The 57,481-nt window shown below is 67.7% G+C and carries 47 protein-coding genes and 6 pseudogenes (1 of these 53 cut by a window edge); 26 read left to right on the forward strand and 27 right to left on the reverse strand.

Annotated features, from left to right (window positions below):
* The first annotated feature begins 496 nt into the window (after nt 1-496).
* From ACWEKR_RS29460 to ACWEKR_RS29470, 3 genes are all read left to right on the forward strand, one after another.
* Nucleotides 497-1,249, forward strand: coding sequence for an SDR family NAD(P)-dependent oxidoreductase (locus ACWEKR_RS29460; protein WP_452357219.1), 753 nt, complete (start codon nt 497-499; stop codon nt 1,247-1,249).
* Nucleotides 1,250-1,260: 11 nt separating this feature from the next.
* On the forward strand, nt 1,261-2,250 hold the full coding sequence (locus tag ACWEKR_RS29465) for an Acg family FMN-binding oxidoreductase (protein ID WP_452357220.1): 990 nt from the start codon (nt 1,261-1,263) through the stop codon (nt 2,248-2,250).
* A 91-nt stretch (nt 2,251-2,341) separates the two neighbouring features.
* On the forward strand, nt 2,342-3,241 hold the full coding sequence (locus ACWEKR_RS29470; protein ID WP_452357221.1) for a universal stress protein: 900 nt from the start codon (nt 2,342-2,344) through the stop codon (nt 3,239-3,241).
* A 33-nt stretch (nt 3,242-3,274) separates the two neighbouring features.
* Here ACWEKR_RS29470 and ppsA read toward each other — a convergent pair whose 3' ends face one another.
* The 5 genes from ppsA to ACWEKR_RS29495 all read right to left on the reverse strand — a co-directional run bounded on the left by ppsA (nt 3,275) and on the right by ACWEKR_RS29495 (nt 13,152).
* Entirely contained in the window at nt 3,275-5,587 is a 2,313-nt protein-coding gene (gene ppsA / locus ACWEKR_RS29475) for a phosphoenolpyruvate synthase (protein WP_452357222.1), read from the reverse strand.
* A gap of 815 nt (nt 5,588-6,402) precedes the next feature.
* Nucleotides 6,403-6,957: a flavodoxin domain-containing protein gene (locus ACWEKR_RS29480; protein ID WP_452357223.1), complete on the reverse strand. Its 555-nt coding sequence runs from the start codon at nt 6,955-6,957 to the stop codon at nt 6,403-6,405.
* Between the two features lie 68 nt (nt 6,958-7,025).
* Nucleotides 7,026-9,746, reverse strand: coding sequence for a cation-translocating P-type ATPase (locus ACWEKR_RS29485; protein ID WP_452357224.1), 2,721 nt, complete (start codon nt 9,744-9,746; stop codon nt 7,026-7,028).
* A gap of 304 nt (nt 9,747-10,050) precedes the next feature.
* Nucleotides 10,051-11,493 (reverse strand): wax ester/triacylglycerol synthase domain-containing protein, encoded by a 1,443-nt coding sequence (locus ACWEKR_RS29490; RefSeq protein ID WP_452357225.1) that lies wholly within the window; start codon nt 11,491-11,493, stop codon nt 10,051-10,053.
* Between the two features lie 135 nt (nt 11,494-11,628).
* On the reverse strand, nt 11,629-13,152 hold the full coding sequence (locus tag ACWEKR_RS29495) for a bifunctional aminoglycoside phosphotransferase/ATP-binding protein (protein WP_452357299.1): 1,524 nt from the start codon (nt 13,150-13,152) through the stop codon (nt 11,629-11,631).
* Between the two features lie 305 nt (nt 13,153-13,457).
* Between ACWEKR_RS29495 and ACWEKR_RS29500 the strand changes: the two genes are divergently transcribed.
* The 4 genes from ACWEKR_RS29500 (at nt 13,458) to ACWEKR_RS29515 (ending at nt 19,505) form a co-directional block, all read left to right on the forward strand.
* A complete protein-coding gene (locus ACWEKR_RS29500; RefSeq protein ID WP_452357226.1) occupies nt 13,458-15,824 on the forward strand; it encodes a heavy metal translocating P-type ATPase in 2,367 nt (788 codons plus the stop codon).
* A gap of 152 nt (nt 15,825-15,976) precedes the next feature.
* Nucleotides 15,977-16,978: a 1-phosphofructokinase family hexose kinase gene (locus ACWEKR_RS29505; protein WP_452357227.1), complete on the forward strand. Its 1,002-nt coding sequence runs from the start codon at nt 15,977-15,979 to the stop codon at nt 16,976-16,978.
* On the forward strand, nt 16,975-17,889 hold the full coding sequence (locus ACWEKR_RS29510; RefSeq protein WP_452357228.1) for an ATP-binding cassette domain-containing protein: 915 nt from the start codon (nt 16,975-16,977) through the stop codon (nt 17,887-17,889). Before ACWEKR_RS29505 ends, ACWEKR_RS29510 begins: the two co-directional genes overlap by 4 nt.
* Nucleotides 17,886-19,505, forward strand: coding sequence for an ABC transporter permease (locus tag ACWEKR_RS29515; RefSeq protein WP_452357229.1), 1,620 nt, complete (start codon nt 17,886-17,888; stop codon nt 19,503-19,505). The genes ACWEKR_RS29510 and ACWEKR_RS29515 overlap by 4 nt, the downstream gene beginning before the upstream one ends.
* A gap of 204 nt (nt 19,506-19,709) precedes the next feature.
* Here ACWEKR_RS29515 and ACWEKR_RS29520 read toward each other — a convergent pair whose 3' ends face one another.
* Nucleotides 19,710-20,699 (reverse strand): Acg family FMN-binding oxidoreductase, encoded by a 990-nt coding sequence (locus ACWEKR_RS29520; RefSeq protein WP_452357230.1) that lies wholly within the window; start codon nt 20,697-20,699, stop codon nt 19,710-19,712.
* 145 nt (nt 20,700-20,844) lie between these two features.
* On the opposite strand from ACWEKR_RS29520, the gene otsB reads away from it, so the two are divergent.
* Nucleotides 20,845-24,822, forward strand: a complete 3,978-nt coding sequence (otsB, locus tag ACWEKR_RS29525) for a trehalose-phosphatase (protein ID WP_452357231.1) — start codon at nt 20,845-20,847, stop codon at nt 24,820-24,822.
* A 36-nt stretch (nt 24,823-24,858) separates the two neighbouring features.
* Here otsB and ACWEKR_RS29530 read toward each other — a convergent pair whose 3' ends face one another.
* The gene (locus ACWEKR_RS29530; protein WP_452357232.1) at nt 24,859-25,383 is read right to left on the reverse strand and encodes a flavodoxin domain-containing protein; all 525 of its coding nucleotides are present in this window, start codon (nt 25,381-25,383) and stop codon (nt 24,859-24,861) included.
* Nucleotides 25,384-25,681: 298 nt separating this feature from the next.
* On the opposite strand from ACWEKR_RS29530, the gene ACWEKR_RS29535 reads away from it, so the two are divergent.
* A complete protein-coding gene (locus ACWEKR_RS29535) occupies nt 25,682-25,996 on the forward strand; it encodes a hypothetical protein (protein WP_452357233.1) in 315 nt (104 codons plus the stop codon).
* Here the strand turns inward: ACWEKR_RS29535 and ACWEKR_RS29540 are convergent.
* The 6 genes from ACWEKR_RS29540 to ACWEKR_RS29565 are packed head-to-tail and all read right to left on the reverse strand — an operon-like array spanning nt 25,981 to nt 30,980.
* Nucleotides 25,981-26,463, reverse strand: a complete 483-nt coding sequence (locus ACWEKR_RS29540; RefSeq protein WP_452357234.1) for a hydrogenase maturation protease — start codon at nt 26,461-26,463, stop codon at nt 25,981-25,983. The genes ACWEKR_RS29535 and ACWEKR_RS29540 overlap by 16 nt on opposite strands.
* Nucleotides 26,460-27,749, reverse strand: a complete 1,290-nt coding sequence (locus ACWEKR_RS29545) for a Ni/Fe hydrogenase subunit alpha (RefSeq protein ID WP_452357235.1) — start codon at nt 27,747-27,749, stop codon at nt 26,460-26,462. Before ACWEKR_RS29545 ends, ACWEKR_RS29540 begins: the two co-directional genes overlap by 4 nt.
* Nucleotides 27,742-28,509 carry an NADH-quinone oxidoreductase subunit B family protein gene (locus tag ACWEKR_RS29550; protein ID WP_452357236.1) on the reverse strand — a complete coding sequence of 256 codons (768 nt, stop codon included), beginning with the start codon at nt 28,507-28,509 and terminating at the stop codon, nt 27,742-27,744. The genes ACWEKR_RS29545 and ACWEKR_RS29550 overlap by 8 nt, the downstream gene beginning before the upstream one ends.
* Nucleotides 28,506-29,360, reverse strand: a complete 855-nt coding sequence (locus ACWEKR_RS29555; RefSeq protein WP_452357237.1) for an FAD/NAD(P)-binding protein — start codon at nt 29,358-29,360, stop codon at nt 28,506-28,508. Before ACWEKR_RS29555 ends, ACWEKR_RS29550 begins: the two co-directional genes overlap by 4 nt.
* Nucleotides 29,357-29,866, reverse strand: coding sequence for a Crp/Fnr family transcriptional regulator (locus tag ACWEKR_RS29560; RefSeq protein ID WP_452357238.1), 510 nt, complete (start codon nt 29,864-29,866; stop codon nt 29,357-29,359). The genes ACWEKR_RS29555 and ACWEKR_RS29560 overlap by 4 nt, the downstream gene beginning before the upstream one ends.
* A complete protein-coding gene (locus tag ACWEKR_RS29565; RefSeq protein WP_452357239.1) occupies nt 29,853-30,980 on the reverse strand; it encodes a 4Fe-4S dicluster domain-containing protein in 1,128 nt (375 codons plus the stop codon). Before ACWEKR_RS29565 ends, ACWEKR_RS29560 begins: the two co-directional genes overlap by 14 nt.
* Nucleotides 30,981-31,278: 298 nt before the next feature.
* Between ACWEKR_RS29565 and ACWEKR_RS29570 the strand changes: the two are divergent.
* A pseudogene (locus ACWEKR_RS29570) lies at nt 31,279-31,677 on the forward strand (long-chain fatty acid--CoA ligase); the annotation flags it as partial.
* Here the strand turns inward: ACWEKR_RS29570 and ACWEKR_RS29575 are convergent.
* From ACWEKR_RS29575 to ACWEKR_RS29590, 4 genes are all read right to left on the reverse strand, one after another.
* A complete protein-coding gene (locus ACWEKR_RS29575) occupies nt 31,668-33,311 on the reverse strand; it encodes a SulP family inorganic anion transporter (protein WP_452357240.1) in 1,644 nt (547 codons plus the stop codon). The pseudogene ACWEKR_RS29570 and the gene ACWEKR_RS29575 sit on opposite strands and share 10 nt — an antisense overlap.
* Nucleotides 33,308-35,140: a phosphoenolpyruvate carboxykinase (GTP) gene (locus ACWEKR_RS29580; RefSeq protein ID WP_452357241.1), complete on the reverse strand. Its 1,833-nt coding sequence runs from the start codon at nt 35,138-35,140 to the stop codon at nt 33,308-33,310. Before ACWEKR_RS29580 ends, ACWEKR_RS29575 begins: the two co-directional genes overlap by 4 nt.
* Before the next feature lie 90 nt (nt 35,141-35,230).
* Entirely contained in the window at nt 35,231-35,560 is a 330-nt protein-coding gene (locus tag ACWEKR_RS29585; protein ID WP_452357242.1) for an ArsR/SmtB family transcription factor, read from the reverse strand.
* On the reverse strand, nt 35,527-35,928 hold the full coding sequence (locus ACWEKR_RS29590) for a DUF6223 family protein (RefSeq protein WP_452357243.1): 402 nt from the start codon (nt 35,926-35,928) through the stop codon (nt 35,527-35,529). Before ACWEKR_RS29590 ends, ACWEKR_RS29585 begins: the two co-directional genes overlap by 34 nt.
* A 99-nt stretch (nt 35,929-36,027) precedes the next feature.
* Here ACWEKR_RS29590 and ACWEKR_RS29595 point away from each other — a divergent pair.
* Nucleotides 36,028-36,234, forward strand: a pseudogene (locus ACWEKR_RS29595) (DUF5914 domain-containing protein); the annotation flags it as partial.
* A 391-nt stretch (nt 36,235-36,625) separates the two neighbouring features.
* Here ACWEKR_RS29595 and ACWEKR_RS29600 read toward each other — a convergent pair.
* The 4 genes from ACWEKR_RS29600 to ACWEKR_RS29615 all read right to left on the reverse strand — a co-directional run bounded on the left by ACWEKR_RS29600 (nt 36,626) and on the right by ACWEKR_RS29615 (nt 39,568).
* Entirely contained in the window at nt 36,626-37,156 is a 531-nt protein-coding gene (locus ACWEKR_RS29600; RefSeq protein ID WP_452357244.1) for an SRPBCC family protein, read from the reverse strand.
* 313 nt (nt 37,157-37,469) lie between these two features.
* Nucleotides 37,470-38,396, reverse strand: coding sequence for a universal stress protein (locus tag ACWEKR_RS29605; protein ID WP_452357245.1), 927 nt, complete (start codon nt 38,394-38,396; stop codon nt 37,470-37,472).
* The gene (locus ACWEKR_RS29610; protein ID WP_452357246.1) at nt 38,393-39,076 is read right to left on the reverse strand and encodes a hypothetical protein; all 684 of its coding nucleotides are present in this window, start codon (nt 39,074-39,076) and stop codon (nt 38,393-38,395) included. Before ACWEKR_RS29610 ends, ACWEKR_RS29605 begins: the two co-directional genes overlap by 4 nt.
* A gap of 159 nt (nt 39,077-39,235) precedes the next feature.
* On the reverse strand, nt 39,236-39,568 hold the full coding sequence (locus ACWEKR_RS29615) for a spore germination protein GerW family protein (protein ID WP_452357247.1): 333 nt from the start codon (nt 39,566-39,568) through the stop codon (nt 39,236-39,238).
* Between the two features lie 197 nt (nt 39,569-39,765).
* Here ACWEKR_RS29615 and ACWEKR_RS29620 point away from each other — a divergent pair.
* Nucleotides 39,766-40,188, forward strand: a pseudogene (locus ACWEKR_RS29620) (glycosyl hydrolase family 65 protein); the annotation flags it as partial.
* A 77-nt stretch (nt 40,189-40,265) separates the two neighbouring features.
* On the opposite strand, the pseudogene ACWEKR_RS29625 reads toward ACWEKR_RS29620, so the two are convergent.
* Nucleotides 40,266-40,577: pseudogene (locus ACWEKR_RS29625) on the reverse strand (universal stress protein); the annotation flags it as partial.
* A 235-nt stretch (nt 40,578-40,812) separates the two neighbouring features.
* Between ACWEKR_RS29625 and ACWEKR_RS29630 the strand changes: the two are divergent.
* The 3 genes from ACWEKR_RS29630 (at nt 40,813) to ACWEKR_RS29640 (ending at nt 42,283) form a co-directional block, all read left to right on the forward strand.
* Nucleotides 40,813-41,667, forward strand: a complete 855-nt coding sequence (locus ACWEKR_RS29630; RefSeq protein WP_452357248.1) for an alpha/beta fold hydrolase — start codon at nt 40,813-40,815, stop codon at nt 41,665-41,667.
* 275 nt (nt 41,668-41,942) lie between these two features.
* Nucleotides 41,943-42,092 (forward strand): hypothetical protein, encoded by a 150-nt coding sequence (locus ACWEKR_RS29635; protein WP_452357249.1) that lies wholly within the window; start codon nt 41,943-41,945, stop codon nt 42,090-42,092.
* Nucleotides 42,065-42,283 (forward strand): hypothetical protein, encoded by a 219-nt coding sequence (locus ACWEKR_RS29640; protein WP_452357250.1) that lies wholly within the window; start codon nt 42,065-42,067, stop codon nt 42,281-42,283. The genes ACWEKR_RS29635 and ACWEKR_RS29640 overlap by 28 nt, the downstream gene beginning before the upstream one ends.
* Before the next feature lie 166 nt (nt 42,284-42,449).
* Here ACWEKR_RS29640 and ACWEKR_RS29645 read toward each other — a convergent pair whose 3' ends face one another.
* Nucleotides 42,450-43,097 carry a hypothetical protein gene (locus ACWEKR_RS29645; protein WP_452357251.1) on the reverse strand — a complete coding sequence of 216 codons (648 nt, stop codon included), beginning with the start codon at nt 43,095-43,097 and terminating at the stop codon, nt 42,450-42,452.
* A 224-nt stretch (nt 43,098-43,321) separates the two neighbouring features.
* Here ACWEKR_RS29645 and ACWEKR_RS29650 point away from each other — a divergent pair, with 224 nt between their 5' ends.
* Both ACWEKR_RS29650 and ACWEKR_RS29655 read left to right on the forward strand, forming a co-directional pair.
* A complete protein-coding gene (locus tag ACWEKR_RS29650) occupies nt 43,322-43,669 on the forward strand; it encodes a deazapurine DNA modification protein DpdA family protein (RefSeq protein WP_452357252.1) in 348 nt (115 codons plus the stop codon).
* Nucleotides 43,670-43,700: 31 nt separating this feature from the next.
* Nucleotides 43,701-44,711, forward strand: coding sequence for an LLM class flavin-dependent oxidoreductase (locus tag ACWEKR_RS29655; protein WP_452357253.1), 1,011 nt, complete (start codon nt 43,701-43,703; stop codon nt 44,709-44,711).
* A gap of 360 nt (nt 44,712-45,071) precedes the next feature.
* Here the strand turns inward: ACWEKR_RS29655 and ACWEKR_RS29660 are convergent.
* Nucleotides 45,072-45,326 (reverse strand): annotated as a pseudogene (locus ACWEKR_RS29660) (GNAT family N-acetyltransferase); the annotation flags it as partial.
* 503 nt (nt 45,327-45,829) lie between these two features.
* On the opposite strand from ACWEKR_RS29660, the gene ACWEKR_RS29665 reads away from it, so the two are divergent.
* Together ACWEKR_RS29665 and ACWEKR_RS29670 are read left to right on the forward strand one after the other, a co-directional pair.
* A complete protein-coding gene (locus tag ACWEKR_RS29665) occupies nt 45,830-46,807 on the forward strand; it encodes a terpene synthase family protein (protein ID WP_452357254.1) in 978 nt (325 codons plus the stop codon).
* A complete protein-coding gene (locus tag ACWEKR_RS29670; protein ID WP_452357255.1) occupies nt 46,807-48,144 on the forward strand; it encodes a cytochrome P450 in 1,338 nt (445 codons plus the stop codon). Before ACWEKR_RS29665 ends, ACWEKR_RS29670 begins: the two co-directional genes overlap by 1 nt.
* A 259-nt stretch (nt 48,145-48,403) precedes the next feature.
* Here the strand turns inward: ACWEKR_RS29670 and ACWEKR_RS29675 are convergent, their stop codons facing one another.
* Both ACWEKR_RS29675 and ACWEKR_RS29680 read right to left on the reverse strand, forming a co-directional pair.
* On the reverse strand, nt 48,404-48,967 hold the full coding sequence (locus ACWEKR_RS29675; protein ID WP_452357256.1) for a hypothetical protein: 564 nt from the start codon (nt 48,965-48,967) through the stop codon (nt 48,404-48,406).
* Between the two features lie 84 nt (nt 48,968-49,051).
* Nucleotides 49,052-49,210, reverse strand: a pseudogene (locus tag ACWEKR_RS29680) (IS5 family transposase); the annotation flags it as partial.
* A gap of 318 nt (nt 49,211-49,528) precedes the next feature.
* On the opposite strand from ACWEKR_RS29680, the gene ACWEKR_RS29685 reads away from it, so the two are divergent.
* Nucleotides 49,529-50,524, forward strand: coding sequence for an alpha/beta hydrolase (locus tag ACWEKR_RS29685; protein WP_452357300.1), 996 nt, complete (start codon nt 49,529-49,531; stop codon nt 50,522-50,524).
* Nucleotides 50,525-50,568: 44 nt separating this feature from the next.
* Complete coding sequence (locus ACWEKR_RS29690) at nt 50,569-51,399, forward strand: hypothetical protein (protein WP_452357257.1); 831 nt, start codon at nt 50,569-50,571, stop codon at nt 51,397-51,399.
* Between the two features lie 136 nt (nt 51,400-51,535).
* Here the strand turns inward: ACWEKR_RS29690 and ACWEKR_RS29695 are convergent, their stop codons facing one another.
* Nucleotides 51,536-53,272 carry a DUF3556 domain-containing protein gene (locus tag ACWEKR_RS29695; RefSeq protein WP_452357258.1) on the reverse strand — a complete coding sequence of 579 codons (1,737 nt, stop codon included), beginning with the start codon at nt 53,270-53,272 and terminating at the stop codon, nt 51,536-51,538.
* Between the two features lie 136 nt (nt 53,273-53,408).
* On the opposite strand from ACWEKR_RS29695, the gene ACWEKR_RS29700 reads away from it, so the two are divergent.
* From ACWEKR_RS29700 to ACWEKR_RS29720, 5 genes are all read left to right on the forward strand, one after another.
* Entirely contained in the window at nt 53,409-54,107 is a 699-nt protein-coding gene (locus ACWEKR_RS29700) for an NUDIX hydrolase (RefSeq protein WP_452357259.1), read from the forward strand.
* Between the two features lie 178 nt (nt 54,108-54,285).
* Nucleotides 54,286-54,816 (forward strand): biotin transporter BioY, encoded by a 531-nt coding sequence (locus ACWEKR_RS29705; protein WP_228830548.1) that lies wholly within the window; start codon nt 54,286-54,288, stop codon nt 54,814-54,816.
* Nucleotides 54,809-55,930: an AMP-binding protein gene (locus ACWEKR_RS29710; protein WP_452357260.1), complete on the forward strand. Its 1,122-nt coding sequence runs from the start codon at nt 54,809-54,811 to the stop codon at nt 55,928-55,930. Before ACWEKR_RS29705 ends, ACWEKR_RS29710 begins: the two co-directional genes overlap by 8 nt.
* A complete protein-coding gene (locus ACWEKR_RS29715; RefSeq protein ID WP_452357261.1) occupies nt 55,927-57,054 on the forward strand; it encodes a thiolase family protein in 1,128 nt (375 codons plus the stop codon). Before ACWEKR_RS29710 ends, ACWEKR_RS29715 begins: the two co-directional genes overlap by 4 nt.
* A protein-coding gene (locus ACWEKR_RS29720) for an energy-coupling factor ABC transporter ATP-binding protein (RefSeq protein ID WP_452357262.1) crosses the window boundary here: on the forward strand, nt 57,051-57,481 show its 5' portion. Its footprint extends 250 nt past the window's final position; the window shows 431 of its 681 coding nt (coding positions 1-431); its start codon is at nt 57,051-57,053; the stop codon falls past the right edge of the window. The genes ACWEKR_RS29715 and ACWEKR_RS29720 overlap by 4 nt, the downstream gene beginning before the upstream one ends.

Here is a 57,481-nt window from a genome sequence, read left to right on the forward strand (position 1 = left end):
GGGCATCGATGATCTGCTCGATCCGGTCCTTGACCTCACCGAGCAGCTCCCGCAGCCGCAACTGCGAAAGCGTATCCCGCACCGAATACGTGCCGCCCATCGGCGTGCCGTCGGTCATTCGGTCATCTCGACTGCTCCCGGATACTGGCCTATCCGCTGCTCCCGAGTCTGCATCTGTTCGCGCCTGACTGCACCAGAATTCTACCTACTCGCGTGGGGCAGACGTCCGATGTTTCGACCGACGGCGGGGTTGGCGCGATGGTCACAGGCAGCGCTGGTTTCATCGCAGCACCGTCCGGACCGCACGTTCCCGCGCGGGAAGGCCCGGCGATGTCGACAGCTTCGACGACCGGGCCGGTGGACACAGCCGAGCCGATCGTGGCCAGAGGACCCGGCATTCGGTGACCTTCGGCCGTCACCTGCGTCGCTGGTTCGCGCGATGCTGAATCACAGTCGACAAAAGCGGACGACACCCGTCGAAAGGTGATTGATCGTCATGGGTGAATTCATCAGGAGAAGCGCCCTCGTCACCGGCGGCGCGCGCGGTATCGGCGCATCCGTGGTGGCCGCTCTGGCGAAGGAGCAGATTTCAGTCGTCATCGGCGATCTGCTCGAAGGCGAGGGCACTGCTCTGGCGGCGGCACTCGGCTCGGGCGTGATCTTCCGCAGGCTGGATGTGACCGACGAGGCGTGCTGGCGCGCTGTCCTCGACGATGCCGAGGCGGAGTTCGGTCCGCTGGCGGTATTGATCAACAACGCGGGAATCGTCGACTTCGGCGACGTCGAGTCCGAATCTCCCGCGATGTTTCGGCATGTGGTCGACGTCAACCTCTACGGCGCCTGGCTGGGTATGCATCTGGCCGCGCCGCGCCTGCGAGCCGCGGGCGGTGGCGTCATCGTCAACATCTCCTCCACCGCCGGGCTCATCGGCTACGCGGGTGTCGGCGCCTATGTCGCGAGCAAATGGGGTTTGCGCGGCCTGACCAAGGCCGCCGCCCTGGAACTGGGGCGCGCGAACGTTCGCGTGTGCTTGATTCACCCGGGCCCTGTTCACACACCGATGACGGCGGCACTGGACGAATCCGTCGCCGCGAACCAGCCGCTGGCCCGCTTCGGTGAGCCGGAGGAGGTGGCCGCGATGGTGCGATTCCTGGTCACCGAGGCCACCTACTCGACCGGCTCGGAATTCGTGCTCGACGGTGGCGCCACCGCCGGTCAGGTTCTGGGCCTACCGGACGACTCCCGATGAGAGGGCCAGCGATGCCGAGAACACACCCCGACCCCGAGACACTTCGATCCGCGTTGGCGCTGGCGTCTCGGGCGCCATCGGTGCACAACACCCAGCCATGGCTGTGGCGGCTCGGACATGAGACAGTGCACCTGTACGCCGACGAGAGCCGGAGGCTGCCGCACACCGATCCCGACGGACGCGATCTGCTGCTCAGTTGTGGTGCGGCTTTGCATCATTTCCGAGTCGCCGCTCGCGCGGAGGGGTGGGAGACCACGATCCATCGGCTACCGAATCCGGCCGCGCCCGAACACCTGGCGTCGATCGAATTCCGTCCCATCGCCAGCAGTCCCGAGGACGTGGAGTCGGCCCGCGCCATCAGCAGGCGCAGCACGGATCGCCGCCGCTTCAGCTCGTGGGAAGTTCCGGCGGCGCATCTCACGGCCATGATCGACGCCGGACTGGCCACCGGCGTGCTCGTGCGCGACGTCGACGCCGAACCGGCTCGGACCCAGTTGCTGCGCGCGTTCGAACAGGCGGCCTGGCAGCACGCTCGTGACGTCTCCTACGGTGCCGAACTGGCGCAGTGGAGCGGCAGACACGCGGCGCCACAAGGTGTGCCCGCGCGCAATGCGGTGCTGACCGGGGCCGATCCCACCGTGCGTCCTTTCTCGAACCCGGGATTACCACAGGCTGTGGTGCGCGACATCGATACCGCCGACCGGATGCTGCTGCTGAGCACCAGCAGTGACGACCGATTGTCCCAGCTGCGCGCCGGGGAGGCCGCGAGCGCGGTGCTGTTGACCGCCACGACACTAGGGCTTGCGACCTGCCCGCTGACCGAGCCGATGGAGTTGGCCGACACGAGGAGACGCATTCGCGCCGACGTTCTGGACGACACCGGATATCCGCAAATCATCATCCGGACCGGTTACGCGATCACGAGCGCTGACCCGGTTCCGCCCACGCCCCGCCGCCCGCTCGCCGAGGTGGTGCAGCCGCTCGATTCCTCGGAGCCATGATCGAACGCGGTCGAGAGGCGTGATGCGAGCCAGCTGAACAAACCGATTGGTACGGATATGCGACGACCGACCTGAGACCGAGGAGAACGCGATGACGGAGCACTCGACCGGAACTGCCGCACCGACCGATCGGCCGATCGTGGTCGCCGTCGACGGTTCGGCAACCTCGTATCACGCGGCGGCATGGGCGGCGGCCGACGCCGCGCTGCATCGCGCCCGGCTGCACATCGTCACCTCCGTGTCCGTGCGGCCCGGATACGGCGTGGGCGCGACCCTCACGGAGGCCGATGTGGAGTGGCTGCGCAAGGACGGCGAACGAGTGCTCACAGAAGCCGCGCGCGTGGCCAGGACGACAGCGGCGGGCGAGGCGCTGACGATCAGCACCGAGTTGACCGTCGCACCGATCATTCCGGACCTGATCGACCGGTCCGGGCGCGCGCGAACTCTGGTCGTCGGCAGCCGCGGTCTCGGCGCGTTCCGGCGAGAATTGCTCGGTTCGGTGAGCGCCGCGATGACCAGGCACGCGCACTGCCCGGTCGCGGTCGTGCGCTCGACGTCGGCGACCGATCCCCTTACCTCGGGGAAACCCGTTCTGGTGGGGGTGGATGGCACCACCAACAGCGTGCCCGCCGTCGAACTCGCCTTCGAGGAGGCATCGCGGCGCAAGGTCGGTCTGATCGCGCTGCACACATGGAGCGATTCGAGCGGGATCGACCTCGTTCCCGGGTGGGACGCTGTGCGGGAACGCGAGGACGCGCTGCTGGCGGAGAATCTCGCGGGCTTCGGCGAACGCTATCCGGATGTCGCGGTGCGACGTGTGCTGGTGCGCGACAGGCCGGTTCGGTCCTTGCTCGATCAATCGGAGGACGCTCAGCTGCTCGTGGTGGGCAGCCACGGCCGCGGTGGGTTCACCGGCATGTTGCTCGGTTCCACCAGCGCGGCTTTGCTGCATTCGGTGGAGTGCCCCATCCTCGTCGTGCGTCAGCGCTGACCCGGTAGGTCGGACCGGTCGTATATCGGCTGATTATCCCCGGTGCGGAGCCTCGCGCGTGGCGAGCGCTTGCTCGAGCAGAACTCGCCGCTCGGCGGCGGCGATCGTCCGGCGGGCGACGGGCACGACGTCCGGTGTCACCGATATCGAGGTGATGCCCATTCGCACCAGGTATTCGGCGAACTCCGGGCGCGTCGAGGGCGCCTGTCCGCACAGCGAGGACGTGATCTTCAGCCGCCGGGCCGTCTCGATGATCTTGCCGATCGCGTCGAGTACGGCGGGGTCGGATTCGTCGAACAGTTCGGCGCACGTGGTGGAGTCACGGTCGACGCCGAGCATCAGCTGGGTGAGGTCGTTGCTACCGATGGAGACGCCGTCGATGCCCAGACCCACGTATGCGGGCAGCCAGTGCACCACCGAGGGCACTTCCGCCATCACCCAGCGGTGCAGTCCACGCTGGTCGCCCAGCGGGCTGCCGTCGATGAGGTCGAGGCAGGCTTCCAGCTCCCACCGGGTGCGCACGAACGGGATCATCAGGTGCAGATTCGGCGTCTTCTCACGGACGAGTGCGAGCGCGGTGAGCTCGAGCGCGAACACCTCCGGTTCACGGATGTAGCGATAGCAGCCGCGGTACCCGATCATCGGATTGCGTTCGTCCGGTTCGTAGACCGTGCCCCCTGCGAGGTCACGGAATTCGTTGGTCCGCAGATCGGTAGCCCGATAGATCACCGGCCGCGGGGCGAATGCCGTAGCGATCCTCTGCAAGGGCTCGGACAGACGTTTGACGAAGAGGTCCTTCTCACCCCGAGCTATCAGATCCCGCGGATGGCGTCCGTCGAGTGCCTGAGTGATCAGCGTTTCCGCGCGCAGCAATCCGACGCCGTCGACGTCGGTGGCCGCGACTCGTTCGGCGGCATCGGGTAGTGCGAGGTTGACGTAGATGCGGGTCGCGGTCGGTTCCGCCGCGGCGGTCGGCGCCGACGGGCGAGGTTCGGTCCGCACCGGTTCCGATCGCCCGGTCCGGATCTGGCCCGTGGATCCGTCGACGGTGACGACGGCGCCCTCGGTGAGGGTAGTGGTTGCTGTGCGGGTGCCGACCACGCAGGGCACGCCGAGTTCGCGCGCGACGATCGCGGCGTGGCATGTCATCCCGCCGCTGTCGGTGACCAGGGCGGATGCTCGGGAGATGGTGGGCAGCCAGTCGGGATTGGTCATACTCGCGACGAGGACCTCGCCGGCCTGCAGTGCCGAGCCCTCCGATGGTGACCGCAGAATGCGTACGGCGCCGCTGGCTCGTCCCGGAGCGGCGGCGAGGCCACGTAGCAGGACCTGGGCCGGGGCTCCCGCAGGCGCCGCGGGCTTTCCATCGGGGCGGCCGGTCAGTGTGGTGATGGGCCGGGCCTGGACCAGCCACAGGCGCTCGTCGTCGAAGGCCCATTCGACATCTTGCGGACGGCCCCCGTGCAGCTGTTGTACTTGTAAGGCCGTCCGGGCAACAGCCACAGCCTCGTCCTCGTCGAGTACCTGGCCCGCCGCCTCCTCGTCGCTCAGCCGGATCTGCTGGTCGCCGTCGGGGCCGGGCACGATGGCGTATGCCTGATGGCCCGACCGAGCGGCGATCAGCGTTGGCCCCTTGGCGTCGAGCATGTAGGTGTCGGGCTCGGTGGCGCCGGAAACCACCACCTCGCCTTGTCCGCGCGCCGCCTCTATCACCACGCGATCGCGGCGGCCGGTCGCCGGGTCCGCGGTGAACGCCACGCCCGATCTGCGGGCTGCGACCATCCGTTGCACCACCACCGCGATATCCGGGCGTTCGTGCATCCGGCGGCGGGCGCGATAGGTGAGTACGCGCGGGGTGAACAGCGACGCCCAGCAGTCGACGACAGCATGTATGAGCCGGTCGTCGCCGCGGATATTGGTGCGCGACAGGTTCATTCCCGCGAAGGAGGCGGTCGCACTGTCTTCGCCGACGGCGGATGAGCGCACCGCGACCGGAACGGAATCGCCGAGCCGGTGGTAGGCGGCGAGCACGGCGTCGCGCACTGCTGCCGCCATCGGGGTCTGGTGCACGAGCTTGCGCATCCGGGTGCACAGTTCATCGAGTCCTGCATCGTCGGAGCGAGCGCTCTGCGAGGCCGCTTGCAGCGCCTCGTCGTGCAAGGTGTCGAGTTCGGAGCCGTGCGGACCGTGGATGATCACCTCCTCGTAACACGATTTGAGGATCACGTACCCTGCCGGCACCGGCAGATGCGCCGCCACCAGCTCGCCGAGATTCGCGCCCTTGCCCCCTGCACGGTCGGCATCCGCCAGCCGCAGATCGGCGAGGTCTGCCACATAGTCGCCCATAACGGCTCCGATCAATCGGAATTCCAACGTCGCGTGTAGTCAGCTTGGCTCAACATCATGCGCGTTCACCACGGCCGAAGGTCCCCTTGTGACGCGCATTGGCTCCCGTCGTCGCCACCACTCGGCATAGCGGACCGGACACTCGATGCCCACTGGCCGTTCGCGTCCGACCGCAGCAGCGCGGCGGCCGGTATCGCTATCGGATGCGAAGTCATCGCGTCACCAACCCGGCCCTCGCCCAGCCGGTGACATAGCTCGGCGGTGGTGGGTTCGGCATGCGCCGCCGACTGCAGGAACCAACCCAGCAGCATCAGCCACAGCCCATCCAGGTGCGCGAACAGCACGAGTTCGCGATACCGATCATCAGCAAGACCGTGCCGAGGAATTGTCCACTGCGGGCGGCCGAGGTCGCAGCGCACAAACGGTCACCAGTGCGCCGCCAGATCACCGCACGCAGTACACGGCCGCTGTCGAGCGGCGCCCCGGGCAGAAGATCGAGACACCGCCGAGCAGCTACAACACGATCACGTCGACGCGAACACGACTGCGCCGGGCGACGATCGAATGGGCCGGCTCGTGGGCGAGCAGCGCCGCGCAGAACGCGATGGCCCCGATGACGGCTGTGGCCCACACGACGGCAGTGGCCGCGGTGCCCGTCAGGTACGAGCCCAGAACCCCAGGTGGACAGGCCCAACGTGACCAGCACCGACCAGTGAGCGGCGAGGCGGATGCCCGCGATCCTGCCGAGCGGGAATGTTCGATGGATCGTCGGGTGCCATCCAGCAGGGTGGGGCGGGAGTCACCGGGTGCGTTTGTCACGGGGTGATGGTGGTGGAACGAGCTGATGGGAGCCGGAGACTGCGGGCGATGGCGTCGGTCCATGAGCGGACCGCCGCCCAGTCACGCAGATCCCCGTAGTGGCCTTTGCCGAGCAGTCGGTAGAGCATGCGGGTCCGTAGGGAGATGCCGTCGCTGTCGTACCGTCCGGGGAATGCGCGGTAGTCGTGTGCCTTGACCGAGTCGCGCAGTTCCGCGATCTTCCTCGGGACCAATCGCCCTAGGCGGCGGCCGATCGGACCGCGCAATGCCGGGGCGAGGCCGACGCTGAACAGCCACACGTCCTTTTCCGCCAACTCGTCTCGGTGGGCGCGCATATAGTCGGTGACGGAGGGCAGGAGTTTCATGTTGTGCACTGCACTGCCGAGCACGAGGGTGTCGAAGTTGGACAGTTCGGGGGCGTGGTCTATATCGGCGAGTTGGACGATGGCGTCGCGACCCGACAGTTCTGTGCCGATGAACTCGGCGATGTCGCGGGTGGATCCCTGTTCGGTCGCGTAGACGACCGCGATATGGTGTTTGTCCTGGTCCATGGCGAAAATCTTCCTCGTGGACACGCCCTCCGATGAGAGGACTCGTGCCCGGGCACAGGGGACCATCGTCACTGCCGGTGGCGGCGCAGCAGCCAACGCCGCAGTTCATCGGCTCCCCACACGATGAACGGGTACGGCAGTGTGAACGCGAGCATGGCAGGGCTGAGAGCGGCCGTCCCGAGCAGATTTTGCAGCACCGGGAGGTAGATGATCACTGCCGCGAGGGCGAGTTCGAAGCCGATTCCCCACAGCAGCAGGCGATTGGACAGCACGCCGATGGAGCGCAGCGAAGCACGGTCGGTGCGCGCGGCGAACGCGGTGCCGATCTGGCCGGCGACCATGCCGAAGAAGGTCATGGTGGTCGCCTGTTGGTAGGTGTGGTGCAGCGGCGTGCCCGGTCCGGTGGGATCGCCCGGGTGCCAGCCACCCCGCAGTAGGACGAAGAAGAAGCCCGCCATGGCCAGCACCGCGGCGATCACGCCGAGGAACAGCCACGCGCGCAGCAGCATCGGTGTACGGATCACCGACTCACCGCGTCGGCGCGGCGGCCGCTGCATCAGGCCGGGCTCGGCTGCTTCTCGTCCGAGCGCCAGTGCCGGAAGCGTCTCGGTGCCGACGTCGAAGGCCAGCAGTTGCATTACGGTCAGCGGCAGCGGAACCGCGCCGCCGGAGAGCGCGAACACCAGCAGCGGCGTCACCTCCGGCGTGGTGTGGGCGAAGATGTAGCAGATGAACTTCCTGATGTTGTCGTAGACGCGTCGACCGGCCTGGATGGCCGTGGTAATGGTGGCGAAGTTGTCGTCGGTGAGCACCATCGTGGCTGCCTCGCGAGCCACGTCGGTGCCCGAACGGCCCATCGCCACACCGATGTCCGCGCGTCGCAGTGCGGGCGCGTCGTTGACGCCGTCGCCGGTCATGGCGACCACGTGGCCTGCGGCGCGCAGCGCGTCGGCGATGCGCAGTTTGGCTTCGGGGGAGGAGCGGGCGAAGATGAGTTCGGTCGGCCCGGCCAGCAGCTGGTCGAGATCGGCTTCGCTCATCCGCTCGAGTTGGGTACCGCTGATCACTTTCGGCCGTCCACGCGTGATGCCGATCTGGTCGGCGACCGCGGCAGCGGTCAGGCCGTGGTCGCCGGTGATGACGATGATGCGGATGCCCGCCGCGTGGCACAGCCGCACGGCTTCGGCGACCCCGGGTCGGGGCGGGTCCTCCATGGCGACCAGGCCGAGCAGGACCAAATCCTTTTCGGCCTGGTCCCGGTCCTGTGGAGCCGCGGAAGCGCCGAGATCGCGCTCGGCGACGGCCAGCATCCGCAGTCCCTGCTGGGCGCGGGAATCGACGCGTTCGTTGAGTTGTGCGCGGCGCTGTTCGCTCAGCGGTCGGAGACCGCCGTCCGGGCCGAGTTCGGCGGTGCACAGCGGTAGCAGCGACTCCGGGGCTCCTTTGGTGTGCACGCGCAGCCGCCCGGCCTCGTCCGCGTCGACCGTCGACATTCGTTTGTGGACCGGGTCGAAGTGGAACAGACGGCGCCGCAAGCGCTCTCGTTGGTCGGCGCGAACCTGCTCGCCCAGGGTGGAGGCCGCGGCCAGCAGTGCCAGTTCCATGGGGTCACCGACGGCGGAACCGGACTCGATGAGGCGAGCGTTGTTGCAGGCCGCCATCGTTTCCGCCACGCGGGCAAGCGTGGGATCCTCCGGTCCGGAGGCTGCGTCGGGGTCGTGCGCTCCGGTTGCGGTGTCGATCACGACGACCCGCATGCGGTTCTCGGTGAGGGTGCCGGTCTTGTCGGTGCAGATCACATCGGTGGAGCCGAGGGTCTCCACGGCGCTGAGGCGTTTGACCACCGCGCCGCGGCGCGCCAGGTCACGCACACCCATCGCCAACGCGAGGGTGATCACCGGCAGCAGACCCTCCGGGACATTACCCACCAGCAGTCCTACGGCGAAGACCACGGAGTTGACCGGGGACAGTCCGGCCCCGAGCATCGCGACCGGGATGAATGCCGCCGCGAGCAGCACGGAGATCAACGCGATCAACCAGGCCACCCGGCGTACTTGCTGTTCGAGGGGACTTTCGTCGCGCTCGACGCGTTCGGACAATGCCGCGATGCGCCCGAGTTCGGTGTGCATGCCGGTGGCGAAGACGATCGCGCGAGCTTCGCCCTCGGTGCACGAGGTGCCGCTGAAGAGCAGTTCGCGGGCCTGCGCCAGCGGCACTTCGGCGTCGACGGCGTCGGCGCTGCGGTAGACCGGCATCGATTCCCCGGTCAGTTCGGACAGATCGACCTCGATGCCGCCGTCCAGCAGCCGTCCGTCGGCGCAGATCCGGTCACCTTCGGTGATGACCAGGACGTCGCCCGGTACGACACAGGTCGCCTCCACCTCGGCGACCTGCCCGTCGCGCACGACCTTCGCTCGCATCGGCAGGTACGCGGCAAGGGTTTCCACCGCTTGCTCGGCGTGCCGCTCTTGGGCGAACGCGAATCCCGCGTTGATCATGATGACGACGACGATCGCGATCGCGACCGGGACGATGCCGACCGCGGCCGCGAGCCCGGCCGCAGCCCACAGCAACAGCGCGAGTGGGTGGCTGAACTGGCGTGCCAGCTCACGCAGTGGGCTTCGGCTGCCGCGCCGCCGCAGGACGTTCGGCCCGTAGTGGATCAGGCGCCGTTCGGCCTCGCGCGTGGTGAGCCCGCTGCGGCTGCCGCGCAGATCGCGCAGCAGCAGATCGATCCGCTCGGTCGGGTCTATCCGCTGACCGGTCTCCGCTTCGACCAGGCCGGTCACAGCGACGCCGCCACGTCACGAGTGGTCGTCAGTGCCGGTATCCGGCATTTCACCGAAGCCACCTCTCGAGCGTGCGCTACGCGGTGGGTGCCGGACAGGGGCAAAAGTCCCGCTTCTCGCGCCGCCCTCGGGCCGACCGCCGCTGGATGATTGGTTTCGGTCGCTGCGAACACGACTCGGCACTGTCGGGGGTACGCGGGCGTCGTCGATCACGTCGACGGGGTCCGAACCGTCTATGGTGCGGGTGGGAGCGGCGACAACCTCTTGCTCACGGTTCGGTGATGGATGCCGCCGACGAACCCCACTAGACACTCGTCGGGCGGGGCTTGTACGTCGGCCGGGAGACTGCTCCAGCAGATGCGCCCCCGGATTCCGATGCGTGCTCGCTGCCGAGTCGTAGCACGGTGGCGAATCCTTCGGCGAGGCACTTGGTCAGCGTTTCGGTGTCGGGCACGGCTGCGGTATCGGCGTTGATTCCGATGTTGCAGGTCCCCGCATGCGAGGTCAGCGTCACGTTGACGGCGGTACCGATGGTGGGGCCGAAGGAGTACATGCGGTCGATCCGCGCCCCGGCGATGTAGAGCGGCACCGGGGAACCAGGAACGTTGGAAGCGACGAAGTCGACGTGTTCGAGCATTTCGGTGAGCAGTCTCGCGGGCAGGCGGTTCAGTGCGGCCGCGACGAGACCGGACAGCGGAATTGCCGGTTCCCGCCGCCAACCCGAAACCGCGGTGTCGACGGCACGCATCAGGTCCGCGGTCGCGGCGATGCCGGCCGGTAAGGCGAAACGAGCGAGGGTGATGCGGTTGCCGCCGAGCGGATCGTCCGGGGCGCACAGGCTGATCGGCATCGTCACCCGCAGCTGGTCGAGCGTAACTCCGTGCCTGATGTGATATGTGCGCAATCCGATCACCACGGCGCTCAGGAAGGCATCGTTCAAGGTCAGGAAGGCATCGTTCAAAATACATCCCGCGGCACGTGCTGTGCCGCGCAGTCCTTCGAGGGGCACGTCGAGCACCGACACCCGCCGCCCTAGACCCCGCCTGGTCATCACTGGTGAGAGCGTCGTGGTGATCGGCCGGGCCAAGCGGACGAGCGAACTGGCCAGCGCGACACCATCGCGCACCGCCCGGACGGGATCGCGCAGGGCTCGCCGTACCGCCGGCGGCGTCGAGCGAACGCCGCTCACAACGAGTTCCGAGCCGACGGCCGAGTTCCACGCCATGATGTCGCGCAGTGCGCTCGCGTAGTCGGCTCTCGGCTCCGGCGGACGACCATGGTCGGTGCCCATACGATCGAAGTCGAGCAGCGCTGTGGCGATCTGGATGCCGCCGATGCCATCGGTGAGGCTGTGGTGCACCGTCAGCACCAAGGCGCATCGCGTGCCGTCCAAACCGCTGAGCAGCGTCGCACGCCATAGCGGGCGGGCCTGGTCGAATCCGGTCATGGCCTCGGTCCGTGCGAATCCGAGCACCGCGCTCATGTCCGCCGGGTCCGGCAGCACGGATCGTCGCACATGCCAGGACAGATCGAAATCCGGATCGGGCACCCACCGTGGCGGGGCGAGGCCGAGTGGCGCGGCGACGAGCAGCTGCCGCAGCCTGGGGACGATCCGAGTGCCGAGGTCCATCGTCCGCAGTAGGCGGTCCAGATTCGGCTCGGTATCGAGTACCAGAACGGAGACGATCGTCGAGCGCAGGACCGGATCACGCTCCATGTTCCAGGAGAACAGGTCCGACTGTGACATGTGGGTGTGCTGGGGCGAGGGCCGGTTTTGCCTGCGGTCGATGACGAAGACCTTTTTGTGAAGGTCCTTCGTCCTCTGGCCGGGGCGCGCGGCTGGGTCACCATCCGGCAAGCAGGTGCCTGCCGCTGAACCGGCTCACCTACTACGGCTGACAGCGACCGGTGCCGGAAACGCCGCGCCGCGCCAGGCGTTGAGCGCCTCGGCGACCGATTCCTCGATCGCTCGGGTGGTGTCGAGCTCGACGGCCTCGGGCCATGGTGCCGCCTCAGCCGCCAAAGCGTCCGCTATAGCCGGAGTCGCGTCCGAGTCACCTCGGGGCCTGGCGCAGAGTCGTTCGGCGGCGATGGCGCGCGGACAGGCGCACCGCAGCGATACCAGATCGCTGCGTGTCTCGTCGCCCACGGTGGCCGCGCGGGCGCGCTGGTCGACGTCGGTCCAGCTGGCGTCGAGGACGACCGAGACGCCGTGCGCGAGCAGGTCCCTGGCCCGCGCCAGCATTCGCGTATACACCGATTCCTTCGCCGTGCGTCGATAGGCACCCGCGCCGTATAAGCCCGCGGTGCCCTCGATGGCTCCCGTCGCGCGCAGACCCGCGCGGACGCTGTCGCTGGAGATCGCGACGGCGCCGGTCGCCGCTGCCAAACGGGCCGCTACGGTGGACTTCCCGGTACCGGGCAGGCCGCCGACCAGCGCGAGACGCACGGCGCCCTGTTCCAGGTGCTCGACGGCGAGTGCGAGATGTCGCACGGCGCGCGCCGCGGCTTCGGGATCGCCTTGCTCGGCGCGGATACTGTCGGTCTTCGCTCGGACCGTCGCCCGGTAGGCGATGTAGTGATGCCGAAGCGATGGCGGAGGCGAATCGCCTGCCGCGCGCAGGTAGTCGGTCAAGAAACAGACGGATTCTTCCGTATGCCCGAGAAATTCCAAATCCATCGCCAGGAACGCCGCGTCGTCGAGTCCGTCGAGGCAGCGCAGCTCGTCGTCGAAATCCAGACAGTCGAGGATACGGAAGCCATCGGGCAGGACGAAGATGTCCTCGGCGAGCAGATCTCCGTGGCCGTCGACGATGCGGCCCTCGGCGATGCGCTGTGCCAGCAAGGCGGCGCGGCCGTCGATGAAGCGCATCGCCAGGTGCTCGGCCCGAGTGAGGAGCGCGGGATCGCTTACCGCTGGAGGGTGTTCGCGCAGGGGCCGCAACAGCGTGTCCCAGCGTCGTCGCAGCAGCGCCGGTGTGCCCGCGCGGTCGATGTCCGCGCCGCGCCGTGCCGCCGCGTGAAAACGCGCGACAGTCTCCGCCAGCGCGGACAGATCAGGCGCCTGCTGGGCAGAGTCCGTGAGCATGGTGGACAAGCGCAGTGCGTCGGGCATGCGGCGCATCACGATGATCGGTTCCGGGGCGTCGCCTTCGGGGTCGGTCAGGTGGGCCAGACCGAGATAGACGTCGGGTGCCAGGCGCTGGTTCAACTCGACTTCGCGAACGCAGGCTCGCTCACGGTTCTCGGGCGTGCCGAAATCGAGGAAGTCCGTGACGACCGGTTTCTTGGCCTTGTAGGCGCGGTCTCCGCACAGCACCACCACCCCGGTATGCGTCTCACGCACCTGCGCGAAGGATTCGTGGGTGACGTGGAGGGCGGTGCGCAGGGCCGAGGCATCTTGCATGACGACTCCCTCTGGTAGACGAGTTGATCTACAGCGTGGTCGGGGCCGCCCGCGCTGCCTAGGGTCCAATGGCCTGCCCCGCACCGGCATACGGTGCGGTGCGATGTCGGCTGTGAGCGCCGAGCGCGAAGGTCGTTCGTCCGATTCGCTCGGGACCATCTCCCCTATGATCGTCGACCCGTGAACCTGCCGTGATCCGCCGCAGAAGGACAGGCTGGAGTCGTATTGCCCGAGCCGGAGCGGCGCTATTGGTAGCTCATGGCGGTCGGGGCGTAGCACGGGTACGAGATGATCGGAGACAGTTCATGCCGCGTCTGCCTGACCCAACGGATCCACCGGCCGCCGCCGCGGCGCCCGACGGTGAATCGCGTGCCGCGCGGCGGCGGATGGTCGCTGCCCTCGCGTTGGTCTGCGTGATAGCTGTGCTGGTCACCGCAGGCTTCGCGATACATCTGGTCAGCGCGCAGGCCGCTGACCTGGTGTGGCTGGCGGCCACGGTGGCCGCGCTCGTTCCCGCGACGGCATGGGTGCTGTCGGATCTCCTGAAACGGCGCTACGGCGCGGACCTGCTGGCCTTGGTGGCGTTGGTCGGCGCGGTGGTCGTCGGTGAGTACTTCGCCGGTGCTCTGATCGCGCTCATGGTGGCCACGGGGCGGGTGCTGGAGGCGTACGCGGGACGCCGCGCCGGACGCGATCTGTCCGCCTTGTTGCGCCGGGCCCCGGCCCAGGCGCATCGCCGTCGCCACGACGGCATCGAGACCGTCGCCGCGACCGCGATATCGCCCGGGGATCTCGTGGTGGTATTGCCCGGTGAGACGGTGCCGGTCGACGGCGTCCTCACCACAGCGGGAGTCTTCGACGAATCGGCGCTGACAGGCGAGTCGGTCCCCGTCGTGCGCCGGGCGGATATCGAGGTGCGCAGCGGTGTGGTCAACGCGGGCACGGCCGTGGATATCCGAGCCGCGGCGACGGTCGAGGCCAGCACCTATGCCGGCATCGTGACGCTGGCGCGGCAGGCCGCCGCCGCGGCAGCTCCTACCGTGCGGCTCGCCGATCGCGTCGCGGTGTGGTTCCTGCCGCTGGCTCTCGCTGTCGCGGGCGGCGCCTGGCTGTTCACGGGGGATCCGGTACGGGCGGTGGCGGTGGTCGTCACGGCGACGCCTTGTCCGCTGCTGCTGGCGGTGCCGGTCGCGATCACGGCCGGGATGTCGCGGACAGCGCGGGCCGGTGTGGTGGTGAAAGACGGTGCCGCGCTCGAGGCGCTGGGCCGGGCACGGTGCCTGGCGATGGACAAGACCGGGACCGTGACGGTCGGACGGCCGGAGGTGCTCGATATCGTCACCGCGCCCGGCGTCCGCGCCGAGCAGGTGCTACGCCAGGCGGCGGCGGTGGAAGAGTTCTCGCCGCATGTGCTCGCGCGTGCGGTCGTCGCCGCGGCGGCGGCACGCGGTATAGAGCGGGCGGTCGCGCAGGCAGTGTCGGAAGAACCGGGGCAGGGGGCGACCGGGACGGTCGAGGGCCGCGTGGTGCGGGTCGGCCGGCTTCCGGCGCAGGCGCAGCGGGCGCCGTGGGCGCGGGCGGCGATGCGGCGGGCGCGGCTGGATCTGGCAGCGGTGGTGTGGGTGTGCGTCGATCAACAGCCGATGGCCGCACTGCTGGTGCGCGACCGGATCCGCGTGGACGCCGGACGCACCATGCGCCGGCTGCGATCGGCGGGTCTGCGACGGCTGCTCATGCTCACCGGCGACCGGGTGGACAACGCCGCCGAAGTGGCACACCTGCTCGGGCTCACCGAGGTCGTCGCGGACGCTGACCCCGCCGACAAGATCGCGGCCATCCGCGCGGAACGTCACAACGGGGTGACGGTGATGGTCGGCGACGGGGTGAACGACGCGCCCGCGCTGGCGGCCGCCGACGTCGGTGTCGCGCTCGGCTCGCGCGGGTCGACGGCGGCGGTACAGGCCGCCGACGCGGTGATCGTGGACGACCGCATCGATCGGCTCGCCGACGCGGTGGAGATCGCTCAGCGATCACATCGTTTGGCGGTGCAGAGCGCGACGGCCGGGATGGCGATGTCACTGGCGGCGATGATCGCCGCGGCTTTCGGACTGCTCATGCCCGCGGCGGGCGCGCTCTTGCAGGAGGGCATCGATGTGGCGGTGATCCTGAACGCGCTACGCGCCGTGCGGGTACATCGCGGCCGGTCGACCGCGGCGATCGAGCCGCTGGTAGCCCGTTTCACGCGTGAGCACGGCAGACTGCGGGCCGCACGCGCGTCCGTGCGGCAGGCCGCCGACGCTCTGTCGAGCGGTCCGGGGCCGGGTGCCGATGCCGCGGTCCGCGGCGCGTTCGAACTCCTGGTCGACGACATACTGCCGCATGAGCACGCCGAGGAATCGGAACTGTATCCAGCATTGACCGGTTATCTGCGCGATCCGGAGGCGATGGTGACCATGAGCAGAGAGCACACCGAAATCGAACGCCTCATCCGACGCGTCGGCCGTCACCTCGACGACGCGCCACAAGGAATCCGCGCGGACCAGATCGATGATCTGCGTGCCACGCTCTACGGACTGGACGCCGTACTCACCCTGCATTTCGCGCAGGAAGACGAAGCATTGTTCACCTTGGCGCCCTCGGTCGACAATCCGGTGCCGAGTTCGGCCCGATGACCTAGGTCCCAGCATCCGAAGGGCGGTCGACTCTGCTCCGGTCGTCGATGAGTGCGCAGAGTATTCGGTACCGGGCCGAGACAAGTTCCCCGACGGCGGGCGTCCGGGACGGGATCGAATCGTCGTGAATGGGCGGCAGTGAGGAGGCTTCGGTGAGCCGGATCGTGACATTGACGATGAACCCAGCGATCGATCTCGCGACACGGGTGGACAAGGTGGTACCGACGGACAAGATGCGCTGCGCGACACCACGTTACGACCCGGGTGGCGGCGGCATCAACGTCGCGCGTACCGTGGCCGAACTTGGTGTCGAGGTGAGAGCGGTGTTCCCCACCGGCGGCCCGCACGGACGACTGCTGGAACAGTTGGTGCGCGACACCGGGGTGCCGCCGGTACCGGTGCAGACGGCCGAATCCACCCGGGAGAGTCTCTCGGTCACCGAGACCTCCAGCGGCGAGCAGTATCGCTTCGTCTTCCCCGGCCCTCGGCTCACCGATCCGGAACAGCATCGCTGCCTGGCCGCGGTCGAACGTGCGGCACTCGGCGCGGACTATCTCGTGGCCAGCGGCACCCTCCCGCCGGGCGCTTCCGCGGACTTCTACCAGATCCTCGCCGATCTCCTCGCCGACCTCGGTGTGCGGGTGGTGCTGGATACTTCTGGCAACGCGTTGCGCAGCGTGCGCCGCGGCGTCCACCTGATCAAACCGAGCGTGCGGGAACTCGGCGACTACGCCGGGCATCCGCTGATCGACCGCGCCGAACAGTTGGCGCAGGCACGCGGCCTCATCACCGCCGGAGTGACGGAGATCGTGCTGCTGTCCCTCGGCGCCGTGGGCGCGCTTGTGGTGACGCGGGAATCGCACGAATGGTTCGCCCCGATCCAGGCGCGGGTGCGCAGCGGTATCGGGGCCGGTGACGCGATGGTCGGCGGCGTCGTGGTTGGTCTGGCGCGGGGGTACGAGTTGTCCGAGGCGGTGCGCCTGGGCATCGCCGCCGCGACCGCGGCGCTCGCCACCACCGGTACCGGGCCCGGCCGCCACGAGCACATCGCGCAGCTGTACCGACAACAACCACGCGACAGCGATCACACAGCCGACGTCGATGAGGTGGCAAGGCCGGCGGCTACCCAGCTGCAGGAGGGATCGCCGCGATGACCGAGTCCGCGATAACCATCGCCGGCCTGAGGAAATCGTTCGGTCCCGCCACGGCGCTGGACGGACTGGATCTGACCGTAGGCACCGGTGAGATCCATGGCTTCCTGGGGCCGAACGGCTCGGGCAAGACGACGACGATTCGTATTCTGCTCGGCCTGCTGCGTGCGGATTCCGGGACAGTGCGGCTGTTCGGCGGTGACCCGTGGTCGGACGCGGTCGCTCTGCACGCGCGATTGGCCTACGTGCCCGGTGAAGTCCTCCTCTGGCCCGGTATCACCGGCGGCGAGGTCATCGACTTGATGGGCCGTCTGCGCGGCGGCATCGACCAGCGCCGCCGCGCCGAATTGCTGGAGCGCTTCGATCTCGATCCGCACCAGAAGGCGCGTGCCTACTCGAAGGGCAATCGGCAGAAGGTCGCGCTCGTCGCGGCGCTGGCGTCGGACGCGGAACTGCTGTTGCTCGATGAACCGACCGTTGGGCTCGATCCACTCAAGGAAGCCGAATTCCAGCGCTGTATCGCGGAATCGAAGAACGAGGGCAGGACCGTCCTGCTGTCCAGCCACATCCTGTCCGAGGTGGAGGCACTGTGCGATCGGGTGAGCATCATCCGGCGTGGGCGCACCGTGGAGAGCGGCACCCTGTCCGCGTTGCGGCATCTGACTCGCACCACGATCACCGTCGAAACCATCCGGCCCTTGACGGCTCTGGACGCGGTGACGGGAGTTCACGACCTCGTCCGCAACGGCACACGGGCCAGGTTCGACGTCGATACCGCCCACCTCGACGCCGTGACGCGCGTACTCGCCGATCTCGGTGTGCGCAGCCTCACCAGCACGCCGCCCACACTCGAGGACATTTTCCTCCGCCACTACGGCGCCGCTTCGGTCTCTTCAGCGGAGGACAACCGATGAGCACCCCCATGATCTCGTGGCCGATACCGCGGGAAGAGCTTTCCGGGGCAGGCACGCTACTGCGCTTCGCGCTATGGCGCGAGCGGTTCTCGCTACCGTGCTGGGTGCTCGGTGCCGCCGCGCTGCTCGCCTTCCAGTCGGTCGGCAGTCAGCGCTTCTATGACACACCGCGGAAACTCGCGCAGCTGCGCGAGACGGTGAGTGCCAGCGCGGCTGCCGTCGCTATGGGCGGTCCCACGCGATTGCTGACGACCATCGGCGGTGAAATCGTGTTCGAGATACTCGCGTATCTGGCGGTCGTGGTCGCGTTGATGAACATGTTCCTGGTCGGCAGGCATACTCGCTCGGACGAGGAGACCGGGCGAGCGGAATTGCTCCGCTCGGGGCGGGTGGGGCGCCGGGCACCCGCCGTCGCCGCGCTGACACTGGCGGGGTTGGCCGATATCGCCGTCGTTCTGGTGCTCTTCGCCGCCGCTGTCGGAACCGGACTTCCGGCGGGTGGCTCACTGCTGCTCGGCGTGGTCGCCGGGGGCGTGGGTGTCACGTTCGCCGCTGTCACCGCCGTCGCCGCGCAAATCTTCGAGAATCCGCGCAGCGTCTACGGGGCGGTCGGGCTCGCTGTGGCGGCCGCCTACGTGGCGCGGGCGATCGGCGATGTGGGCAGCGGAGCAGTCGCCTGGTTATCGCCGATCGGGTGGGCCCAGCGCAGCTACCCCTACGCCGGCGACCGCTGGTGGACGGTGCTGCTGTTCGCCGCCGCGTCTCTCGCGCTGACCGCTTCGGCATTGGCCCTGCTGGACCGGCGCGACTTCGGTGCCGGACTCCTTCCCTACGGCACAGGGCGCGCGACGGCGTCTTGGGCGTTGGGCTCGCCGCTGGGTCTGGCCTGGCGATTGCAGCGCGGTTCGCTGGCCGGATGGGCCGTGGGCGTATTCGCGCTGGGAGCTGCCTACGGCTCGTTCACCGAGAGCATCGAGGACTATCTCGCCGACAACCCCGAGATCGCCGCCTACCTTCCCGGCGGTGCGGCCGACGCGGTGAATTCGTATCTGTCCCTGACGGTGTCGATCGTCGCGCTGCTCACGGCCGCGTTCGGCGTCGCCAGTGTGCTGCGCGCGCGTGGGGAGGAGACCGCGGGACGAGCCGAGTCGCTGCTGGCCGCTCCGGTCAGCCGATATCGCTGGCTGGCGAGCCATCTCACCATCGCTTTGGGGGGCGGCGCACTCCTATTGGCCGTCGGCGGTTTCGCCATCGGCCTGACCTATGGGTTGACGATCTCCGATTTCGGACAGGCGCTGCGTATGGCCGGTGTGGCGCTGGTGTACCTACCAGCGGTCTGGTCGGTGATCGCGGTCGCGGCGCTGGGCGTCGGCTGGGCTCCGAGAGCGGCTATAGCCGTGGCGTGGGCCGCCTTCGCCTACTGCGCCGTGGCGTTTCTCTTCGCGGCTGCTTTCGATCTGCCGGACTGGTTCGATGACGCCTCGCCGTTCACCCACCTTCCGAAAGTCCCGCTGCACCCCGTCACCGCCACGCCCGTACTCGTGATCATCCTGGCCGCTTCGGCCGCGCTGCTGATCGCTGTCGCCGGTTTTCGCCGCCGCGACGTCGGGTATTGACTCCGCCTCCCTCCGCGGCGAACACGTGGTCGCTCGTCGGGCGACTATCCTGCAACACCGGCTGTACGCCGGGCATCGGACGGAAAGCCGGATACGTGCCTCTGCGCGCGCTCGAATTCAAGGCGTGCACGTGCGGCGGTGACCCGCTACGACAGTGGTCCGGCGGGGTGGATGGAGCGCGGGCGGTGGATGAACTCGATCCGGTTATCGGGCGGGTTCGGGCATGTCCAGGATCTCACCGAGCGGTCGGCGCGCAGTCGCCGGAGCGTTCGGCTGCGATTCGGGTGCGATACCGACGCGGATCAACACCTGGGGGAGGCCGGAGTGTCCGGTCAACTCCCGGACCACGGCACGGCTGCTCGGCACTTCGGTCAGGTGGGTCAACGGACAGGTCGCGAAGCCGGCGAGCGTGCATTCCAGTAACACAGTGGACAGCACCTCACCGCAGCGAACCAGTTCCGCGGGTGTGTCGCGGTCGGTGGACAGCACCAGAATCATCGAATGGTCTTGGGTGATCTCGCCGCGCCGGTCGCCGGTGGTGGTGGTCGGGAACTCACGCCCCACGCCGACTCGCCGACGTTCCTCTTGGGAGATCAGCGCGTCGCTGGGCACACCAGCGTCGCCGATCGTGTGCCCGGTCCACCACCGCAATTCGGCGTGGTATCCGGCGTCGTAGCGGCGGAGCGCGGCGCTCATCTTCGAGGCGCGGGCGAGATCGGGGCGGCAGTCGTCACCCAGCACGTCGAGTGTGGCGTCGGAGGGATCGAAGGTCCAGCGTAGAACGGTTTCGAAGTCGGGCCATCCGACAGGCGCCTGGAACGGCAGCCGGTCGGTGTGTCGTCGCAGGATGGCGTCGGCGCGAGCACGGTCGCCCTCAGTGACGATGGGAGCCGGTTCGAAGGTGATGTTGGCCAGGTGTTGGCGGCGGTTCGGATCGGGGAAGCGGGCAACGTGGACGCGCCAGCCTGCGGCGGCCATCGCCGCGCGCAGATGATCCAGAGCGATTCCACAGCTGATCAACATTTGCCTGCCGGAGGTGTCCGTCGCCGGAAGCATGCGTTCGGCTACCGCGAACAGACGCAAGGTTCGGCCGTCGAATGTCCAGTGCCAGGGTTGGCTGTTGTGCAGCGACGGCGCCCGCCCGGCGAGCGATACGGCCTTCTCGATGGTTTCCCCGGACGGTGGCTGGTTCATACCGTCACGGTAGGGATCGAGAGGTGGCGTCCGGAGGAGTCGTAGGTCCCGAATCTCGTCGCAGGTGGTCCCCGATCGGTCGAGTGCCATGGGACCTCGGCCCCTAGACGGGAGGCTTCGGGCCGTTCAGGCTGTATGTGTGGGAATGGGTGCCACGGCGGTCCCGCCGATTGACGCGCGCAGGCACGACGCGGTGATCTTCGATATGGACGGGGTGGTCACCGATAGCGCGTCGATGCACGCCGCGGCCTGGACGGAATTGTTCGATTCGTTCTTGAACCAACGCCCCGCGGGTGCCGGACAGGACCGCTCACCGTTCACCGGGGACGACTATCTCCGCTTCGTGGACGGCAAACCGCGTTATCGGGGTGTTGCCGACTTCCTCGCCGCACGTGGAATCGCACTGCCGTGGGGGAGACCGTCCGATCCGGAGACGGCTGAGACGGTATGCGGGCTGGGCAACCGGAAGGATCACCTTTTCCTGGCGCTGGTCGCGCGCGAAGGAGTACGAGTATTCGAATCGACCGTCACACTGGTGCGGCGCCTCGGCGAGGCGGGCATCCGTACCGGTGTGTTCTCCGCCAGCCGTAACTGCGCGGAAGTGCTCACGGCAGCCGGCGTCTCCGACTTGTTCACCGTGCGAGTGGACGGCATCGATGCCGAGAAGCTGGGCCTGCCGGGGAAGCCCGATCCGGCGATGCTGCTCGAGGCAGCCAGGCGGCTGGGTGCCGAACCGGATCGGACGGTGGTCGTGGAGGACGCCGAGGCGGGGGTGGCGGCCGGCCGCAGCGGAGGTTTCGCACTGGTTGTCGGCGTCGACCGGCACGCGGGCGTCGATCGTCTGCTGGCGCATGGGGCGGACTTCGTTGTCGCCGACCTGGCGCAGGTGCGGTTGCGTGGCGGCTTCCGGCGGATGTCGGAGGTCCCCGACGCCATGGCGTGCTGGTCGCGCATCGTGGATCTGCTGGGCGGCGAGAAGCCAGCTGTCCTACTGGATTTCGATGGCACGGTGGCCGAGATCGTCGCCGATCCCGCCGCCGCCGAACCCGTCGACGGCGTGGCCGCGGCTCTGACGACGCTTGCCACGCAATGCCCGGTCGCGGTTATCAGCGGACGTGATCTGGACGACCTGCGCGACCGTGTCGGTGTCGACGGCATCTGGTATGCCGGTAGCCACGGCTTCGAACTGATGGCCCCCGAGGGTACCCGGCATGTCCACGACGCCATGCCGGGAGCGGAGCGGGCCCTCGCCGAAGCCGCGGGTGAACTACGCCGGAGATTGGCCGACATCACCGGAGCGCTGGTGGAGCACAAGCGCTTCGCGGTCGCGGTTCATCACCGCAATGTGGCGACCGAGAACGTCGGGCGGGTGATCGCCGCGGTACACGAGGCCGGACACGCGGCGGGCCTGCGTGTGACGCACGGCCGTCGCGTCACCGAACTGCGACCGGATGTGGACTGGGACAAGGGCACCGCGTTGCGGTGGATCCTCGATCGTCTCACCGTCCCGGTGTCGCCGATCTATCTCGGAGACGATCTGACCGACGAGGACGCATTCGATGCCGTCGAAGCCGACGGCATCGCCATCGTGGTGCGCGCCGCAGAGACTGGCGACCGGCACACCGCTGCCCGCTACGCGCTCGCCGGACCGCGACAGGTTCGCGCTTTCCTCGAGCGGCTGGCGGAATTGTCGCGTGCCGAAGCGGATGCCGTCGTGCCGGAGTCGTGGACGCTCACCTTCGTCGGGTACGACGCGGCCGAGGAGAAGTTGCGCGAGGCTCTGTGCACGCTCGGAAACGGCTACTTCGCCACCCGCGGGGCAGCGCCGGAAACGGTCGCGGGGGCGGTCCATTATCCGGGTACTTACGTCGCCGGGGTGTACAACCGACTCTCCGACGAGATCGCCGGGCGCGTCGTCGACAACGAGAGTCTGGTGAATCTGCCGAACTGGCTCCCGGTGACCTTTCAGATCGACGGCGGCGACTGGTTCGACCTCGACACCGCCGAATTGCTGTCCTACGAGCAGCAATTGGATCTGCGCCACGCCGAACTGGTACGCCGGTTCCGCTTCCGCGACGTTTCGGGGCGGATCACCGCGGTGTCACAACGCCGCTTCGTCGCCATGCACCGCCCGCATCTGGGGGCATTGGAGGTGACGCTCACCGCCGAGAATTGGTCGGGCACCGTGCGAATCCGCTCGGCGATCGAAGGAAGGGTGCGCAACCATTTGGTGCAGCGCTATAGCGCTCTCTCTGGCACGCACCTGATCATCGAGGACGCGGTAGCCCTTTCCGGCGATTCGGTGCTGCTCGCGGTGCGGACCAACTCATCCGCCGTACCGGTGGCGATCGCGACGCGCAGTACGCTGCGACGCGGCGGGGAACCGGTCGGCCTGCCGGGGAAAGTGATCGATCGAGGCGGATTGATCGGTCACGAGTACATCGTCGACGTCACAGCCGGAGAGCCGGTGACGGTGGAGAAGATCGTGGCGGTGTTCACCGGCCGCGACAACGCGGCCGCGGGTCCGGAGGAAGAGACTGCCCGGACGATCACCGGCGCAGGCGGTTACACGGATCTGTTCGCGGGTCATGTCGTGGCGTGGGAGCATTTGTGGGCGCGGCTGCGCATCGATCTGGACGGTGCGCGAGACGCGACGCAGACCGTGCGCCTGCACTTGTTGCATCTGGCGCAGACGCTGTCACCGAACACCACGGACCTGGATGTGGGTGTGCCCGCGCGCGGCTTGCACGGTGAGGCGTATCGCGGTCACGTGTTCTGGGACGAGCTGTTCGTCTTTCCGGTGTTGAATCCGCGTTTTCCTGGCTTGACTCGCTCCTTGTTGCGCTACCGCTATCGCCGTCTGCCCGAGGCCCGGCGGGCGGCCGCGGAAGCGGGACTGGTGGGTGCGATGTTTCCGTGGCAGTCCGGCAGCGACGGCCGCGAGGAGAGTCAGCGGCTGCACTTGAATCCGTTGTCCGGCACGTGGAATCCGGACCCGAGTCGCCGCGCCCACCACATCGGGATCGCGATCGCCTACAACGTCTGGCAGTACTACCAAGCCACCGGCGATGGTGAGTTTCTCGTCGAATGCGGCGCGGAGCTCCTGGTGGAGATCGCTCGTTTCTGGTCGAGCCTGGCCGCCTACGACACCGGGCGCGACCGCTACGTCATCCGCGGTGTGATCGGCCCCGACGAGTTCCATTCCGGCTATCCGGATGCGCCCGAAGCCGGTATCGACAACAACGCCTACACCAACGTGATGGCGGCTTGGGTGATCCTGCGCGCGATAGACGCGCTCGCCCTGCTGGCTCCGCGCGAACGGTCGGAGTTGCTGGAAAAGTTGTCGGTGCGGCCGTCGGAGGTGGAGCACTGGCCTGTCGTGGCGCGGCGGATGTACGTGCCGTTCCATGACGGAGTGATCAGCCAGTTCGAGGGATACGAGCGACTGGCCGAGCTGGATTGGGACGACTACCGGCGGCGATACGGGAACATCCAGCGGCTGGACCGGGTACTCGACGCCGAGGGCGACGACGTCAACCGCTATCGGGCTGCCAAACAAGCCGATGTGCTGATGCTTTTCTACCTGCTGTCCGCCGACGAACTTCGCGACCTGCTCGGCCATCTCGGATACGAACTGCCCGGTGAGATGATTCCGCGGACCATCGATTACTACTTGTCGCGCACGTCGCACGGCTCGACACTCAGCGCGCTGGTGCACGCGTGGGTGCTGGCGCGGGCCCACCGGGATCGCGCCGTGGAGTTCTTCGATCTGGTGCTCGGCTCCGACGTCGCCGATGTCCAGGGCGGCACCACCGCGGAGGGCATTCACCTCGCGGCGATGGCGGGCAGCGTCGATCTGCTGCAACGGTGCTTCACCGGGATGGAACTGCGCCGCGACCGGCTGGTGTTCTGCCCGTATTGGCCGAAAGCCCTCGGCGCCCTGTGTTTCCCGGTGATCTATCGTGGTCATCGGCTGACCGTGCGGGTCAGCGGTGCAGGCGTCGAGATCAGCTCCGATCCCGGCCCCTCGCCGCCGATCGAGATCACTTGCCGGGATCAGACCACACGCTTGACGCCGGGGGAGACGGTCCGGCTGATGGACTCGGTCAGATTCGCGGGATGAATCGTCACCTGAATACTGATTCGCGTCGACACACCGTCAGGTGTGTTGGATCCTTCGGTCGAGTTCGGTGTGGGCGATTCGGGCCGCCCACACCCGAGCGCGGTCCAGCTCGCCCGGTACGAGCGGGCCGGTGGTATCGGCGACGAGGAAATCCACCGGCTGATCGGCGAGCGAATAGCCCAAGCGGGATAGTCGTTTCGCGATACCGCGTGCGGCCGAGCCCGGCAGCCAGGGTGGTTTGGCGATCTTGGTGCCGAAGGCCAACGCGCGGTGGCCTGCCGATACCGGCAGCGCGGCCGCGAGCCATTCCCGTACACCGATGGCGGTCGCGACCGGAGCATCGGTGAGTTTGGCGGCGTCGCGGCGCGTCTGCGAGCGGCTGAGCCCGAACGCGTGAGTAGGGCCGCCGACCACGAGCAGGTTCACCGTCGCGCACACTTCCGCCGCCGCCACCACGTTCACGACTTCCACTTCGACATGCTCACGGAGTCCCTGGGCGATGGCTTCCGCGATCGCGGCGGTGTTCCCGAACATCGATTCGTAGACTATTCGCGCGCGCATGGCGATGTTCTCCTCTGCGCTCTACCGGGTGAGGTCTCCGACGGTAGGCTGCGGAGAGAGGCACCAACAGAGTCGAACCGACCATTAACATGGGACTTTCGCCATGGCGCTGGCCACGCGACACACGGGTGTCTTCCGAGCTCACCTCGGAGCCAGCGGCGCGGACCGGGCATCTCTCTGGGGGAGAGGGCGACCTGGAGTGGATGCGCGGGGACGGCGAACGCCTCCTCAGCGAGGCCGCCCGGGTCGCGCGCACAGCGGCGCCCGGGGAGGAGCCCGCGATCACTAAGTGGAGCTGGTGGCGCTGCACGCCTGGAGCGACACGAGCGGTCCGGACGTGCCGGTGCGAGCATGGGAAGAAGCCCGCGAATCGGCGGAGGCGGTACTGGCCGCGAGTCTCGCCGGCTGGAGCGAACGCTATCCGGATGTTCCGGTGCGGCGTATCGTCATTGCCGCTCGCCACCGTGCAGGGATCGACCAGCAATGCGCTGCTGCACTCGATCGATGTGCCGATGATCGTGGTCCGTTCGAGATGACTACGGGACCGAGCGTCGCCGAATCCAGGTCGCGTCCGTCGCCCAGCGGCACTGATCTGAGTTACCTGTGCGGGTGATTCGTCGGCGCGGCAGTGCGAAGTTCCGCGCGGACGGTCTCGACCACGTGTGGAACAGCGGCGGCGACCGGCTCCGACAAGCCGATCCCCAAATCCAGGCATGCCGCGTCCACCGCGATGACGACGATCCGGCCGGGGACGCGGTCGATCGCGCGGCCCAACGGTAGCGCATCCTGGATCCCCAGCGTGTGAGAGGACGCGACTGTGCCGGTGTGCTGGAGCAGATCGATACCGCCGCGGCGGACCCGGCCGGGAACCGACGGCTCGCAGCGCACAGCGTCGATCACCACGGCGAGGTCCATACCGGCCCAGAGATCGGCGACGCTCAGGGGTTCACCGTCCGACAGGGTTACCAGAACTCCTGGGATATCGAGTTTTTCGATCTGGAGTGCGACTACCGAACCGACTCCGTCGTCGGTGCGGTAGGCGTTGCCGACGCCGATGACCACGGCCCAGTGCTCGGTCATCGGCGCACCACATCGATGTCCAGGAAGTGCGCCGAGCAGGAGATGCACGGATCGTAGTTGCGGATCGCGCGCTCGCATACCGCTGCGAGCGCGGCGTCGTCGAGGTCGAGATTGTCCGCGACCGCGCGCCGCAGGTCGTCCTCCATGACGGCTTGGTTCTGGGACGTCGGTGGGATGATCGTGGCCGCGCGCACGATGCCGTGATCATCGATCTCGTAGCGGTGGTAGAGCAGTCCACGGGGGGCTTCGCTCACCCCGTGGCCGGTTCCGGCGCGGGGCGCTACGGGCACCGCCGCACGGGAGGGGCGTTCGTAGGCGGCGATGAGACTCAGTGCCTCCTCGATGGCGTAGATGACTTCGACCACGCGAACCAAGATGCTGCGGAACGGGTTACGGCATTCGGTGCCGAGGCCGATCTCGGTCGCGATCTGGCGGGCGCTCGGTGACAGCTGGGCGTAGTTGAGCGTGTACCGGGCCAATGGCCCGGTGAGATAGCGTTCGCCGTCGAGCATGGCGTGCAAGGCCGTGGAGTGCGGTACCTGGTGTTCGTGCACGTGCACGGGAAGTTCGGCCGCGGAGAGCTGAAGCCCGGTGCTGGTGTGCACAGTGCCGGTGTCGATGGCGTATCGGTTCGGCACGGTGGCGGCGAGAAGGGCGTGATCGAGTTCCAGCTCCGGGAAGTCGAAGGCGGCCGCCCGACGTCCGGTTCGCTCCGCGCAGTCCCGCGCGTGGCGGAGTAACTCGATCACAGGAGCGAAATCGGCGGGTTCGGGGACCGAGTAGAAGCCGCCGAGCCGGACGTTGACCGGATGGATGGCCCGGCCGCCGAGGAGTTCCAGCAGTGCGTTGCCCGCCTTCTTCGTGGCCAGGCCTTGTTCAACGAGTTCGCGGTGGTCGGTGGCGAGCGTGATCGCGTCCGGGTAGCCGAGGAAGTCCGGAGTGTGCAGTAGGTGAATGTGCAGGGCGTGGCTGGAGATCCATTCGCCGCAGTACAGAAGTCTGCGCAGGTCGGCCAGTGGGCGGTCCAGCTCCACGCCGCAAAGCTGTTCGAGTGCGTTGCAGGCACTGGTTTGGTAGGCGACCGGGCAGATCCCGCAGATGCGGGAGGTGATGTCAGGCGGCTCGGTGTAGGCGCGTCCGCGCAGAAGTGCTTCGAAGAATCGCGGCGGCTCGTAGATGTTCAACTCGGCGCTTTGCACCTTTCCGTCCGCGATGACGACGCGCAGCGCGCCTTCGCCTTCGACTCGAGCCAGCGAGCCGACCTTCAGCTGCCTACGCTCACTCATCGCCGTTCCTCTTCGCGAAGTCCGGCGCGGCTGCGGCGTAGGTGGTGAAGACACGGTCGATGTCGTCGGTGTCCATGCCGTTGACGCGCAGTATGGGGAGCAGCGCGTGGATATTGGGTTTCGCCATCGGACCGAAACAACCGAAACACCCGCGGTGATAGGCCGGGCACAGGGCGCCGCATCCCGCCTGCGTGACCGGGCCGAGGCAGGGAATTCCCTCGGCGACCATCACACAGGTGGTGCCGCGGCGTTTGCACTCGGTGCAAACGCTGGTGTTCGGGATGTCGGGTGCGCGGCCGGCAAGGAACGCGCACAGGGTGTCGAGAAGCTGGCGCCGGTCGATCGGGCAGCCGCGGAGCTCGAAGTCCACCGGTACGTGCGCCGAGATCGGGGTGGAGGTGCCCAGGGTGGCGATGTACTCGGGGCTGGCGTACACCACTGACGTGAACTCGCTGACGTCGGCGAAATTGCGTAGCGCCTGGATCCCGCCATGCGTGGCGCACGCCCCGATCGCCACCAGGATCCTGGATTGCTCACGGATTTCCACGATCCGGCGGCGCTCTTCTTCTGTCGTGATCGATCCCTCGACGAGTGAAACGTCGTATGGGCCCGGCGCCATGGCGCTAGACGCTTCCGCGAAGTGGGTGATGCGCACCCTGCCCGCGAGCGCGAGCAGCTCGTCCTCGCAGTCGAGCAAGGTGAGTTGGCAACCGTCACAGGAAGTGAACTTCCATACCGCGAGGGTCGGTGTCTCGGTCATAGTTCCCGCACCGCCAGGAGTGGTTCGGCGGTCGCGTAGTCGACCACGGGTCCGTCCCGGCACAGCAATAGCGGGCCGAGTTGGCAGTGACCGCAGCGCGCGACACCGCACTGCATGTTGCGCTCCAAGGAGACCTGGATGGCGGCGGCGGCTATTCCCTTGCGCAGCAGAGTCTGTGCGCAGAAACGCATCATCATTTCCGGACCGCAGAGGAGGGCTGTGGTCTTGTCCGGGTCCACGGTCAGGTGGGCCAATGGCTCGGTGACGAAGCCGATGCGGCCGCGCCATTCCGGCGCGGGGCGATCGACGGTCTGCTCGAGTTCGATCGGACCGGCCGCCGACCACACTTGTTGATCGTCGCGGAACAGCATGTCCGCCGGGGTGCGGGCGCCGGTGATCAGCACGATCCGCCGGTAGTCGGAGCGGGCGGCGAGCGCGGTGAGCACGGCCGAACGCAGCGGGGCCAGTCCGACGCCGCCGCCCACGATGACGAGATCTCCTCCGATCGCGGACGCCAGGTCCCATCCGATGCCGAACGGTCCGCGGACCCCGATCCGGCCGCCGATCTCGGTGCCGTGCAACGCCGCGCTCACTGCGCCCACCGCCCGGATGGTGTGTTCGAGGGTGCCATCGTCGGCGGTTGGATTTCCGCTGATCGAGATCGCGATCTCGCCTACCCCGAAGCTGTAGAGCATCATGAACTGCCCCGCCCCGAAATGCCGCGCGGCGTCCCGTACCGGCTCCAGGCGCAGTGTCACGGTGTCCGGGGTCTGTATTACCCGCTCTATCACGCGGTAAGGCAGCATCGTGTCGCCGTACGGCACCGTGTGGGTCTGCGTGTCGACGCTCATCGGGCACCTCGTCCGGCCGTGCCGCGCGGTGCGGCGGCGGTGCACGTCTCGGTTGGGTTGCGGTAGAGGTCGAGCAGCCGCGCCCGGGTGGCCTGCAGTCGTTCCAGCAGCGCCTCGAAGAGCATCATGGCCAGCGCGCGGCCGAATCGCGGGTCCTGGTCGGCCAGTTCGGCCAATATTCGCGCGTCGAATTCGACGGCCTCGACCGGTTCGGCGGTCACCGCGCCGAAATGCCACCGATACGGTGGTACGAGCCAGGACCAGCCGAGCAGATCGCCGCCGCCGAGTGTCTGGAGGACAACAGCGCCACGCCCCGGCACCTGGGCGTCCAGTAGTATCCGGCCGTGGCCGATCAGCCAGCATCGGTCGGCCTGCCCGCCTTCGGTGATCACCCGATGGTCGGCGGGGAAGGCCACGTCACGCCCGGCGCGGGCCAGCGTGCGCAGCTCTTTCTCGCTCAGTGCCGCCAACTGCCCGAACCCGGACAGTTCCTCACCGGTCGGCATGGTCGGTTTCCTCGGCGAGTTCGGCCAGCCGGGCGACCTCGGCGGTCAGGTCGATCTCGGCGGGGCACCAGGCGATGCATCGGCCGCAGCCGACGCATCCGGAGCTGTCGAACTGGTCGTGCCAGGTGCTGAGTTTGTGGGTGATCCACTGCCGGTAGCGGCTCTCGCCGGATTGCCGCACGCTGCCGCCGTGCAGGTAGGAGAAGTCCAGCTCGAAACACGACGACCAGTGCTCCCAGCGCTCGGCATGGTCGCCGGTGAGATCGGTGACGTCTTCGGTAGTGGTGCAGAAACAGGTGGGACACACCATGGTGCAGTTCCCGCAAGTGAAGCAGCGGCTCGCGACATCCTGCCAGTGCGGGGACTCCCGCGAGTCGCGCAGCAGAGCGCGGATGTCGACCTCGGGCATTGTCCGGCCCATCCGGTCGGCCGCCGCGGACACCTCCGCACGGGCGTCGGTGACCTCCGTGGCGTCGGCACTGTGTGCGGTGATCTCGGCGAGGATATCGGCTCCGTCCGCACTGCCCACGTCGACGAGGAACCGGTGGCCCTCGGCATCGATTCGCTCGGTGAGTGCCAGGTCGTACCCGGCCGAGACCCCCGGGCCGGTGCCCATCGACGCGCAGAAACACACCCCACCGGGTTCTGTGCAGTTCACCGCGACGACGAAAAGGTCTTTCCGGCGGTCGGTGAACGAAGTATCGGAGTAGGCTCCACCGCCGAGCACGCGCCCGAGGATCGCGATCGAGGTGAGGTCGCACCCGCGGACGCCCAGGAACGCGGATCGGACCGGAGCGTCCGCCACGGGTTCCGGCTCGAGGTCCGGCCCGAACTGGGCTATCCTGCGACGCGGCGGATGCAAGAACTGTTTCCAGGAGCCGGGTCCGGCCGAATGGGCGAAGACCGCCGCGTCGTCGCGGCGACGCAGCCGATACCGTCCGGGCGCGGTTTCCACACCCCACCCGGCAGGGAGTCGCCCGCCGCAGTCCAGTTCGTCCAGGACGATCGCGCCATCGCGCACCTGCGGCCCGATGACGCGGTATCCCCGCTCGCGCAGCACGTCCACCAGCCGATCCAGACCGGCACGATCGATCACCATGGGGTCGTCAGGCATTGTCGAGACCTCTGTTCGGTCGGATAGAGCCGTCCGTTTTCGAGTCTCGTGAGCTGGACGGTGCACCGCGAGGGACGAAGGTCCCGAATCGCGATGGCCGACGGCATCGGACCCGGCGTCGCCGCGCCCGGCTGGGTGCTGCACGACCAGAGGTTCGGGAGGCTGTCTCGGCTCTCGGTCCCGGAAACAGTTCGGTGAGCGCGTCGACATCATCGCCGCCGGGCTGATCGCGCTCGGGATTCGAGCCGAGGACCGGGTCGCCCTCATATCGCCCACGCGATACGAACGGGTGCTCGCCGATTCACAGGGCAAGTACGTCGCGCCGTCCGCGATCGCCGCCACGTCCAAAGGCATATGCCCGTACGCAGCGGAGTTCATCGTCTACGGAGAGACGCGGCCCTATTGCGTCGCATCGGTCGGCCTCGACGCCCAGAGCATCGCCGAATGGGCCGGCAAGCACGGTCTGGCAGGCAAACCGCTCCCCGACATCGCCCGGGACGAGAGGACCCACGATGTGATCGGCGCCTACATCGATCGCCTGAACACCCAACTCGATCGCTGGGAACAGATCAAGAAATTCGACATCATCGACCACGAACTGTCCGTCGAGGCCGGCGACCTCACTCCGAGTATGAAGCTGCGCCGCAAGATCGTCGTGGAGAACCTCGCCGACAGCATCGACGCCCTCTATCGATGAAGTGCGTATCCCCGGGCGTGGTCGATGGCGTCGGGGGTGTGGGTGAAGATGTGCGCGTCCCCACCGGTGGGCAGGGCGCCGATCGCGGCCAGGCGGCGTCGGTGATCCTGGCGCAGACCGGACATCAGGACGGTGATGTGGCGGTGCTCGAGTTTGCCGATGGCGTCCTTCAGCACGAGTGCCCCGGTTGTGTCCAGGGCGGTGATTCCGGACATGCGCAGGATGACCACGCGCACATCCGAAACCTCGGCCAGTTCCAGCAGGAACCGGTGAGCGGCGGCGAAGAACAGGGGCCCTTCGATGCGGTAGGCCACGATGTGGTCGTGCAGCAGGTCGTTTTCCTCGGCCAAGTGGCCGGTGGCGTCGCCCGGATGCTCGAGAGGGATTTGCTGCAGCCGAGCTTCTTTCGCGACCGACCGCAAGGCGAGCACAGCGGCGATGCCGACGCCGACGGCGACCGCGGTCACCAGGTCCAGGGCGACGGTGACGCCGAAGGTGATCGCCATGATGATCGCGTCCCCGCGTGAGGCGCGGGCGATCGCGGCCAGCGACGCGGTCTCCACCATCCGCACGGTCGTTGCCAGGAGCACGCCCGCCAAGGCTGCCAGTGGGATCTCCGCCACCAGGGGTGCGGCGAGGTAGATGATCGCGGCCAGCACGACGGCGTGGGTCAGCGCGGCCAGGCGGGTGCGCGCGCCGGAGCGGACGTTGACCGCGGTGCGAGCGATCGCGCCGGTGGCGGGCACGCCGCCGAAAAGGGGAGCGGCGATGTTCGCCATACCTTGGCCGAGCAGTTCGCGGTCGGGGTCGTGGCGAGTGCCAACGGCCATCGCGTCGGCGGCGGTCGCCGACAACAGGGACTCGAGCGCGGCCAGTGCCGCCACTGCCAGTGCCGGCGCGATCAGCGACCCGAGTTGGTCGAGGTGTAGGAATCCGATCGTGGGCGCGGGCAATCCAGAGGGAATGGTCCCGATGGGAGTCAGGGCCAGATCGAATGCATGCGCTGCGCCGGTCGCGGCGGCCACCGCGATCAACGCGAACGGCAGTTTCGGGAAATACCGGCCACCGGCCAGGACCACCGCGGCCACCGCCAGCGTGGTAGCAGGCGTCAAGGGGTGCGGGTGCGCGATGTATTGGCCTGCCGCGTCGAACGCCGACTGCCACACCTTCTCGCCCTCGGCGTGCGCGACATGCAGCGCGGACGGAACCTGTTGCAGTGCGATGACGACCGCGATGCCCGCGGTGAAGCCTTCGATCACCGGTGCGGGCATGTAACGCACAGCCCGCCCGACCCCCGCGAAGGCCAGGACCACCAACACCAGCCCGGCCAGCAGCCCCACAGCCAGCACCCCGCTCGCGCCGTGCCGGCCGACGATGGGCACCAAGACCACCGTCATCGCGCCGGTCGGCCCGGATACCTGGAAGCGGGAGCCGCCGAACACCGCCGCGAGCGCGCCCGCGACGACAGCGGTGGCGAGTCCGGCGGCCGCGCCCAGCCCGGAGGAGATGCCGAAGCCGAGTGCCAGCGGCAGCGCCACCAAGGCCACGATCAGACCCGAAAGCAGGTCCGCTCCGGGCGCACGGAGCGCGGGTTTCCAGTCCGACCAGCGCGGAAACAGTGCGAGCGCTTTCACAGGGCTCGGGCCAGACGCAACTTCAGCGCGGCCAACTGCGCACGCAGTTGATCGGGCAGGCGGTTGCCGCCGATGGTGACGTACCACTCGTCGATCGAGGCGGTCTCGAGCACCCACTCGTCGATGTCGACGGCCAGCGCCGCGGTCGCCAGTTCCTGGGCGGCCTTCGAGAGGCCGGACAAGTCGAGGGCCTCGGCGGTGGGGACGAACCCGATCGGGGTCTCCACGGCATCGGCTGCACCGTCCAAGCGGTCGAGTGCCCACTGCAGGACACGCACGTTATCGCCGAAACCGGGCCACAGAAAACTGCCGTCGGCGCTGCGGCGGAACCAGTTGACCTGGAATATCCTCGGCAGCTTCGCGGGGTCGGCGGCGGCGCCGAGCTTCAGCCAGTGCGCGAAGTAGTCGCCCACGTGGTAGCCGAGGAACGGAAGCATCGCCATCGGATCCCGCCGCACCACACCCACAGCTCCCGCCGCGGCCGCGGTGGTCTCCGACGACAGCACCGACGCGGTGAACACGCCGTGTTCCCAGTCGAAGGTCTCGGTCACCAAGGGAATGGTCGTCTTGCGGCGGCCGCCGAAGAAGATCGCGGAGATCGGCACTCCGGCCGGATCGTCCCACTCCGCCGCTACCGTCGGGCACTGCCGGATCGGGGTGCAGTATCGGGAATTCGGATGCGCGGCAGCGCTTTCGGCATCGGGGGTCCAGTCATGGCCGTGCCAGTCGGTCAGGTGCGCAGGTGGTGTATCGGTCAAACCTTCCCACCACACGTCACCGTCATCGGTGCGGGCGGTGTTGGTGAAGATCGAATTCCCGGCATCGATCGTGGCGATCGCGTTCGGGTTGGTCCGCGCCCCGGTCCCGGGCGCGACGCCGAAGAACCCAGCCTCCGGGTTCACCGCGTACAGTCGGCCGTCGGCTCCGAAACGCATCCAGGCGATGTCGTCGCCGATCGTCTCCGCCCGCCAGCCCGGCAGGGCGGGTTCGAGCATGGCGAGGTTGGTCTTGCCGCACGACGACGGGAACGCGGCCGCGATGTAGTGGACCTTTCCCTGCGGGGAGGTGAGTTTGAGAATCAGCATGTGCTCGGCCAGCCACCCCTCATCACGCCCGAGCACCGAGGCGATGCGCAGCGCGAAACACTTCTTGCCCAGCAGCGCGTTACCGCCGTACCCGGAGCCGTAACTCCAGATCTCCCTGCGCTCCGGGAAATGTGAGATGTACTTGGTCGCATCACACGGCCACGGCACATCCACCTCACCTTCTCGCAGGGGCGCGCCGACCGAGTGCAGACACTTCACGAAGCCGGTCCCATCGGTGATCTTGTCCCACACCGGCGCACCGGATCGGGTCATGATCTGCATCGCCACCGCCACATACTCCGAATCGGTGAGCTGTACACCGTACTTCGGATCGTCGGCATCCAACGGGCCCATGCAGAACGCGATGACATACATCGTCCGTCCCGCCATGGCCCCGCGATAGTGCTCGGTCATCACCGTGCGCATGTCCAGCGGATCGACCCAGTTGTTGGTCGGGCCCGCGTCCTCGCGAAGTTCCGAGCAGATGAAGGTGCGATCCTCCACCCGCGCCACATCGTCGGGATCCGACGCGCACCAGAAGGAGTTCGGCTTCGCGGAGAGCGGCACGAAGGTGCCCTTCTCCACCAGCACTCCGGTGAGCCGGTCCCACTCCGCCCGCGAGCCGTCGCAGAACACGATGTGGTCCGGCGCGGTCGACTCCGCGACTTCGGCGATCCACGCCAGGATGCCTTCATGCTCGGTGGGGGCCTGCGCGCTCGCGGCGACGTCTAGGTGGTTGGTCAAGACGGACATCTCCTTCGCAAACAATTAGGTTATTAGTTTAGAAAAGCTGCAATCAGAGCCCATGCGCGCACCCCCTGAGGGCGATGGAGGTCAGGCGGGTTCTTCCAAGGCTTCGACTTGTCCTGCGACGACGCCGGTGAGGATGGCCCGTGCGGCGGCCAGTAGCTGGGCGACCTCGGGGGTTGTCAATTCGTAGGTCACCGAGAGCCCTTCGCGGCGCGCGGTCACCAGGCCGGCGCGCCGCAGGATCGACAACTGCTGAGACAGGTTGGCCGCCTCGATCTCGATCTCGGCCAGCATCTCTGAGACGGCGTGCTCACGCTGGCTGAGCAGTTCGAGCACCCGTACCCGCACGGGATGCCCGAGTGTTTTGAAGAAGTCGGCCTTCATCTGATAGAGCGGTCGCTGCAGTCCGGGCATCGATGACCACTCCTTCCACCCCCCGCCGGCGGCTTGGCATCCACGGCCGCACCCTGTTTGCGGAGTTTAGCAAACAGTGCAATCGCTGTATCTCGCGCGACCTGCATTCGAATGTATCCGTCGGCACGGAGCGCGGGCTGCCACGACGACAGCGGGTCCTTCTTCAACGCGACCGCGCCGAGGACGGCGGCGACCAGCCCGACGGCCAAGGCCACGAAGCCGCCGACGATCCCGCATCCGGTGCCCGGTCCGCCTTCGACGGCGGCCACGACCAGTCCGTCGAGCACCAGCCCGGACACTCCGGCAGCCAGCGCGGTGGATGACGGCCCGGACGCCGGTGACGACGCCCAGCAGCCCCACCGCGACACCGACCAGGGACCGGAAGCGGCCGGGGGTGAACCCGGAGCTGCCCGCCTGGGCAAGGAACTCCGAGGTGGCGAGCAAATGAGAAACGGACATGGCGTGCCTTCCGAGCGACCCGCAGGTTCGGCGTGCCCGTCGTAGCCGAGTTCACCTGCCCGGATCCGCGCACCGTCATGATGCGAATCGTCTCCGGTGAGGGAACCGGAAGCGTGGTAACCCACGCGACACCGGTCGGCCCCGGCCCCGACGGCCGAGCGCGCACCGCGGTGATCGAAGCCGTGATCGCGAACTCGGGACGGCCGGGTTTCCGGTCCACGGCGTGCCGTTCAGCGATCTCCGCGACCTCGGGTGCCACCACCGCGGCGACGGCGGCCATGAACGTCAACGCCGCCGCATCCGATCCGCGGCGACCACGTCGTCTTCCCACCCCGATGCCCCCTTCAGCAGCCCGTCCGGCTCTTCCTCAGCCTGGGGCATGCGCTTGGCCGTCTCCTTCCACACTGGATCCCTCGATCAGTCTCAGCACACGAATCACTCTGTGGCTGCCAAGAGTCAGAAGGGGATCGCGGGTGTCGGACCCCATGGTTGGAACGGACGGTACTGCTCGGTGACACTCGCAAGCGGGCCACGAGCGGTCCGCTACGGGCGTACCTCACGGTCGGCTGCGTGGATACCGAAACGGACGCAGTTCAGCTCCGGCGTTCAGCTTTCGAGTGCACTCGTGGCGGCGGAGCCGGTGGCCACACCGGGTGGGATTGCCGGCTGTTCGGCGCGACGTTTGATGCCGTACAGCATCTTGCGTTCCATCACCAGGCTCGCTGGTTCCATCACATAGCGGTAGAACCGGCGGGCGAGGTTCGAGGCACCGGTGAGTCCGATGCGGTTGCGGCTCACCAGCCGGGTGGATTTCCCTGCCGGATACAGCCCGAATGCCCAGACCCAGTGGCCGTCGTCGGAGGCGAAGACCAGCGCGCGCTCGCGTTCGACGGTCGCGGCGCGCATGCGCGGACCCGACTTCCCGAGCGCGAAGCCATCGCCGACCTTCAGGTTCTGGAACTGCGGCAGAATCTGATCGGCGCTGTGCATGTCGAGGCCGAGCAGATTTTCGATCCAGTCGTAGGTGTAAGCGCCGCCTCGGCCTGGACCCAGCTGGACCAGCCAAGGCCAGATGGCGTCGGCACCGGTGTCGATCGTGATCGCCCGCGTCGTGACGATGTCGGCGTCGGCGAGCAACTCGTCGCCGGGCATGGTCCGCGCGATCTCGTCGGCGGCGGCGCCCCAGGTCGAGGACCTGACGCACCAGTGGGCGCCGTAGGCAACGGCGAGGGCCGATGCGCAGGTCACGGCAAATGCTGTTCTTCTCATGTGTTCTGACTTCCATTCGGCGAGCCGATGAGTTGTTCCGAGCACGCGGTCAGGAGATCCGGCTGAGTGGCCGGCGCGGTGTCGAGGGAACGCCCTGATCCGTTACGGGCCGCAGCCGGCCGGGTTCAGCCAGTGAGCAGGAAGCTGCGATATCGCGACCCGAACCGCATGCCTGGTGTTTCTATCCGGAATGTGCGACCAGTACCGGGCAATACGCGTGCTGGACCAGGAAATTGCTGGTGGAGCCGAGCAGCAGGCCGGTGAAACCGCCGCGGCCGCGGTTGCCGACGACGATCAACTGGGCACTGTTCGACCAGTACTGGAGGCGATCGACGGCCCCGCTCAGATACACCTTGCGGGTGACGCGCACATCGGGATACTTCTCCTGCCACCCGGCCAGTCGTTCGGCCAGAATGGCGTCCTCAGCGGTCTCCAGCGCAGGCCCCATCATGTCCGCTCCGAGCTTTTCACCCGCGAATTCGCCGAAGTGCCAGTCACTCCAGGAATGCGTGGCCACCAGCTCGGCGCCGCGGTCGGAGGCTTCGGCGAACGCGGTGGCGATCGCGGCCTCGCTCACCGGGCTGCCGTCGATGCCGACGACCACCGGACCGTCGTTCCTGAGGCCCGATGCGGTGTCGGCGCCGCGGACCACGACGATAGAACCGTGCCCATGTCCGGTGACCGCGAGCAATGTGGAGCCGAGGTGGGCGAAGGCGCCCGCCGTGCCGGTCGCGCCGAGTGCGAGGAGACGAGCGGCTCCGGAGAGGTGGATCAGCAGCTCGGACGGACTCGCCTCGGAAATCTCGGTGGTGATCTCGAGGTCGGGCGCCATTTCGCGAGCCACCCGGTGCGCGTCGGAGATGATCTTCGTTGCCTGTTTGCGCACCGCCTCGATGATCGACGGTGTCATCGCCCGAGAGCCGCCGGGCATCGAGCGCAGTGCGGCGATGTCCAGGCCGTGGGCGAGGTGCAGGGTGCGGCCGCGCCGCGCCGCGACCTGCGCGGCCCAGCGGACGGCCAATTCGCCGCCTTCGGAACCGTCGACACCGACGACCACCGGTGCGGACGCCAGCAGGTGCGGGTCGTTTCCAGATGACATCGTGTTCATGACTGTCGCCCTGCGGATTTCGATGGATCTGCGTTGCGCTCCTGGACGCGGAGGCGGCGGCGGAGGTTGGCGAACTGCCGAGTTTGCATGATCAGGTGGGCGGGCTGGCCGAACAGGAAGTCGGCCACCGCCATGATCGGCCGAGGCGCATCACGCCCGAGGGTGCGCACCACCAGGCGAGTGCGTCCGCCGGGCAACTCGGTCAGGTGGAAACCCCACACTCCCTGGGTGAACATCCGGGGGAGTGGCCCACGTGGGTCGAAGGGGCGGCCGCTGGGCAACGCCAGGTCGCTGCGCAGCACCAACGTCGTCGGGCGATCCGCGATCGCCACCGTGAAGTAGGCGCGTCCGCCGACCGTCGCGTCGACCCGGTCCCCTTCGCGCAGTTCTTGCCACTCCGGTTCGATCCGCATCGAACTCGGTCGGCCGCCGTTGTCCAGACGATCCCAGCTGTACCAGCCGGCGCGGTCGGCGCCCATTTGGACCAGCCAGCTCCAGACCTCCTCCCGAGGCGCCTCGAAGGTCGTTGCCATGGTCGAGCAAGCCGTCGGAGCGGGTACGAGCGTGTCACCGGGGTACTCGGCCGCCGCCTCTGCCGGGGTGGCGCCCCAGCGCAACAACCGATGCCGCAGTCCCAGCGCTGCCGCGCCCGCGGCCAACAGGGCAACGGTCCATCGCATGTGTCGTGTCCTCCCGTCCTGTCTTCGCGCATTCAGCTCAGCAGAACGAGTGTCGTGCCCGACAGGGCCGATGGTCCCGAGAAGTATCGAGCGCTGAGGAAGAAACCGGCTCGCCCGATTGCCTGTGCACAACCGGGGCGTGCCGCCACTGCCAGCGAATTACAGCTTCATCCGAGCGATGCGCGCACCCACGAGCAATGCCGTCACAGTAACAACGCCGACCACGGTCATCAGCCGGTTGACATCGGTCGCTGGACGCCAGCTCACCCGGCCGTCGCGCAACACGTACACACCGACCGGTTTGGCGCCCAGGCCGTATCCCACGCCGGATCCCGCCGGACCGTCCTGGTCGCTGCTGCTCCCACCGCCGCCACCACCGGACACGGCGGCGACGGCGATCACCGTGGTGCCGTCTCGCTCGACCGGCTCGGCCTGGACGCGCTCGACCGTCATGGCATCCTTCGCCGAAGCGAGAACGTCTTCGACCTTCATTGTGTGCTTCCTTTCGCCGCAGTCTCGGCGGACTGCTCGACTGATCGACGCGAATCGCATTCCGTGTCGACGTCGGTCAGGCCGCGGCCCGATCTCGTGCACGGCGGCGTCCACCCGCACGACAGCGCCAGCGCGTCGATCGCCCGCAGGATCATCCAAGCCGCCATGTGACATTGGTGTAGGCGTTGTTGTCTGTGATTCCGCGCACCATCGACTACTACACGGCGCGGACATCGCACGGTTCCACGCTCAGTGCGCTGGTGCACTCGTGAGAGCTGGCACGGGCGAACGTGATCGCGCCGTCGAGTTATTCGATCCCGGTGCTCGGCTCCGACGTCGCCGACATCCAGGGCGGCACCACCGCGGAGGGCATCCACCTCGCCGCGATGGTAGGCAGCGTCGACCTCCTGCGACGCTGCTTCACCGGGATGGAACTGCGCCACGACCGCTTGGTCTTCTGCCCGTACTGGCCCGCCTCGCTCAGCGCCTTGTCCTTCCCGATGATCTATCGCGGCCACCGGCTGACCGTGCGCGTCAGGGGACAGGGCGTCGAGATCAGCTCGGATTTCGGCGCGTCGCCACCGATCGAGATCACCTGCCAAGATCAGACCGCCCGTCTGCCGTCGGCAGCACGGTGCGGCTGGTGAACTCGATTCATGACGCTGCGGATCGACCCGGTTCTCGTGGAGCGACGCGGTCAGCTCTCCGGCCTGGCGATGATCACGGGCACTATGGCCCCGTGCAGCACCGCCTGACTCACCGAACCGAGGGTCATTCCGGCGAAACCGCCGCGTCCGTGGCTGCCCACCACTATCACCTGCGCGTTCGCGCCCACCTCGAGCAGTCGTCGGGCGGGGCGGTCTTCGGCCACTACCCGCCGCACCGGCACCTCCGGATATCGCTCGCCGTATCCGGACAGGCTCTCGGCGAGCAATTCCTCCCCTTCCTGCTGCATGACGGCACGCGAGTCGTAGCGGAAGAACTCCGACCAGGCGTGGACCGCCACCACACCGGTCTGCCACGAACCGGTGGAGACTTACGACAACGGCGTTCGTCACGTCGAGCTTCTGGACCCTGACGGGAGCGGCTTGTCGCTCGCGGAGACTCCGCCGGGGTTCGAGACCGCCTAGGCATTCCGATACCCTTCATGCAGCTCTGCCCTGGCTGAGCCGATCCGACAAGTCAGCCCGTCCGATGTCTGGGGCCCGGTGCGGGCTCGGAAATACTCACCAGGAGGCACCTCGATGAGTACACGGCATCGCTGGATCACCGTCGACGGCATCGAAACCTTCTATCGAGAAGCGGGCCCCGCGGACGGCCCGATCGTCCTACTGCCCCACGGCTACCCCTCGTCGTCGTTCGAATTCCGCGACCTGATGCCCGCACTCGCTGATCGTTGGCGGACGATCGCACCGGATCTGCCCGGTTTCGGCTACAGCGATGCCCCGGCCGACTTCGCCTATACCTTCGATGGCTACTCGGAGTTCCTGCGCCGCTTCGCCGAGGCGCTCGAACTCACCGAATACGTGATCTACCTTCACGACTACGGCTCCCAGTTCGGTATGCGCCTGGCGATCGGCGCACCTGAACGAGTCCGCGGCCTCATCTTTCAGAACGGCGATATCTACGAAGACGAGCACGGACCGAAATACGCACCCCTCAAAAAGTTCTGGAACAATCCCACCGAGCAGGGCCGTGCGGACCTCGCGGCAGCGGTCAGCGAAGCGGGCTTCCGGGGCGAGTTCCTCGGCGAGCTACCCGACCATCTCGCCGATCGGGTGAGCCCGGACCTCTGGAAACTCGCGTGGTCGGTGACGAGCCCACCGCAACGGCAGGCCAACCTTGTGAATCTCCTCGCCGACCAACGCCATACCGTCGCTTGGTTCCCTGTCCAACAGGCCTACCTGCGTGAGCATCGCCCACCGACCTTGATCATCTGGGGCCGCAACGACGGCTACATGCCCGAACCAGCGGCCCGCGCTTACCACCGCGACCACCCCGATGCCGAGCTCCACGTCTTCGACGGTGGCCATTGGCTGCTCGAAACCCACCTCGACGAGGTCGTCCCACTGATCCGAGAATTCCTCGACCGGTTGTAGGTGATGTTGTCCAGGCGAATGTCGACCGCTATCTCGACAGCGCCCGGATCACGGGCAACCAAGCTGGCGAGGAACCCGCACGATTACCCGGGGGGCATCGCCGCGTTCACATCGAGCGTGTGATCGTTCGCCGGCCGTCGCCAACCTGGCGAGGCCGGGCAGCGGCCCCGCTGCTCCGGCGCCAGGCGCGGCGCGGGGCAGCGATCGTAGCGCTCACTGCGGTCGGCCTGTCGGCTCTCGTCGCGGCCCAGTACCGCACCACCTTCGCCGATAGCATGGACTCCGATGCGCTGCGCGCGTTGGCCGAGAACTCCGCCGTGCGCATCCTGTTCGGTGCGCCGCTCGCTCTCGACGATCCCGGCGGGTTCACCGTCTGGCGCACCGGCACCCCGCCCCGGTGCTGTGCGGTGTGTGGGCGCTGCTGACCGCCACCCGGCTCACTCGCGGGGAAGAGGACGCCGGGCACTGGGATTTGCTACTCGGAGGCAGGCTGCGCAGGGTCGACCTGGTCGCGCGCTGCGCCGCCACGCTGTGGCTGGCCGCCACTGTGATCGGAGGCCATCCCGATGCAGCCGAAAGGTCGCATGCCACCCTCGAATTCGCCGGCCCTCATTGACCAGTGACACCGTCACACCAACGGGATTGATGAGCAGGCGGCCTCGGTGAGACCAGAGGTCGACGTCGGCGATGCTGGTTCGGCCCCGTCGATCATCGCGGCGGCGACGAGGTCGGGGCCGAACCGGTCAACTGGACCTACTGTGGCTGATCCAGCGGCATTCGGATCACTTGGCGAGAGCCTTGCCGCCATTCGGAGCCACTGCGAACCATGTCCCCCCGACGCCCTGGCCGAGCAGATCCCCTGGCTTCTTGTCTTTCGAGAAGAAGTACACCGGCCAGCCGCCGATGGTGATTTGGCATGTGCCGTCGGCCCGTTCGATGAACCCGACGAGCTGTGGGTCGACTCCCGACGCGTAGACCGATTGGTCGCGCGTAACGGTCAGCGGCGGCCATGTCACGGCACATTGCCCGGCGCAGTTGGACGCCGACGGCTTCGCGGTGTCCTTGTCGAACCGATACAGCGACCGGCCCGTCCCGTCCGACACGTACTGCCCGACACTGGGATCGCTGGTCACATCGAGCTGCACCGCATTCGCGGTCCCGGCCGGCGCTGCTCCGCCGTAGATCTTCAGCCAGCCCTGCGTCTTCGCGACTGCGGGAGCCTGCCCCGCGGCGGGCGCCAGCGCGGCGGTCACCGTGGTCGACGATGCCGGCTCGGCCGCCGGAACAGCTCGCCCGTCATCGCCACCACAGGCGCTCAGCAGCCCTGCGAATGCGACCACGGTGGCTGCGACCGGCACAGCGGCACGCTGGAATCTTTTGGCCGAGGTCATCTTTCGGTCCCTTTCGTCGCTGTTCAGCGAGGCGCACACTGCATCTCGTCACCTGTACTACGAACTGCCGCGACCATAGGTTCACTCGGTGCGCCGCCCCGGCGGTGTGCGCTGCGTCATAGCTGCGGCGCCGAGGTGCCCTCGCGGACCTGCCACCCGCTGCACGCTTGGATCGACCACGTCTGCGCCCTGGCCATCTCGCCGGCCATGAAGCGCTTCTGTGCCGACATGTCGATCGACTACTGGGCCGTCGGCGGCCACTCGTGGCCGTACTGGAAGGCCGCTGCCCCAATCCTGGCCCTCTCTGCAAGCAGGCCTCGGCGTTCGATGGGACGCCGACAAGTTTCGAGTGCTTCCGCGTCCAGCGCTGCACCGGTGAGGCCGCACGCCTCATGTCCGCGCTCACCACCGAGCTGCTCGGGATCCGGCTGCACGGGCTCGGGGTCGAGACCACCGGCCTGAGCCGCTCCAGGGCGCTGCTGTCGAGTGCGGACTCGATGGCCTGGTCCTACTGCGCTCGCCGCGAACGCCCGCTGCCCGCCGCAGCCGGACGCGCGGATCCACCCCGCCGGAATATTGGCGGACTATGGTCCGTTTATGGGATTGGGTGACATAGACACTACTGAGAGATGGGGCTCGACCGTGGAACTGGGACTCACGACATTCGCCGAGCTGTATCCGATCGGCGATCGGCCCGCACCGACCGCGGGCGAGCGCCTGCGGGAGGTGGTCGAGGAGGCCCTCGCCACCGAGCGGGCCGGGCTCGATGTCTACGGTGTCGGCGAGCACCATCGAAAGGACTTCGCCGCATCCGCACCCGCCGTCGTGCTGGCCGCGATCGCGGCCCGTACCGAACGGATCCGGCTGACCAGCGCGGTGACCGTGCTGAGTTCCGACGACCCGGTCCGCGCGTACCAGGATTTCGCGACGCTGGACGGGCTCTCGAACGGCCGCGCGGAACTGATGGCCGGGCGCGGTTCCTTCACCGAGTCCTTCCCGCTGTTCGGCTATGACCTGTCCGACTACGACGCATTGTTCGAGGAGAAACTGGCGCTGCTGCTGCACCTGCGCGAGGACCGGCCGGTCACCTGGTCCGGCCGATTCCGGGCACCGCTGCACGAGACCACCGTGTACCCGCGCACCGACAACCGGCCGCTGCCGGTCTGGATCGCGGTGGGCGGCAGCCCCGAATCGGTGGTGCGCGCCGGACTGCTCGGCCTGCCGCTTGCCATCGCGATCATCGGCGGCCAGCCCGCCCGGTTCAAGCCGCTGGTCGAGTTGTATCACCGCGCGCTCGCCGAGGGCGGGCACGAGCGGCAACCGGTGGCGGTGCACGCGCACGGCTATATCGCCGACACCGACGAGGAAGCCATTGCCGATTTCTACGAGCCGTACGCGCGTGCCATGAGCGTCATCGGCCGCGAACGCGGCTGGGGGCCGATGACCCGCGCCCAGTTCGACGGCCTTCGCTCCAAGGAGGGTTCGCTGTTCGTCGGCACGCCGGACTATGTCGCCGAAAAGGTAGCCGACATCCGCGACACCCTCGGGCTCGATCGGTTCATGTTGCACACCAGCGTTGGCACGCTGCCGCACGAGAAGGTCCTGCACAACATCGAGTTGCTCGGCGCGAAAGTGACCCCGCAGGTCCGGTGAACCCCGCCTGGTGCGGGCCGGTCGGCCCGGCCGACTCACCCGCATCAGGTCGGCTCGGCCGATCCGGAACACTCCCGCGACCGGCCATATCGAGTACCCCGCGCCAAAGGTCAGCGGCGCCACGTGCGCACCCCGCGCTGGGTCGATTCGTCGGACCGTTCCCGATCGATGCCGTGGGGGACGACGGGAGGCAGAGCCGGTCGAGCTACTTTCCATCCGGTTCGGGCTGGACGGCGACCGGCGTCGGGCGGAGTCGATCCAACTGACATCCCCCAGCAGACGATGCATTTCGATCCAGCGGCCACGCGGACCGTCCCCCTCCCCCGACCACCCGAAGTTGTTCCGCCCGCAAGCCCGCTGGGCACGCTCGTCTTCTTCTCGAACCCGCACGGCGACCCTCGAAAAGCCCTGCCGCCATGCCCAATCCACCACCGATCGGATCAAGCGGTCCGCGACATCACGACCGCGGGCTTCCGGCACGACGAACAGCGAGGCAGCGAGGCCAGCTGGACGGTATGCGCATCTTCGTACGCCGTCGCGACCATCTTGCCGATCGGTACGCCGTCCTGGAAAGCGACGAACGCAGCCAGCGATCGCTGCACGCCGTCGCGCCATTCATCGGAGGAAACGTGCGCGCCTGCTCGACCGTGGCCTCGAACGCCTCAGGCGCCGAGGCAAGCGCTGTCAGCGTAATCGTGCGATCCTGCCGCCAGTCTTCCGGCCTCAGCTGGCGTATGTCCACCGGAGGCCGCTGGACCACTTCGGGCGATGCAGACCTCTCGAGCCACCCGTCGGCAGCCGCAGCCGGGACGCAAGCCGTTTGAAGGTCAGCCAGTCCCCAACAATGGGAAGTTCGCTGACATTGCCAAGGGTTAGCGTCATCGGCAGCTACCCTGCCGTAATTGCGATTCGACGCGTAGTTGCCCACCTGTCAGGTGACTAACCCGATCCGTATGTCGGCAATAGCTGGACACAGATAGTCCTCCGGCGGTGAACTACTCCGCTGAGGGACCACGATTTGCCGCGTAGTCAGTATTTCGCGAGCAACAAGTTTAGGGCGGCTCGTGCCTCGGATCGATACATCGGCTCTGATACCGGGGTTCTGTGCGGGCGACTCGGTGAATCCTGCTGCTCGACAGGCAGAAGATGCGACGATCGCATGGCTGTGGCGGGTTGGTTTCCTCGTCACGCGGGAGCAGGAAGCGCATCTGCGCTCGTTCGAGTTCGGGCTATATCACGGGCTCGCCACTCCGGATGTGGACTATGAGCATCTCGTGCTCGGCTTGATGTGGTTCTGCTGGGGCTCACTTGCTGACGACCAGTACGACAACTACGACTGGGGCGAGCGGAAGGGCCGTGTGGCCGGCGTCGTGGGCGCCATGCGTGCGATCGTAGACGGCGAACCTCCTGACGGAGGGGTGTCCAATCCGGTGCTCGCCGGTCTCGCGGACTTCTGGCCCCGCCTCGTCGCTGGACTATCCTGTCACCGTAGGCAGCGGATCGCCGAGCACTTCATGGATTACATGGAGGCGGTGATGTTTCAGAACACCTACCATGCTGCTGGTCGACTCCCGGACTTGGCGACATTTCTTACTATGCGCCGCCACACCATCGCGATGATTTTTCAAGCCGATGTTCTCGCAGTGGTCTGCAAACTGCGGATCCCCAACGTGTTGTGGGACAGCTACCTGTTCCGGCAGCTTGTTTTGTGTTTCGCCGACGTCACTGCGTGGCACAACGATGTGTACGGATTGGAGAAGGACATCGCCGACGGCCAAACCTGCAATATGGTTCGGGTGGTCGAGGCCACCGAGAACTGCGGCCTCGACGAGGCGATAGAGCGAGTGTTGAAGCGTGCCGAACAGCGCCAGCAGCTGCTTGTGGAGCTGCAGGGCCGGCTACCCGAACTTGCTCGCCGGCTCGATCTGCCGCCCGAAGCCGCAGATCACGGCATTCAGCTGGCCTGGGCCTTACGTCGCTACATATATGCAAACCTGGTATGGGTTCACCGAACCCGCCGCTATGACCTCGATCGCCCGCGGATCCGCGGAACATTCGACGATCTCATCACCCCACCCGACCGGACCGAGTCGTGATGGACGACCTTCGATCGGTTCCCGCCGCGCCGGGCCGCCTACCTGTACTCGGCCATCTAGCAGCGTTGCGACGCGATCCCTTCTACTTTGTCGAATCGCTGCGCGCGGTCGGCGATATCGTCCGCATCGACCTGGGCAACTGGCCGGTGTACATGTTGACGACACCGGAACTGGTTCGGGAGGCGTTGACCACCCGATCTCACAGCCTGGCAAGAGGCCGGATCTACGAGCGGGCCCGCACGTTGTTCGGCGACGGCCTGGCCACGTCCGAGGGCACGCCGCACCGGCAGCGGCGACGACTCGTTCAACCAGCATTCCACCAGCAGCGAATCGCCGACTACACCGAAGCGATGCGACGCCATACCGACGCTCTCGTCGCCTCCTGGAAGCCGGGCCAACAGATCGCGATCGATCGGGCGATGCACGAGTTGACCCTTCGCATCGTGGCAGACGCGTTGTTCTCCGCCGATCTCGACTCGACAAGCGTTGCCGAAGTTGAACTCCACGTCCCGATCATCATGGGTGGCATCGCATCCCGGATGGTCACTCCAAGGTCTCTGGACCGTTGGCCGATACCCTCGAACAGGCGCTTCGACACCGCGGCGGCGCGGCTGCGCCAGGTGGTCGAGGAGTTGATCGGCGCCCGCCGTCGCTGGGATCATGACCGCGGGGACTTGCTGGCGATACTGCTGGCGGCGCGGGATGCGGACAGCGGCGAGGCGATGTCCGACGCGCAGGTGTGCGATGAAGTCATTTCGCTGCTGATCGCCGGGACCGAAACCCCTGCCATCGCTTTGGCCTGGGCATTCCACGCGCTGGCCGATCACCCTGAGGTCGAACAGCGGCTGCACGCCGAGATCGACGCAGTCATCGGGGAATCGCCGATCAGTAAGCACACCATCACCGAGCTGGAATATTCAGGCCGGATCCTGAACGAGATACTGCGCCTTCACCCGGTTCTCGTGTTCACCCGGCGCGCGACAACTCAAACCGTCCTCGGCGGATGGCGCATTCCACCGGGTACCGAAATCGCGTATAGTCCCTACGCGCTTCACAGAGACCCCCGCGTATACCTGGAGCCAACACGGTTCGACCCCGATCGTTGGCTGCCCGATCGTGCTGTATACCTACCACCGCGAACGTTCAATCCGTTCGGCGTCGGCCACCACAAATGCATCGGCGATACCTTCGCCTGGACCGAATTGCACATCATAATGGCCACCATAGCCCGCCGTTGGCGGCTACACCTCGCCGAAGGACATTCTGTCCGACAGGTCGTCGCTGAAGTGCCTCGCCCCAATGCTCTGCCGATGATCGTCCAACCTCGCCTACCGTGATCCCGGCGGTGCGGACTCGCAACGGTGGCGAGATTCCAGGGGCACACCTACTGGCTGGCCGGGCATGGGGGGCGTCGGCGCGGAAGCGGGGGCCCGCAGCTCCGCCTTGGCACGCGAACTCGCCCCCCTACGATTCCGCGTCACCAGAAAACTCGGTTCGGGCACTGTGATCAAGGGGTTTTGGTTGTGCATCTTGATGTCTGCTGGCATGCGACGTTGTAATCTCGTGGGTCGCTCGACCGGGTAGCCGGGTGGTCTGTCAGTCGTCGAGTGGAGCGAGTATGCGGTGGATCGCCGGGCTGTAATCGGTGCGCGCCGGCGCGCGAAGCCTGTTCGAATCGGCCCAAGCGCAGGCTGCGCGCAACGCGTCAGAGGCATCCAGTCCGATCAGTTCCTCGACCCAGTTTGCAATGATGACCGCAGCGTCGACGACGGCTACGTCGTCCGCGATCAGCGGCCCGAGCCAGGACAGTCCGCCGTCGTTGGCCCCGAATGCCAGATCTATGGCAACCAACGCCCACCGAGCAGCATGATCCTCGGGAGTGTGTTCGAGCCGCTGCTGAGCGTACTCCTGCAATTTGTACACCGTGGTCAAGTGGTTGGTCTTCTGCCAGAACGGATCATCGCGTGGCAGTTCGTCCAGTGCACGCAGCCCGTCCAGCAGTACTTGCACCATGCGCTCCGCAAACGCCGGGCATCCGGCGTCCTGTCCGCTTTGCCTGAGGCTGTCGACAGCAGCACGTATGGACACCTGTCCGAACGACTCTGCGGTTACAACCTCGGGTTCGGCCTCATCACCGTTACCGATCATGAACACCATCATGCGAGATCTTCAGAATGACTTGAAATCGTCATGCGCGGATATTCGTCTGCGCCTGTCGGCGCAGATGTGCTGGTCGATGGTACGGGCGAGTCGGCGGATGAGGCCGTGTATCGAGGCGATATAGGCCATCGCTTCGTGGTGGTCGGGCGGGTTTTCGTAGTCGCGGACCAGGCGGCGGTGTTTGACCAGCCAGCCGAAGGACCGCTCCACGACCCAGCGACGGGGCAGCACCTCGAACCCGGTCGTGGTGTATCACTCTGTACACGGCCGGTATCGGACGCGGAGTATCGCCTCTGCTTGTGTCGCGCCCTCAGGGGCGGCCGGGCGGATTGGTGAGGTGTCCAGAGCCGTCGAACCGAGAAGGTGTGCTGCCCTCTCCGGCTTTAGCGTTGGCGGAACTCGTGCGTCGTCGAGCAACTGGATCGATGCCGGTAGACGAACGCGATGGTAGGAGGAAACCGAGCGATGAAACGAAGTCACGACGTCGATGCCGGACCAGCTGCCGCGCCTGTTGCCGATTCGGTGCGAATACGCGCGGTAATCGGAAAGCTGCGCCGCTCGATGGTGCACGCGCTCGTCGTGCCGGCGGCGGTGTTCGCAGTGACCGCGGGCGTGCTCACGGCGGCAGCGCCCGCAAGGGCCGATGCCGCGTCGATCACCGGATCGTGGGCGGAGGACGACCGCACGGTGCAGTTGCGGGTGCATTCCGCGGCGATGCGTCAGGACATCATGGTGAAGGTGCTGCGCCCGGCCGACCGTTCGGCGCCACGGCCGACGCTGTATCTGCTGAACGGCGGCGGTGGCGGGCAGGACAGCGCGACCTGGCAGAAGAACACCGACGTGCTGCGCTTCCTCGCCGACAAGGACGTGAACGTGGTGCAGCCGGTGGGTGGGCGCTGGAGTTATTACACCGATTGGCGGGAGCCTGATCCGAAACTCGGTGTGTACAAGTGGAAGACGTTCCTCACCGAGGAGTTGCCGCCGCTGATCGATGCGGAGTTCGCCACCACGGGGGTGAACGCGATCGCGGGCCTGTCCACCTCGGGCACCTCGGTGCTGCAACTGCCGATCGCCAAACCGGGTCTGTATCAGGCGGTCGCGGCCTACAGCGGTTGCGCGCAGGTCAGTGACCCGATCGGCCGCGAGTTCGTGAAACTCGCCGTCGAGAGCTGGGGCGGCGGCGACACCGAGAACATGTACGGCCCACCCGAGGACCCGATGTGGGCCGCCAACGACCCGTACCTGCACGCCGACCAACTCCGCGGCACCCGCCTGTTCCTGTCCACCGGAACCGGCGTCCCGGGCATGTACGACGCCTACAACGGCGCTTACACCCAGCCGGGGCCGCGCGGGTACCTCAACCAGCTGGTGCTGGGCGGTGTCATCGAGGCCGCGGTGAATTGGTGCACCCACAACATGCGGGACCGCTTGAACGCGCTCGGCATCCCCGCTACGTACGACTTCCAGCCCACCGGCACCCATTCGTGGGGCTATTGGCAAGAGGCGCTGAAGAATTCGTGGCCGGTGCTGGCCGACGGATTGGGGCTGCCGCACTGAATCCCGCGGCCGGTCGGCCGAGCCGTTGGCGGATACTGGCTCGCATGACCCACGCCCTGGTCGACTTCCGATCCCTTCCGGTCGAGTTGCGTCCGTACCTGGACGGTCTCGTGCGGCGCGCCCGCTCGGTCTGCGGACCTCATCTGGTCAGTGTGTTGGCCGTGGGGTCGATCGCGCTCGACGAGTACCGGCACGGGCGCAGCGACGTCGACGTGGTGATGGTCGCCGACCCGCAACTTCCGGCGCGGGCATTGCGTGAACTGGCCGAGGCGCTCGCGCACCCTGCCCTTGCCTGCCCTGCGGCCGGGCTGGAACTGGTGATGTACGGAGCGGATTTCGCCGCCGAACCGTCCGGCGCGGCCGGTTATCTCATGGACCTCAACACCGGTCCGATGTTGCCGAACCGGGTCAGCTTCGATCCGTCGGAGTCCTCGGCGTTCTGGTACGTCATCGATCGTTCCATCGCTCACCAGGCCGGGCGCCTCCTGCACGGCAAGCCCGTGCGGGAGGTCATGGCAGCCCCGTCGCCACGCGACGTGTACGCCGCGCTGCAGGCTTCGGTCCGTGAGCACGCCGGGGGAGAGGGGCATCTCGGCGACAACCGTGTACTGAATGGTTGCCGGACGGCATCGTTCTGCCGGACGAGCCGCTGGCTGGCCAAACGCGGGGCTGCACAACTGATCGCGGCACAGGAGCCAGATTTCCGCCCCCTCATCGAAGCGGCGCTGCTCAGCTTCCTGCGACCCCGCTCGGCAGCACTGCACCTGCCCAGCACGGACGTCCGGGCTTTCCTCTCCTGGGTGCAGGACCGCGTCGGCGAAGCGGCGAACCGCCCGGCAGCTGGTGATCGCCGGGGAGACACGGGCTCCCTCTGACGAAAAAGCCGCGGATCCTCCGCCCTCGCGAGCGGGCATGCAGACCCGACCAGAGTTGAACATGTTGTTACTTCGATATGCGCATTTAGGCATCGAATCTCCACAAGTCACATGACTCGCAGGAGAGCCGGGGGCGCTACTTCCGCTCGTCGGCCCTGAAATGCACCAATACCGGGACGTCGTCGGCCCAGGGCTGGCGGGTCACCATGTCTGCGACGCGTACTTCTCCGCGTTCGAACTCGCCGGTGGCGGCGTCGACGAGGCGGTATTGCTGGGTCTGCTTGTGGATCGGCTGGGCGTCGAGCAGCACGACGCGGACCTCACCGGGTTCGAAGTGGCAGCGCCGGTGCATGGCGGCGACGAGTTGCTCGTTGTGTAGATGGCCGTCGCCGAAGTTCCACCCGAAGGCGGTGCTGCAGATGCGTTCGCCGTCGGTGATGGTGTACTCGTCTTCGCGGCCGGGCGGCATGGCGCGGTGGACGAGCGTGAACAGCGCGCGGCCGTGGGTGTTCATGGCCCGGAAGGCATATCCGAGATACTGCGGGATCTGCGCGCGATCCTTGCCGTAGAACCGCTCCAGCTGGGCCTGCGGCATGCTCGCGATGGCGACGATGTGTTTGCCGATCTTCTCCGCGGCCGAAGGCTTGACGCACCACATCGTGGTGTCCCAATTTCCTGCGTAGTAGCGCATACCGGGCAGGAAGGAGATCTTGCGCGGGACGAGGTTTCCGGCGATCACGATGCCCGCCACCGCCACGAACAGCACCGCCACCGGCACCGGGCTGCCCACGCTGCCGAGACCGAGGTCGGCGTGGGCGACGAACAACGTGGCGATCCCGAAGATCATGAAGACGTTCCACTCCAACGGCACGCCCATGGGTATGGCGGTCAGGATCGTCAGATGGAAGCACACCATCACGAGCGCCGCGATCGCCGTCGGCCACCCACCGTGGGAGAAGAACAGCACCGGCGGAACGCACAGCTCGACGGCGGTGCCGCCGTGGGCGAAGACGCGGGACAATCGCCCCGGCCGCAGATCGTCGGGGAAGCGTTCGAAGAACGCGCGCTTGAGTGGTTTCGGCCGGAACACCGGACTGTTGGACATCATCGTGGAGACCACGAACGGGAAGTGCTTGTTGAGTTTCGAGGTGGCCGCGCCCATCCAGATGACGACGAAGACGACCTTCGCGGCGACGATCGAATCGGCTCCCGGGAGCAGGAAGGCGACCGTGAGGGTGGCGTAGACCTCGCCCCGGGCGGCGAGGAAGATCGCCTTGTCGCGCAGGCCGAGTACCGCCAGCAGGCCGAGAATCGTGGCGATCTGCCAGTGCGGCAGCAATCCCACGCTGGTATCCAGTTCGGGGATGGGGCCGGTGCCGTCGGACAGCACGGCGACCGTCGTCACCGCCAGCAGCGCCGCGTACAAGGCGACGTCCACCGGTGTGCGGTTGTCGCCCTCGGTGAACGGTACCCGGCGGGGCCATGGTGGCAGCCGAATGGTGTTGGGGCGCAGCCAATACAGGATCGAGCCGAACGGCGGGAAGTACCGATTGTTCAACGGCCCGAATCCGCAGCCCAAGCCCACCACTTCGAATAACAGCGTGTACAGCACGATCTTCTGGAAGACGATCGGCTCCGACCACCAGGCTCCGACGTCGGTGAATCCGTCGATACCCGCGGTGGTCAGCACGACGAGCCAGCCGCCGAGCACATAGAGGCAGATCTTCCCGACGTAGAACAGGTGCAGCGCCACGGGCGTCCCGAAGCCCACTTCGGCCCAGTGCCGGGCCATGGGCCGGATGCGTTCGGCGCGTGTGCCTTTGCTCCATTCGGTCAGGTCGACCACCGGCAGGTCGGGCTCGAGAAACCCCATCAAGCACGCTCCGATCGAGAACGCCGGGGGCGCGGGCCGAGCCCCGAGGTTCCCGATACGGTGTCAGGTACTGCAGTCGCTGTCAACGACTTCCTCCGGTGCACGTCGGCGGCGACAGTCCGGCAAGATCGAAGCCATGGAGCCGACCCCGCGAGTGCCACTACCTACGAGCATCGACGAGTTCCGCGTGCTCGCGCACTCCCGCCTGGCCGAGTTCCCGCGCGTCGAAGTGGCCGACGCGCCCGGTACGCGTCGAGCCGCGGTCGTGCTGTGCGTGGTGGAGCAGCCGGATGGGCCGCTGTCGGTGATCGTGATCAAGCGGGCCTACCGGGGCCGCAACGCCGGTCAGTGGGGACTGCCCGGCGGCCGCCTGGACGAAGGCGAGACCGCCGAACAAGCCGCGTTACGTGAACTGCACGAAGAATTGGGCCTGCTCGCGCGGCCCGAAGAGCTGCTCGGCGCGCTCGATGACTTCCCCGCCGCATCCGGTTTCGCGATCACCCCGCTGGTCCTGGCGCTCACCGACGCCACGCGGTTGCGGCCGAACCCGGACGAGGTCCATTCCGTGCACTTCGTCGACCTCGCTCGGCTCGCCGCCGAGGACACTCCGCGCTGGGTCCGGCCCGAGGACGCGGTGCGGCAGGCTGAGCTGCGCGACGACGTGGCGCCTGCCGATGCGGCAGGCCTGTTGCAGATGCGGCTGGGCCCGAAGATGACCATTCACGCTCCGACCGGCGCGCTGCTGTGGCAATTCCGGGAAGTCGTTCTGCTCGGCACGAGCCCCGCCGCCGCTCGCGTCGCGCACTTCACCCAACCGGATTGGACCCATCGCTAGGCCGCCGGGGTTGTCCCGGTCTCCCGCCTGTCGTGCGGGAGGTTCACCGAGCGGACCGTCGCGCGCGGCACCGCACTCGGCCTGCTACCTTGAACGTCGTTCAAGTTATATGCGGAGGGTTGTCGTGGAAGGTGTCGAGAACTCTCGGGAGCCGAGGGTCGCTGTTTCGGCGCGAGACATGGCGCAGATCGCCGTTTTCGCGGCGCTGATCGCGGCGCTGGGTTTGCCCGGCGCCATCACCGTCGGATTCAGCGGGGTGCCGATCACCGTCCAGACCCTCGGTGTCATCCTGGCCGGTGCGGTGCTCGGAGCACGCAAGGGCACGGCGGCGGTGCTGGTCTTCCTGGCGCTGACGATGATCGGCCTGCCGCTGCTGTCCGGCGGCCGTACCGGCCTGACGGCGCTGGCTGGTCCCAGTGCCGGATACCTGATCGGCTGGGTTCCCGCGGCGCTGTTCATCGGACTGTGCACCGCTCGCATCCTGCCGAAATACCCGATCGCGCTCGGCTTGCTGATCAACGCCGTCGGTGGCCTGGCGATCATCTACTTCTTCGGCACCGCGGGCCTGCTGGTGCGCACCGATCTGGGAGTCGGGGCCGCCGTCACCACCAATTGGGCGTTCATTCCCGGCGACCTGCTCAAAGTCGTCGTCGCGAGCGTGGTGGCCAAGGGAGTGCACCGCGCATACCCCGGTCTGATCCGTGCCTAGTCCCGAACTCGGCGGCGCGGACGACGCGCCTGCCCTCGACGTCGGCGGCAGGCGCTACACCTACCGCGACCTCGACCGCGCGATCGAGCGGTGTATCGACCGCGATCCGGACGCGACCGTGGACGACGCGTCGGACCTCCCGGTCGCGGACGCGCTGATCCGCGTCTGCGCCGCGGCCCGCCGCGGCATCCCGGTCCGCGTCGAGGATCCCGCCGCTCGGCCGCACCGCCCAGGTATCCCGCCCGGGGCGTTTCTCCTGGTAGCGACCTCGGGCTCGACCGGTCGTCCCCGGCCGCTCGCGCGGACGGCCGCCTCCTGGTACGACAGCTTTCCCGCCTTCACCGTGATCACCGGCGTCGTACCGGACGACCGCGTGCTGATCACCGGCCCGCTACACGCGACCATGCACCTGTTCGGCGCGCTGCACGCGCTGTGGCGCGGCGCGTGTGTCACCGACGACCCGGCGCGGGCCACCGTCGTGCACGCGGTGCCCGCGGTACTGCGCGAGGTGGTGCGCACCTGCCCGCGCCTGCGCACCGCGATCGTCGCGGGCATCGCGCTGGACGACGGTGCGCTGGCGGCGGCCGCGGGCATCGACGTCGTCGAGTACTACGGCTCCTCGGAGGTCTCGCTCGTCGCGGCGCGCCGCGTACCCGAACCGATGCGGCTGATCGACGGAGTCGAGGCCGAAGTGCGCGACGGACTGCTCTTCGTCCGGTCGCCCTATCGTGTGCTGGGCGCACCCGACTGGCTCGGCGTCGGCGATCTCGCGGAACTCGGTGCGGACCGCGAGTTGACCGTGCTCGGCAGGGGTGACTGCGCGATCAACGTCGGCGGCACCGTGGTGGTCGCCGAGGATGTGGAACGCGTGCTGGAATCGCTCGACGGCATCGTCGCGGTGGCCGTGATCGGCTCGCCGCATGCCGTCTTCGGTCAAACCGTCACGGCCGCCGTGCAATTGGAGCACGGCGCCGGACTCGGCGAGATCCGGTCGCGAGCACGTCGCGTCCTGGCCAAGGAGGCGATGCCACGCCGCTGGGTGCCACTGCCCGCCCTGCCGAGGACCGCGGCCGGAAAGGTGGCCCGGGGGCGGCTGAAAGACTTGCTGACATGAGTCCCGTCCCCGTTCTGGTAGCGCCGTATCGCACGCCGATCGGCAACGCGGGCCACGGATTCGCGAACCTGACCGCCACCGACTTGGCCGCTCCCGTGCTGCGCGCGGTGCTGACGTCGCTGCGCGGCGCCGGCATCGACGCCGAGGTGGACGACGTGGTGCTCGGCAACTGCCTCGGACCAGGCGGAGATCCGGCCCGGGTCGCCGCGTTGCGGGCGGGACTGGGTGTGCATGTCCCGGGCGTCACCGTGGACCGGCAGTGCGGGTCGGGCCTCGACGCGGTGATGCAGGCGGCGTTGCGCGTGCGCAGCGGCGCGGACGACCTCGTCCTCGCCGGCGGGGTCGAATCGGCGAGCACCGCTCCGTGGCGCTTCTGGCCGCCGGTGGGAGACGCCGGCCCCGTGCGCTACACCCGCGCTCCCTTCGCGCCGCCGGGATTTCCCGATCCGGACATGGGGGTGGCCGCCGACGATCTCGCCCGAGCGCGCGGGATCAGCCGGGAGCGGCAGGACGCCTACGCGGCCCGCTCGCACACCCGCGCCGCGGCCGCGGACTTCGCCGCGGAGATCGTGCCGATCGGCGACGTGCACCGCGACGAACGCATCCGTCCGGGCATGACCGCGACCCGGCTCGCGCGTCTGCGCCCCAGCTTCGGCGCCGACGGCACGGCCACCGCGGGCAATTCCTGCGGCGTCTCCGACGGAGCCGCGGCTATGGCGGTCACCACCGAGGCGCGGGCCGCCGGGCTGCCCGCGCTGCGGATTCTCGGCTGCGCGGTCGCCGGGTCCGACCCGGCGTATCCCGGCCTCGGTCCCGTGCCCGCCATCCGTAAACTGCTGCGCCGCACCGGTGTCGGCGTAGCCGACCTGGGCGTCGTCGAGATCACCGAGGCGTTCGCGTCGGTGGTGCTGGCGGTTGCGGACGAGCTGGGTCTCGACGAATCCACGATCTGCCCGCAGGGCGGCGCCATCGCGATGGGTCACCCCTGGGGCGCCTCGGGAGCGATCCTGCTGGTGCGGCTGGCGAGCCAGATGCTCCGTGCGGACGGCCCGGCGCTCGGGCTCGCGGCCTGCGCCATCGGCGGGGGACAGGGGATCGCCGTACTCGTGGAGCGCGTGTCGTGAGTGAGATCGTCTTCGAGTCGGTGAGCCACCGCTTCGGTGAGCGAGAAGTATTGCGCGACATCAGCCTGCGGATCACCGAACGCCGCGTCGGCATCATCGGGTCCAACGGTTCCGGCAAATCGACGTTGGCGCGCATGATCAACGGCCTGCTGGCGCCGAGTTCCGGGACGGTCACGGTCGACGGCGTGGACGCCTCCCGCAAGGGCGCGCTGGTACGGCGGAAGGTGGGGTTCGTCTTCACCGACCCCGATACGCAGATCGTGATGCCGACGGTCGCCGAGGATCTCGCCTTCTCCCTGCGGCGCAGCGGGTTGAGCAAGCCGGAGATCGCGGCGCGCGTCGGGGAGATCCTGGAACGATTCGGGCTCGCGGCGCACGCCGAACACCCCTCGCATCTGTTGTCCGGCGGCCAGAAACAGTTGCTCGC

Source organism: Nocardia sp. NPDC004573 (assembly GCF_053602135.1).

Excerpts from the sequence above, each read along its gene's own strand:
- ACWEKR_RS29460 (WP_452357219.1), top strand. The coding sequence starts at position 497 with ATGGGTGAATTCATCAGGAGAAGCGCCCTCGTCACCGGCGGCGCGCGC.
- ACWEKR_RS29465 (WP_452357220.1), top strand. The coding sequence starts at position 1,261 with ATGCCGAGAACACACCCCGACCCCGAGACACTTCGATCCGCGTTGGCG.
- ACWEKR_RS29470 (WP_452357221.1), top strand. The coding sequence starts at position 2,342 with ATGACGGAGCACTCGACCGGAACTGCCGCACCGACCGATCGGCCGATC.
- ppsA (WP_452357222.1), bottom strand. The coding sequence starts at position 5,587 with ATGGGCGACTATGTGGCAGACCTCGCCGATCTGCGGCTGGCGGATGCC.
- ACWEKR_RS29480 (WP_452357223.1), bottom strand. The coding sequence starts at position 6,957 with ATGGACCAGGACAAACACCATATCGCGGTCGTCTACGCGACCGAACAG.
- ACWEKR_RS29490 (WP_452357225.1), bottom strand. The coding sequence starts at position 11,493 with ATGTCACAGTCGGACCTGTTCTCCTGGAACATGGAGCGTGATCCGGTC.
- ACWEKR_RS29495 (WP_452357299.1), bottom strand. The coding sequence starts at position 13,152 with ATGCAAGATGCCTCGGCCCTGCGCACCGCCCTCCACGTCACCCACGAA.
- ACWEKR_RS29500 (WP_452357226.1), top strand. The coding sequence starts at position 13,458 with ATGCCGCGTCTGCCTGACCCAACGGATCCACCGGCCGCCGCCGCGGCG.
- ACWEKR_RS29510 (WP_452357228.1), top strand. The coding sequence starts at position 16,975 with ATGACCGAGTCCGCGATAACCATCGCCGGCCTGAGGAAATCGTTCGGT.
- ACWEKR_RS29515 (WP_452357229.1), top strand. The coding sequence starts at position 17,886 with ATGAGCACCCCCATGATCTCGTGGCCGATACCGCGGGAAGAGCTTTCC.
- ACWEKR_RS29520 (WP_452357230.1), bottom strand. The coding sequence starts at position 20,699 with ATGAACCAGCCACCGTCCGGGGAAACCATCGAGAAGGCCGTATCGCTC.
- otsB (WP_452357231.1), top strand. The coding sequence starts at position 20,845 with ATGGGTGCCACGGCGGTCCCGCCGATTGACGCGCGCAGGCACGACGCG.
- ACWEKR_RS29530 (WP_452357232.1), bottom strand. The coding sequence starts at position 25,383 with ATGCGCGCGCGAATAGTCTACGAATCGATGTTCGGGAACACCGCCGCG.
- ACWEKR_RS29540 (WP_452357234.1), bottom strand. The coding sequence starts at position 26,463 with ATGACCGAGCACTGGGCCGTGGTCATCGGCGTCGGCAACGCCTACCGC.
- ACWEKR_RS29545 (WP_452357235.1), bottom strand. The coding sequence starts at position 27,749 with ATGAGTGAGCGTAGGCAGCTGAAGGTCGGCTCGCTGGCTCGAGTCGAA.
- ACWEKR_RS29550 (WP_452357236.1), bottom strand. The coding sequence starts at position 28,509 with ATGACCGAGACACCGACCCTCGCGGTATGGAAGTTCACTTCCTGTGAC.
- ACWEKR_RS29555 (WP_452357237.1), bottom strand. The coding sequence starts at position 29,360 with ATGAGCGTCGACACGCAGACCCACACGGTGCCGTACGGCGACACGATG.
- ACWEKR_RS29560 (WP_452357238.1), bottom strand. The coding sequence starts at position 29,866 with ATGCCGACCGGTGAGGAACTGTCCGGGTTCGGGCAGTTGGCGGCACTG.
- ACWEKR_RS29565 (WP_452357239.1), bottom strand. The coding sequence starts at position 30,980 with ATGCCTGACGACCCCATGGTGATCGATCGTGCCGGTCTGGATCGGCTG.
- ACWEKR_RS29585 (WP_452357242.1), bottom strand. The coding sequence starts at position 35,560 with ATGCCCGGACTGCAGCGACCGCTCTATCAGATGAAGGCCGACTTCTTC.
- ACWEKR_RS29605 (WP_452357245.1), bottom strand. The coding sequence starts at position 38,396 with ATGAACACGATGTCATCTGGAAACGACCCGCACCTGCTGGCGTCCGCA.
- ACWEKR_RS29610 (WP_452357246.1), bottom strand. The coding sequence starts at position 39,076 with ATGCGATGGACCGTTGCCCTGTTGGCCGCGGGCGCGGCAGCGCTGGGA.
- ACWEKR_RS29615 (WP_452357247.1), bottom strand. The coding sequence starts at position 39,568 with ATGAAGGTCGAAGACGTTCTCGCTTCGGCGAAGGATGCCATGACGGTC.
- ACWEKR_RS29630 (WP_452357248.1), top strand. The coding sequence starts at position 40,813 with ATGAGTACACGGCATCGCTGGATCACCGTCGACGGCATCGAAACCTTC.
- ACWEKR_RS29635 (WP_452357249.1), top strand. The coding sequence starts at position 41,943 with ATGGACTCCGATGCGCTGCGCGCGTTGGCCGAGAACTCCGCCGTGCGC.
- ACWEKR_RS29670 (WP_452357255.1), top strand. The coding sequence starts at position 46,807 with ATGGACGACCTTCGATCGGTTCCCGCCGCGCCGGGCCGCCTACCTGTA.
- ACWEKR_RS29675 (WP_452357256.1), bottom strand. The coding sequence starts at position 48,967 with ATGATGGTGTTCATGATCGGTAACGGTGATGAGGCCGAACCCGAGGTT.
- ACWEKR_RS29685 (WP_452357300.1), top strand. The coding sequence starts at position 49,529 with ATGGTGCACGCGCTCGTCGTGCCGGCGGCGGTGTTCGCAGTGACCGCG.
- ACWEKR_RS29690 (WP_452357257.1), top strand. The coding sequence starts at position 50,569 with ATGACCCACGCCCTGGTCGACTTCCGATCCCTTCCGGTCGAGTTGCGT.
- ACWEKR_RS29695 (WP_452357258.1), bottom strand. The coding sequence starts at position 53,272 with ATGGGGTTTCTCGAGCCCGACCTGCCGGTGGTCGACCTGACCGAATGG.
- ACWEKR_RS29700 (WP_452357259.1), top strand. The coding sequence starts at position 53,409 with ATGGAGCCGACCCCGCGAGTGCCACTACCTACGAGCATCGACGAGTTC.
- ACWEKR_RS29705 (WP_228830548.1), top strand. The coding sequence starts at position 54,286 with ATGGCGCAGATCGCCGTTTTCGCGGCGCTGATCGCGGCGCTGGGTTTG.
- ACWEKR_RS29715 (WP_452357261.1), top strand. The coding sequence starts at position 55,927 with ATGAGTCCCGTCCCCGTTCTGGTAGCGCCGTATCGCACGCCGATCGGC.